Source organism: Limnovirga soli (assembly GCF_013106755.1).
Lineage (GTDB): Bacteria > Bacteroidota > Bacteroidia > Chitinophagales > Chitinophagaceae > Limnovirga > Limnovirga soli.
Genome location: NZ_WHPF01000021.1, coordinates 1 through 57,671 on the forward strand (window position 1 = coordinate 1; position 57,671 = coordinate 57,671).

Annotated in this window: 36 protein-coding genes (1 of these 36 running past the window's edge); 11 read left to right on the forward strand and 25 right to left on the reverse strand. The window is 40.0% G+C overall.

The genetic code is table 11. From position 1 onward, the window contains the following. Positions 1–270 precede the first annotated feature (270 nt). A complete protein-coding gene (locus tag GD597_RS20795; protein ID WP_171609845.1) occupies positions 271–651 on the forward strand; it encodes an iron chaperone in 381 nt (126 codons plus the stop codon). Between the two features lie 79 nt (positions 652–730). Here the strand turns inward: GD597_RS20795 and GD597_RS20800 are convergent, their stop codons facing one another. The 3 genes from GD597_RS20800 to GD597_RS20810 form a co-directional block, all read right to left on the reverse strand. Then, complete coding sequence (locus GD597_RS20800; protein WP_171609846.1) at positions 731–1,807, reverse strand: DUF6807 domain-containing protein; 1,077 nt, start codon at positions 1,805–1,807, stop codon at positions 731–733. A gap of 108 nt (positions 1,808–1,915) precedes the next feature. Beyond that, a complete protein-coding gene (locus GD597_RS20805; protein WP_171609847.1) occupies positions 1,916–3,271 on the reverse strand; it encodes a Gfo/Idh/MocA family protein in 1,356 nt (451 codons plus the stop codon). 185 nt (positions 3,272–3,456) lie between these two features. Continuing rightward, entirely contained in the window at positions 3,457–4,908 is a 1,452-nt protein-coding gene (locus GD597_RS20810; protein ID WP_171609848.1) for a Gfo/Idh/MocA family protein, read from the reverse strand. A gap of 230 nt (positions 4,909–5,138) precedes the next feature. On the opposite strand from GD597_RS20810, the gene GD597_RS20815 reads away from it, so the two are divergent. Next, positions 5,139–5,435: a c-type cytochrome gene (locus GD597_RS20815; RefSeq protein WP_171609849.1), complete on the forward strand. Its 297-nt coding sequence runs from the start codon at positions 5,139–5,141 to the stop codon at positions 5,433–5,435. Positions 5,436–5,648: 213 nt separating this feature from the next. Here the strand turns inward: GD597_RS20815 and galB are convergent, their stop codons facing one another. The 13 genes from galB to GD597_RS20880 form a co-directional block, all read right to left on the reverse strand. After that, positions 5,649–8,093 (reverse strand): beta-galactosidase GalB, encoded by a 2,445-nt coding sequence (galB, locus tag GD597_RS20820; RefSeq protein WP_171609850.1) that lies wholly within the window; start codon positions 8,091–8,093, stop codon positions 5,649–5,651. A 148-nt stretch (positions 8,094–8,241) separates the two neighbouring features. Continuing rightward, positions 8,242–9,990 (reverse strand): alpha-L-arabinofuranosidase, encoded by a 1,749-nt coding sequence (locus tag GD597_RS20825; protein WP_171609851.1) that lies wholly within the window; start codon positions 9,988–9,990, stop codon positions 8,242–8,244. A gap of 392 nt (positions 9,991–10,382) precedes the next feature. Then, positions 10,383–11,420 carry an IPT/TIG domain-containing protein gene (locus GD597_RS20830; RefSeq protein ID WP_171609852.1) on the reverse strand — a complete coding sequence of 346 codons (1,038 nt, stop codon included), beginning with the start codon at positions 11,418–11,420 and terminating at the stop codon, positions 10,383–10,385. 21 nt (positions 11,421–11,441) lie between these two features. Further along, positions 11,442–13,013, reverse strand: coding sequence for a RagB/SusD family nutrient uptake outer membrane protein (locus tag GD597_RS20835; protein WP_171609853.1), 1,572 nt, complete (start codon positions 13,011–13,013; stop codon positions 11,442–11,444). Between the two features lie 18 nt (positions 13,014–13,031). Continuing rightward, positions 13,032–16,193, reverse strand: coding sequence for a SusC/RagA family TonB-linked outer membrane protein (locus GD597_RS20840; protein WP_171609854.1), 3,162 nt, complete (start codon positions 16,191–16,193; stop codon positions 13,032–13,034). A gap of 244 nt (positions 16,194–16,437) precedes the next feature. Continuing rightward, positions 16,438–19,314: a TIM-barrel domain-containing protein gene (locus tag GD597_RS20845; protein WP_171609855.1), complete on the reverse strand. Its 2,877-nt coding sequence runs from the start codon at positions 19,312–19,314 to the stop codon at positions 16,438–16,440. A gap of 540 nt (positions 19,315–19,854) precedes the next feature. Further along, positions 19,855–21,351, reverse strand: coding sequence for an LruC domain-containing protein (locus GD597_RS20850; RefSeq protein WP_171609856.1), 1,497 nt, complete (start codon positions 21,349–21,351; stop codon positions 19,855–19,857). Positions 21,352–21,377: 26 nt separating this feature from the next. After that, positions 21,378–21,797 (reverse strand): hypothetical protein, encoded by a 420-nt coding sequence (locus GD597_RS20855; protein WP_171609857.1) that lies wholly within the window; start codon positions 21,795–21,797, stop codon positions 21,378–21,380. A gap of 485 nt (positions 21,798–22,282) precedes the next feature. Next, entirely contained in the window at positions 22,283–26,446 is a 4,164-nt protein-coding gene (locus GD597_RS20860) for a hybrid sensor histidine kinase/response regulator transcription factor (RefSeq protein WP_216368643.1), read from the reverse strand. A gap of 86 nt (positions 26,447–26,532) precedes the next feature. After that, complete coding sequence (locus tag GD597_RS20865) at positions 26,533–27,300, reverse strand: SDR family NAD(P)-dependent oxidoreductase (RefSeq protein ID WP_171609858.1); 768 nt, start codon at positions 27,298–27,300, stop codon at positions 26,533–26,535. A gap of 295 nt (positions 27,301–27,595) precedes the next feature. Then, entirely contained in the window at positions 27,596–29,308 is a 1,713-nt protein-coding gene (locus GD597_RS20870) for an IlvD/Edd family dehydratase (protein ID WP_171609859.1), read from the reverse strand. 88 nt (positions 29,309–29,396) lie between these two features. Next, positions 29,397–29,762, reverse strand: coding sequence for a DNA-binding protein (locus tag GD597_RS20875; RefSeq protein WP_171609860.1), 366 nt, complete (start codon positions 29,760–29,762; stop codon positions 29,397–29,399). A gap of 298 nt (positions 29,763–30,060) precedes the next feature. Beyond that, positions 30,061–33,273: a WD40/YVTN/BNR-like repeat-containing protein gene (locus GD597_RS20880; RefSeq protein ID WP_171609861.1), complete on the reverse strand. Its 3,213-nt coding sequence runs from the start codon at positions 33,271–33,273 to the stop codon at positions 30,061–30,063. 659 nt (positions 33,274–33,932) lie between these two features. Between GD597_RS20880 and GD597_RS20885 the strand changes: the two genes are divergently transcribed. The 3 genes from GD597_RS20885 (at position 33,933) to GD597_RS20895 (ending at position 39,707) form a co-directional block, all read left to right on the forward strand. Next, positions 33,933–36,995: a PAS domain S-box protein gene (locus GD597_RS20885; RefSeq protein ID WP_171609862.1), complete on the forward strand. Its 3,063-nt coding sequence runs from the start codon at positions 33,933–33,935 to the stop codon at positions 36,993–36,995. Between the two features lie 423 nt (positions 36,996–37,418). Beyond that, a complete protein-coding gene (locus GD597_RS20890) occupies positions 37,419–39,275 on the forward strand; it encodes a PAS domain S-box protein (RefSeq protein ID WP_171609863.1) in 1,857 nt (618 codons plus the stop codon). A gap of 3 nt (positions 39,276–39,278) precedes the next feature. After that, positions 39,279–39,707 carry a response regulator gene (locus GD597_RS20895; protein ID WP_171609864.1) on the forward strand — a complete coding sequence of 143 codons (429 nt, stop codon included), beginning with the start codon at positions 39,279–39,281 and terminating at the stop codon, positions 39,705–39,707. Positions 39,708–39,892: 185 nt separating this feature from the next. Here the strand turns inward: GD597_RS20895 and GD597_RS20900 are convergent, their stop codons facing one another. Together GD597_RS20900 and GD597_RS20905 are read right to left on the reverse strand one after the other, a co-directional pair. Next, positions 39,893–40,600, reverse strand: a complete 708-nt coding sequence (locus GD597_RS20900) for a response regulator transcription factor (protein ID WP_171609865.1) — start codon at positions 40,598–40,600, stop codon at positions 39,893–39,895. Next, positions 40,597–41,577: a sensor histidine kinase gene (locus GD597_RS20905; protein ID WP_171609866.1), complete on the reverse strand. Its 981-nt coding sequence runs from the start codon at positions 41,575–41,577 to the stop codon at positions 40,597–40,599. The genes GD597_RS20900 and GD597_RS20905 overlap by 4 nt, the downstream gene beginning before the upstream one ends. 148 nt (positions 41,578–41,725) lie before the next feature. On the opposite strand from GD597_RS20905, the gene GD597_RS20910 reads away from it, so the two are divergent. From GD597_RS20910 to GD597_RS20925, 4 genes are all read left to right on the forward strand, one after another. Next, positions 41,726–43,072: an MFS transporter gene (locus GD597_RS20910; protein WP_171609867.1), complete on the forward strand. Its 1,347-nt coding sequence runs from the start codon at positions 41,726–41,728 to the stop codon at positions 43,070–43,072. 234 nt (positions 43,073–43,306) lie between these two features. Then, the gene (locus GD597_RS20915) at positions 43,307–44,257 is read left to right on the forward strand and encodes a carbohydrate kinase family protein (RefSeq protein ID WP_171609868.1); all 951 of its coding nucleotides are present in this window, start codon (positions 43,307–43,309) and stop codon (positions 44,255–44,257) included. Positions 44,258–44,272: 15 nt separating this feature from the next. Beyond that, on the forward strand, positions 44,273–46,219 hold the full coding sequence (locus tag GD597_RS20920) for an amylosucrase (protein WP_171609869.1): 1,947 nt from the start codon (positions 44,273–44,275) through the stop codon (positions 46,217–46,219). A gap of 96 nt (positions 46,220–46,315) precedes the next feature. Continuing rightward, positions 46,316–47,203, forward strand: a complete 888-nt coding sequence (locus GD597_RS20925; protein WP_171609870.1) for a hypothetical protein — start codon at positions 46,316–46,318, stop codon at positions 47,201–47,203. 94 nt (positions 47,204–47,297) lie between these two features. Here GD597_RS20925 and GD597_RS20930 read toward each other — a convergent pair whose 3' ends face one another. The 3 genes from GD597_RS20930 to GD597_RS20940 all read right to left on the reverse strand — a co-directional run bounded on the left by GD597_RS20930 (position 47,298) and on the right by GD597_RS20940 (position 51,257). Next, positions 47,298–48,335, reverse strand: a complete 1,038-nt coding sequence (locus GD597_RS20930; protein ID WP_171609871.1) for a DUF3089 domain-containing protein — start codon at positions 48,333–48,335, stop codon at positions 47,298–47,300. Positions 48,336–48,340: 5 nt separating this feature from the next. After that, positions 48,341–49,891, reverse strand: a complete 1,551-nt coding sequence (gene treF, locus GD597_RS20935; protein ID WP_171609872.1) for an alpha,alpha-trehalase TreF — start codon at positions 49,889–49,891, stop codon at positions 48,341–48,343. A gap of 424 nt (positions 49,892–50,315) precedes the next feature. Then, positions 50,316–51,257 (reverse strand): isoaspartyl peptidase/L-asparaginase family protein, encoded by a 942-nt coding sequence (locus tag GD597_RS20940; RefSeq protein ID WP_171609873.1) that lies wholly within the window; start codon positions 51,255–51,257, stop codon positions 50,316–50,318. A gap of 66 nt (positions 51,258–51,323) precedes the next feature. On the opposite strand from GD597_RS20940, the gene GD597_RS20945 reads away from it, so the two are divergent. Then, entirely contained in the window at positions 51,324–52,022 is a 699-nt protein-coding gene (locus GD597_RS20945; RefSeq protein WP_171609874.1) for a DUF6498-containing protein, read from the forward strand. A 130-nt stretch (positions 52,023–52,152) separates the two neighbouring features. On the opposite strand, the gene GD597_RS20950 is transcribed toward GD597_RS20945, so the two are convergent. The 3 genes from GD597_RS20950 to GD597_RS20960 all read right to left on the reverse strand — a co-directional run bounded on the left by GD597_RS20950 (position 52,153) and on the right by GD597_RS20960 (position 55,337). After that, positions 52,153–53,142, reverse strand: coding sequence for a bifunctional heptose 7-phosphate kinase/heptose 1-phosphate adenyltransferase (locus tag GD597_RS20950; protein ID WP_171609875.1), 990 nt, complete (start codon positions 53,140–53,142; stop codon positions 52,153–52,155). Between the two features lie 10 nt (positions 53,143–53,152). Further along, positions 53,153–54,640, reverse strand: coding sequence for an APC family permease (locus GD597_RS20955; protein WP_171609876.1), 1,488 nt, complete (start codon positions 54,638–54,640; stop codon positions 53,153–53,155). A gap of 100 nt (positions 54,641–54,740) precedes the next feature. After that, positions 54,741–55,337: an OmpH family outer membrane protein gene (locus GD597_RS20960; RefSeq protein WP_171609877.1), complete on the reverse strand. Its 597-nt coding sequence runs from the start codon at positions 55,335–55,337 to the stop codon at positions 54,741–54,743. A 387-nt stretch (positions 55,338–55,724) separates the two neighbouring features. On the opposite strand from GD597_RS20960, the gene GD597_RS20965 reads away from it, so the two are divergent. Continuing rightward, positions 55,725–56,924, forward strand: a complete 1,200-nt coding sequence (locus tag GD597_RS20965; RefSeq protein WP_171609878.1) for a family 16 glycosylhydrolase — start codon at positions 55,725–55,727, stop codon at positions 56,922–56,924. Positions 56,925–57,171: 247 nt separating this feature from the next. Here GD597_RS20965 and rpoC read toward each other — a convergent pair whose 3' ends face one another. After that, positions 57,172–57,671 carry the 3' portion of a DNA-directed RNA polymerase subunit beta' gene (gene rpoC, locus GD597_RS20970; RefSeq protein WP_171609879.1) on the reverse strand. 3,790 nt of this gene lie beyond the right edge of the window, so the window shows 500 of its 4,290 coding nt (coding positions 3,791–4,290); the start codon falls outside the window, past its right edge; its stop codon occupies positions 57,172–57,174.

Genomic DNA, 57,671 nt, shown 5'->3' on the forward strand with positions numbered 1-57,671 from the left:
GTGCCATATATCATGCAATTATTGTTGGTTGGTAATTGCAAATACCCCTTTTTTGCTGCCCACAGCCCCGAAGGCACAAGTGTGCGACGCAAGCGGCGATCAGGATTTTACCCGCTGCCTGGCTAATAATCATACAATACGATTCTTAACAAATACAGATAAAATAAATAGTGGGATGGTGATAAAAATTTTACCAGCGCTATATTTCAATCGCGTTTTAATTGTAGCTTCAAATTGCATTTTTATTGGGTACTAGTAAAAGGATGGCATATGAAAAAAATAAAAGAAAAACCTGCCACTATTGAGGCGTATATAGCAGCAGCACCGGAAGCACTGCAGGAAAGAATGCAACAATTACATGCCTGTATACTTGCTGCAACACCTGGCGCCAAAGAAGGATTGAAATGGAGTATGCCCGCCTATTCTTACCACAGGATTTTGGTTACGTTTGCTGTTTTTAAAAATCATATAGGATTTTACCCCACGCCATCTGCTGTTGAAGCGTTTGCACCACAACTTACCAAATATGCAACTGCCAGAGGCTCTGTCCAGTTCCCTCACAGCGAACCTTTACCCTTTGCACTTATTAAAAAGATGGTTCAATTCAGGGTGCAGGAAAGTCTTGCTGCTGATATTAAATGGAAGACATAAATATTGCTGCATTTTGCTTACAAAAGCAAAACAGAACAACCACCATGAGTAGATGATTTATAATAGCAGTAAGAGTTTGCTACTTGTAGGTTTTGGCAAAATTTGCAGCAAGTTGGTTTACCTCCTCATTGGTTAACCTTTGTTTGTTTGCACCAATCACCACCCTGAATGTAAAGTTTACGGACTCGCCCTTTTTTAATGCGTAATTGAGTGTTTCGGTGCCTTTGCTAAATATTTTCTGACCTAATGGATTTGCGGCAAACAAGCCATAACCACGGGCATGCCAATAAGTGGGATAGCCAATATTTTTTGGATGATCTATAATAGCCACACTAATAGTATCGTTGCCCATTTTACCGTAGAGCATACACCACTCAGCTCTGGTACTCCAGGCGGCATCGCCGGTAATACCACGACTGGTAATATAGTTGCCGGAAACAGCATGGTCATTTGCCGGTTGTACAATGGTAATATTGCCGTTGGCATCTGTAAATTCCCTTTCGTCTTTGGAAGGCAATTCCAATTCGTGTGCTACACGCAATCCTAAAAAACCATCTTTCACATCGGGCATGGTAACATCCTGCATGGCGGTTAAAGTGGTGATACGGTCTATAATGCGCAGGTTATTATATGCGGTAAAATGAAAAGTAGTCGACTCCTGTAGCAGGACATTTTTTTGAATGTCCTGCCAGTTGGCATTGTACGAAAGCAATGCATCGGTACCGCTTTGGGTGGCTGTAATGGCCGTGGTTTTTATCCAGCCATAAGAGGCTTTTTTTTCTTTGGGAATGGCAGAGGAATTGTTCCAGAAATCGAGCCCGTTTACATTTTCGTAATTAAGCCAAAGTCCAATATGATGGGGATGATCTGTTGGCTCGTTGGGACGGGACACCAATGGGTAGCCACGTGTGACAATGGTATTATCAGCTGCATAAATTGGATAGAGCACGGGCTTCTCCAGCGAATCGGGATAAATAAAACTGGTAAATGGATTCTTACCCACCAGTATATCTACCGTTTTTTGCTGCACATTGTTTACAACTGTAATACGCTGCATTTTTTGGGCATATACAAAGCCTGAAACAAATATTACCAGTGCGCAAATACTTATACGTATACACAGGAATTTTTTATTTGAATAATAAGCCGTTTTCATTTTTATTGTATTGCTGTTGATAGCACAGTTTTATTGTTGCCGTACAAGTGTGCGACGCAAGAGACGATGCCCTTTATTCTGTTGCCGGGCACACCATCTTTTAATTTATTAGCCTTTGAAAATTTTACCCCCTACCATTACTTCCTGTGTTTTTTCATCGAATGTGGCTTTTTGGCCGGCATGCGCTGATGCGGTTGTCATAAGATTGGCAATGGAATGGCTGTAACCCGCTTCTACAGGAGCATTGGGCTGTTTACGGCTACGCACACATTCCATCCAGTTACGTACATGGTTGGAGGTGAGCACATCGCCACCGGTGTTGGCAGAAGCCACCACTTTTGTTACTGCCGACAAATCTAATTCGGGCAATAAATTAGGTTGCATATTCATGGCTGCAGCAAAATCTTTTGTCAAACCACCTCTTGGGGAAACCTTGTTGGTAGATAGGTTTAACTCGCCGCCATTGGAGTAATAGATTTCTTTGGGATCTTCTTCTCCATTATCCATTCTGGAAGCAAAAGTTACCTGAAAGCCGGAGGTGGGATCATCGGCTGGACCATAGTCAAATACGGCAGTGATAGTATCCCAGTTTTTTCGTCCATCCTTCCACATGTAAATGCCGCCATTGGCTACTACACTTCTTGGGTGTTTTAAACCGCTAAACCAGTGCACGGTATCAATCTGATGGCTCATCCACTGGCCGGGCAAACCGGAAGAATAGGGCCAGAACAAACGAAATTCCAGGTATTTGCGCGGATCAAAAGATTCAAATGGCCTGTTGAGTAAATATCTTTTCCAGTCTGTATCTTCTTCTTTTAACTGGGGCAATAATGCGGTTCTACGCCAGCGACCTGGCTGGTTTACATTCCAGGTTAATTCCACCATTTTTATATCGCCAAATTTGCCTGATTTTATGAATTCATCGGCTGCATGGTAATTATCACCACTTCTTCTTTGCGAGCCAATCTGTACAATTTTTCCGGTTTCATTTACGGCTTTTAATGCAGCGCGGTTATCGGCCATAGATTCGGCAAATGGTTTTTCTACGTAGGCATCGCAACCGGCCCTAACGGCTTCTACTGTATGCAGGGCATGTTGAAAATCGGCAGTGCTGATAAACACTGCATCTGCCAGTTTTTTATCGTATAGTTCTTCGTTATTTCTGCAGACAATAATATCGTGGCCCATTTTTTCTTTCCAAATGGCAGCACCTTGTTCACGGCGCATTTTCCAGATATCTGAAACGGCGACAATATCAAAATTTAATTCTTTATAGTGATTCATAAACGAGGGAATATGAGAACCCCTGTGCCTGTCAGAAAAACCCACTACACCAACCCTTACCCTGTCGTTGGCGCCAATGATGCGCCTGTAACTTTGTGCAGACCATCCAGCTTTTGCTACCATAACACCGGCACCAGCCAATGCAGTTTGTTTAATAAAAGAACGACGTGAATTTTTCATATAAGCAATATTAATGTGTTTGATTAGTGGTAAAAGTTATGGATTTTTTCGGGCATCCATGCAGGCAATTAAATAATTTGTTTTCATGAAATGCCTAAAGGGTTGCATAGTTGCAAATAAAACAGGAAATACTTTTTGCGGGGGCCAAAAACTATTTCCTGTTTAGGTATACAATTGCCAGCGTTTTATAAAGTTAAGCTGTAGCCATCCCTGTATTCGCGTTTTACAAATTGATTGGCTTCATCAAAGTTGGTCACTTTTACATTCTTTGCATCCCACAATAGTTTTTTGCGGCCCAGGTATTTATCATCCCATCCTTTGGCGGAAGGGTTTTTCAGCATCCAGCTGCGAATGGCGAGGTTACCTATCAATATACTTTCTGCAAACGGACCTGCATATTCAAACGGAGAGCTGGTTTGCCCTTTGCCATACCCATCAATACAGGCATTTACCCATTGCAGGTAATGGCCATCTTCGCCACCCGGTACACGTGGCAGGGTTTCTGGCGGCAGGGTCTCCATCATTAAACGGGTGGGTAGCAAACGGGGGTTGGCACCATAACAATCGCACATTACCTTGCCTTTGGTGCCTTCAAATATTACGCCGCCATCCCAGTTACCCATGGCTTCACCTGGCAGCAGTTCATCGGGCCTTGGCGGTAGTAAGCCACCATCCATCCAGTTTACTTTTATTACCCCTTTACCATCTTTGCGGGGGTAGGTTAAGCGTATAATGGAGGAATTGGGGAAACTATCCGCAAAATTGCCTTCATCCCACATACCGGCCCAGCTATTGGTAACACTACATTCAAAATCAGAAGGATAATCAATGGGCAATATCCGGTATACCGGATCCATTATATGACAGGCCATATCGCCCAGCGAACCGGTGCCATAATTACACCAGCCACGCCATTTACCAGGCAGGTAGGCGGGGTTATAATCCACCATTTTAGAGGGACCAACCCATAGGTTCCAATCCAGTTCTTTGGGTACTTCAAAAGTTCCTGTTGGGGTGGGCAAGCCTTGCGGCCAAACCGGCCTGTTGGTCCAGGTATGTACAGTGTGTACTTCACCAATCATACCGGCATCTACAAACTCTTTCATTCGCCTTACGCCATCGCCAGAGCCGCCCTGATTGCCCATTTGAGTAATCACCTTATATTTTTTTGCAGCCAGGGTTAGAATGCGTGACTCGTAAATATCATGTGTTAACGGCTTTTGCGTGTATACATGTTTACCCAATTGCATGGCTGCCAGTGTGGCTACAGCATGTGTATGATCGGGTGTTGAAATAGAACAGGCGTCAATATTATTATTTTCCTTTTCCAGCAGTTCGCGATAGTCTTTATAGTATTTGGCTTTGGGGAAGCGTTTACGGGATTCCACTGCCTGTCGGTCGTCTACATCGCACAAGGCAACAATATTTACTTTGGGACTTTCGGCAAAATTTTTCAGATCGCTTTTACCCTTACCTCCTGCGCCAATACCGGCAATATTTAGTTTATCGCTGGGTGCTACAAAACCACGGCCCAATACATGGCGCGGCACAATAAAAAAACTGGCAGCGGCCATGGAGCCGTTGCGTAGAAATTTTCGGCGGGAAGCATTTTCCCTTTTGTTGGCATTTTTACTCATGATGATTTGAATTTGGCAATAATGTTAGATTGGAAATGGTGGTGAAACCAATTAGAGATAAAAAATAAAAAAACATACTCATACCAAGGTAAAAAAAATAGTGGTGCTGTTTATTTTATTTTATAGATGTTTCCGGCTAATTATCTTTATGCAACAACGGTTGTTTTGTATTTGCTACTTTGACAGGCAAATATCTCACTTGTACATTTACAACAGTATGTAGCTAATAAATGCATTATGAAGCAAGGGTAAATGGCGATAAAGATGGTTTAATAAATATTGTTTTGCATGGCTTAAAAGGACCGGTAGATAATACAAAATACCCTGATATAATGCCTGGGCAGGAAGAACATACGGATGCATACATTGCATCGGCGCTAAGTTATATCCGCAATAGTTTTGGCAATAAACAAAAAGTGGTAAGTGTTGATGATGTAAAAGAAATTCGTGCTGCCAGTAAGGGCCGAACAACAGCATTTACATTGGCAGAATTAAATGAATGGAAAAGCAAACAGCCAAAAAAATAAGCTGCAATTGCGGGCAACTATAAAATCATTCATCTTCATTTTATTTACAAATACAAAAATGCACTTACCATACACAAGTGCATTTTTGTTATTGCTGTAAGTTATATCTAAAATCAGTTTTTTTGGAGCCGGGCATTCGATTATTATAGCATCGTTCCTTGCGTCGCACACTTTAGCTGCAACAAATAAATCAGCTTTTAACAGCCAATTGCCTTATTGCACCCCAATACTTAATGAGGCAGCAGCAAGTCCGCTACTGGTTGCCCGTATAGCAATATTGCCGGCTTTATCTTTTGATTGCACCACCAGCAAACACTTACCATTAAAGGCTTTGCGGTGATTGGCTTTAAAAGATTCCATACTGGTTTGGCTGCCATTATCTACACCGGCAATAAAACCTTCTCCACTAACTGTAAACTGAATATCATTAGCTGCATAAGGAACAGGATTGCCCTCCTTATCCACCACCTGAACACTAATAAACGCAAGAGAAGTACCATCAGGTGAAATGCTTTTTTTATCAGTTAACAACTGAATACCTGCCGGTGCACCTGCCGTTTTAATGGTTTCTTCTTTTACTATTTGGCCATTTTTACGGCTAACTGCTTTTAATGTACCCGGTTCAAAAATAGTTTTCCATACCACATGCAAATCATCCCCCATTTTTTTTCTTATACCCAACGATTTACCATTCAGGTATAGTTCTACTTCGTCTGCATTGCTATAATAAGCCCAAACATCTATCGTATCGCCCGTACGCCAGTTCCAGTGTGGCAGTAAATGTAAAACCGTTTTATTGGTCCATACACTCTGGTACATATAATACACATCTTTTGGAAAACCGGCCAGATCTACAATACCAAAATAAGCGCTGCGGGCAGGCCATTCGTATGGTGTAGGTTCTCCAATATAATCAAAGCCCGTCCAAACAAACAAGCCAGATATATGATTGTATTTTTCAACTACTTTCATGGTTTCCTCATGTGTAGAACCCCAGGGGGCGGAGCAATTATCATACGCACTACAGGTGGTATCGGCATTGCCGGTAGTAAGTGGTATATCCCAACGAACAGGCCAACGGCGGATACTATCCGAAGGCATATCATAAGAACCCCTGGTTTGAAGGGCAGATACCGCTTCGGTACTGATAAAAGGTTTACCAGGCCATTTTTTTAAAACATCGGCATATTCGCTGTGATGGTAATTATATCCGGTAATATCAAATGCGCCGGAAACTAATAATTTATTCCAGGATGCAGTTTCATTGTTGGCCGTTACAATGGGGCGGGTACTATCCATGGCCTGAATTGTGGCAGCAAGTTCTTTTGAAATCAGGGTACCACTATTATCTGTACTATCGCCCCATTGCTCTGGTATTTCGTTACCGGCACTCCAGATAATTACAGAAGGATGGTTCCTGTCTCTTTGCACCTGATCCTGCAAATCCCTGATATGCCATTGATCCCAGGAAAGGTGATAATCATAGGGATTTTTTGCCTTTTTCCAAATATCAAAAGCTTCATCCATTACCAGAAAACCCATTTTATCACAAAGCTCCAGCAGTTCAGGTGCCGGGGGGTTATGAGAGGTTCTGATGGCATTACAACCCATTTCTTTTAAAATGCGTAATTGCCTTTCAATGGCATCGGTATTAATGGCAGTACCCAAACAGCCTAAATCGTGGTGCATACATACGCCCCGTATTTTAAGGTGCTGGCCGTTTAAAGAAAAGCCATCATTCACATCAAACTTACAACTGCGTATACCAAAAGTAGTTGTATACCTATCTTCTATTTTACCATTACGGGTAATTTGTGTTTCTACTTTGTACAGATAAGGATCATTTACTGACCATAGATGCGGATGTGGCAAAGGAATAAAAATGCTATCCTTTAAAACGCCACCTGCCTCAATATTAAACTGTACAGCCCCAGATGAAGAGCCAGCTACCACTTTATTGGTAGCATCATAAATAGTATGTTTTATTTGAATAGTTGCTTTTTTATCTGATACATTTTTTATAGCAGTTTGTATTTGCACTTTGGCAAATTTATCATCTATAAAGGGGGTGGAAATATAGGTACCCCAATGGTCTACAAAAACATTGCCGGTGGTTACCAACCAAACATTTCTGTAAATACCTGAGCCACTATACCAGCGTGAGTTGGGTTGTGGATCGTTATTTACTTTTACTGCAAGCACATTTTTGGCATTGCCATATTGCAAATAAGGGGTTAACTCGTATCTGAAACCTATATATCCGTTGGGCCTGATACCCAATGAATGGCCATTAATAAACACTTCGCTATTGCAATACACGCCATCAAAATCTATAAATACATGCTGGCCTTTGGTCATATCGGGTAATACAAATGTTTTTCTATACCAGCCAACTCCACCCCTTAATGCACCACCGCCGGTACCAGTTGGACTTGATTTATCAAATGGTAATTCTATACTCCAATCGTGGGGTAGGTTTAGCGTTCGCCAGGCGGCATCGTTAAATGCAGTACCCTGGGCATCTTTATCTTCGCCTAAGTAAAATTTCCAGTTGTTATTAAAATTGGTGCTGCGGGTAACTGTGGATTGGGCATTACTGTTTACTACTGCTATTAAGCTTATAAAAAGCAACAGCAGGTAATTTTTTATCTGTATCATGGTGGGGAATTAAATGGTTGTCAAAATTACACTTAAAAACAATGACAACCTCAAAATGGCAGCTAATTTGTTGCGCCAGGTTATGCAGTACAAGAGTGCGACGCAAGTAAAGCCGGGGCCGGGCACTATTGCCCGGCCAACAGCTATTTTATTTTTTATCAACTACCATGCAAACTGCACCTAATGCGGGTACGGTAATTTTTATACCGCCTGTTGTAGTTGCCGATTTGGCTTTTAGGCTGGCATAGTTGGCGGGGCCACCAGCATCACCATAAGGACTATTGCCATTGATGAGTACCTTGCGGGAGAACTCGCCATTATCATTGCTACCTTCGAGGGTATACCAGTAATACCTGCTACCGGTAGCAAAATTTTTAAGTTTAATTTCTGCCGATAAGGCTGCACCTGTAGTATTTACAATAGTAATATTTGCCTGCCCCGAGGTATAGGTAGACGCATAGGTTTTTAAACCTGCATTACCCGACACTGTTGCATTTACCAATCTATCGCCCAATAATTTTTGAAACAGGTACAGGTAATAAAAAGATGGGCGGGGGCTCCATTTGGCTACTCCAGGCTCATCGCCGGGACTAAAAAGACCATGGTCGTTACCATTACTCCATCCATTCATTAAATCCCAGCGGGCGGCCAGGCCATATTTGTTTTTTATGGCTTCGCCCAATACCAACACGCCAAAAGCACCACTAACATTTGATACCTGTTGTTTGGAATCTTTTGCCCACATATTCCACTCGTCCATTACAACGGGTTTAACAGCAGCACCGTTGGTTTGCAATTTTTGTGAAACGTAATTTATTACTTGTTGCGGTATGGTGGTTGCGGCAGCAAAGATGGTAGCCGCATTGGAATTTTGATCGTATGGGGTAAAGTAGTTGTGTACCACATAAAAATCGGCTTTATTATTTATGCCGGTCATCATGCCTGTGTTCCAGGTTTTGGCTGTGGTAGTTTGCCATGGCTCTGTAGCTTCGGCATCTAAAGTTACCGCACCTATATATATTTTTTTGCCAATTTGGGCAGCGGCTTGCTGCATAGAATCTACAAATACCTGAAAATGCTGGGCGTATAAGGCCCCGGTAATATACAATGGTTGCCCATCTTTATTTAATGCCTGATCGATACGATAGCCCCATTCCCAGTCGCCAAAATTTTCATTACCTATTTCCCAATATTGGGTGCGGCCATTATCATATCGTACCCAATCGGCCGCAAGATGTGCAGCTGTAGCCACCGGATTATCGCTGGTACCATAACGGGCATAGGCGTAGTTGATGGTAATAATGCCCTGATTACCGGTTTGTTGTAATAAGGTATAATAGTTGTCTAACGAGCATTGCCAGTTATAAGTGGTTTTGCCATAAATATAACCGGGATCTTTTTTGTTACCATCCTTATCAACAAGTGTAGCGGGTGCACCGGCTGGATTAACGCCTTGCTCTGCATTCCAGAAATAAGCATCGCTGGAGCTGCCACCGGGGAAACGAATAATATCAGGATGCAGGTTAGTTATATTGGTTACAGCACCGGGAATAGTGTTGGCGGGCCCCATCCACCAAACCGCATTATGACCAAAAACGGTAAATGGAATTTTTGTGATAATATTCGATGCATCTACAGTAATTGTATTACTGGCAGTGGCTGGTACTGTACCATCTTCATAAGCGGGTGCGGTAAAACTGCGGGGTTTCCAATCATCTAAAAAAAAGCCAATGGTATTTGCCAAAGGTGGGTCGATAGCTGGTTCTATTACCACAGTAGTATCGCCACCACCCGGGGTAACTACACCGCCACCCGATGATTTTTTTGAACAAGCCCAAAAAAGGCTGCACATTCCTACACACAAAAACAGAGGAAAAATAATTTGTTTGCTACTCATTGGTTTTATTCAATTTAATCATAATAGCGTTATTAAAATACCGACAATACAGTTCCGGAAAATTTATTGACCCGGCTATGCAGGTACTATGAGCTTTACTTGCGTCGCACACTTTTACTACAACAACTGAATTGAGCAAAAGGCAAGGCAAAAATTACTGCTTTTTATACAACCAATACTCACCTGATGAACAAAGAACAGCACCCTGAACCGAGCGTGGCAAGTAAAGCTACATTAATTTGTTATAGCCGGCTACCAAAACAACAGTATAAAAATGTGCCTGCAACAACAACAAAACGTATACACATTTGCGTTGTAGCAGGCTACATTAATTGCCTCTAACTGCCTGTTATAAAAGTATGGGATAAAAAGCCCTTACCGCTTGTGCTTAACTACTCTTTTGAAAACATGATATTATCGAAATAAATTGTTTTACCGGCTTCGAAAAGTTGAAAGGTTACATTGTTAACATCTGTAACACCCGGATAATCTACAGCCAGTTCATATTTATAATATGTCCATTTATTGGCATTGATGGTAACTACTTTTACATTACCCCAGTTTAACCAGAACTGAACATTTTTATCTACATCGGCACCTTTAGCCCAAAAGCTAAAATATTTGTACCCACTAAGGTTAATATTGCCACCGCCCAATTGCATACCGCCCCAGGCACCGGCTGGGTCATAAGCTGCCTTCATGCTGGAAAGACCGGTAATGGTAACATCTCCAGAGGCATTATAATCGCCACCCCAACCCCAGTTTTGAAAACCGTTATCCAGCTGATCTGAAAAAACCGTAGCCGCATTTGCTACGTTTACAAATTCCATACTGGTTACCAAATCTCCGGTTGCATTGGTAATTCTAAGGTTGCCCCTGTTTACACTGGTTGCCGGCATAGATACCACTAATTGTTTTTTTGATTTTGAAACAATAGTGGCGTGATCATTAGTACCTTCAATTACCACACTGCTAACATCATCCAGGTTATTCCCGCTAAGTGTTACGTTGGTACCCGCCTGAAAATCGGTAGGGAAAGCAGTGGTAACACCGGGATAGGCCAATACTTTAAAAGGCACTACCAGGGTTTTACCTGCGCTATTGGTAAAAACAATATTTTGTGGTCCACCCAATGCGGTATCGGGCACTCTGAATACCAGGGCGGTTTCAGTATTTAGTGTACTAAAAAATGGAGCGGGTACGCTATCATTAGAGAATACAACGCTACGGATATCGCCCAGGCCAGTTCCTGTTAAGGTTAATACCACACCACCGGCTGCAGAATCGGGACTAATACCGGCTGATACAGGATTACCCGGAGACACGGAAGGGCTGCCATCGGAATCTTTTTGGCAGGCACTTACAGCCATTGCAAGTGTTGCAAACAGAAGCAATGTGCTGATGAATGATTTACTACATATCTTGTTCATATAAATGTGTATGATTAAATATTAATAATAAGGTACTGGTTCTTTTGCCAACTCAGGATCTTGCAAAATTTCTCCTGCGGGAATAGGCAGAAACATATATTGCTCAGAGAAAGTTACATGTTGGGGATAGTCCATTGTACCTCTATCCTGTGCTTCAATAATTTGTTTGGCTTTGGTATAACCCTGGCGTTGAATATCAAACCAATAATCGCCTTCAAAAGCAAACTCTACACGACGCTCATGTAAAACATCTTCCAGGGTAATTGATGATTTTGGCAACAAGCCTGCCCGCTGACGTACCTTATTAAATGCAGATAATGCAGCTGCATCTGAAGTTGAACCTTGTTCACCCAATACTGCTTCGGCATAAATAAGCAATACATCTGCATAACGCAGTATAATGGTATTTATACCAGAGTTCATACCCAATACGGTTTCGCCGCCAAAGGATTTTCCGGGACCTACCACATATTTTGCGATATTGGCACGGGTAGCATTTTTTTGGCCACCTTCGCCTGAAGGTTGGATAGTATCGTACACATAACCATTGGCCATAAATGAATTATAGGCAGCACTTGAATTGGTTGGTTTCCATTCAGATTTTGTCCAGCCATGTTCCATCATAGAACCTTTACGGCGAATATCACCTGATTCAAATGCATTTCTAATATCCATTGATGGAGTATATAATTCCCACATGGAAGCTTCGGCTGTAGCCAGATTGCTTGGGCCACGGTCTGGATTTTTTTGATTACCAGAACCCCATGGATTACCAGTTAGCTGATGCTGAATAGAAAACATTGCCTCTATATTGTTATTATAGGCACTGGAGTTAAACATGGCACCGTAATCCTGTACCAGATCGTATTTGCCGGAATTAATTACTTCTTCGGCTTTTATTTTAGCACTATCATAATCTTTACGATATAGGTACAATTTAGCCATCATGCCCTTAGCGGAGTATTTGGTTACTCTGCCTGGCACATCTTCTTCGGGCAAACCGGCTTCAGCTAGTTTTAGTTCTTCCAAAGCAAATTGTAATACATCAGATTTTATGTACCTGGGCACATTGGTATTACCTGATAATATCAATGCACCGGGATCGTTTACAATGGGTGCATCGCCCCATAAACGGGCAATATAAAAATAAACTGTACCTTTTATAAAGTGACATTCAGCAATAGCTGGGTCAAGAAAAGCGGCGTTACCACCCTGTGCTTTCTTCTGCTCAAAAGCCTGAATTAAGGAGCTTGTCCAGCCACCAATTTTATAGAATACTTTCCAGGCATCAGCAATACGAACGGATGTGGAAGCAAAAGAAAAATTAAGGAATGGAGGATCATCACCGCCACCGGTATATTCATTACCTGCCATTACATCACCAATTGCATCCATGGCCCGGTTTTCATAACCCGACCAGGGCAGTCCGTATAAGGTACTTGTGGCACCTCTTACTTCTTCGGCAGTATTATAAAAATTGGATACGGTTGTTCCATCAAGGGTTGGCCGATCCAGAAAATCTTTTTTGCACGATACCAGTGTTAATACCAGTACGAGCATAGAGACCAGCATTTTATTTTTAATCAGTTTCATAGTATTAATTTTTGAAAATTAAAATTCAACATTTGCACCAATGGTTACAGAACGTGGGTTTGGATAGTGTCCCATATCAATATTCTGTAGCCTGATATTATTGTTAAATACGCCCACTTCGGGATCGTATCCGCTGTAACTGGTAAATGTGTACAGGTTTTGAACAGATACATAAAAACGCATACTTGTCATCATTGCCTTTTTAGCAATTTTTTCCGGCATACGATAACCAATGGTTATATTTTGAATACGCAGATAGGAACCATCTTCAATATACCTGTCAGATACATACACGTTGTTTACATTGGTATTGCTAAACCTGGGTAAGTCTCCATTGATATTATCCGCAGTATACCTGTTCAATACGCTGGTTAACTGGTTATAATAGGGGTTATCCATTTTCTCAGTTTGCCAACGAAGGAAATTGTAGATTTTTGACCCATAGCTGCCCTGGACAAATATTGATGCATCAAAATTTTTATACTTGAACGTATTGGTTAAGCCATAAGTAAATTTGGGCAATGGGCTACCAATATTGGTAATATCACCCTCATCGATTTTCTTATCATTATTTATGTCTTTGAACCTTATATCCCCTAACCAGGTATGTGTTGCATCAATTGAATATCCAAACTGTGGCATACTGGCATCCAGTTCTTCCTGTGTACGGAAAATGCCATCAGTTTGCAAACCATAGAAGGTACCTACTGCATCTGATGCTACTGTTTTGGTAAGGGTATAATTATCATAATAAACCTTTCCATAAAGCGCTGCACCAGTTACCAGTCTGTCTAATTGATTTTTATAATGTGTAAAAATCAGATTGGTATTCCAGGTAAAATTCTTATTGGTAATATTATGGGTAGTAATACTTAAATCTATCCCTGTATTGGTCATTTGCCCCACATTGATCAACGGGCCGGTTAAATCGTCCCAGCTATCCCCAAGACCAACAGTTCTGCCAGCAGTACCAATGATTAGCATATTAGTAGTGGTTTTCTTATACACATCCACTGTTAAATCAATCTTTCCTTTTAATATACCTACATCAATACCTGCATTTTGTGTAACTACCGATTCCCATGTTACATCAGGATTAGCAATACCCGTTAAGAAATTAGATCCGGAACCAAAGCCCACAGGACCTGCCCAAAAGCGCACACCGCCTGTATAAAAAGGACGGGCAGCACCACCAGGAGGGTTTTGATTACCTACTGCACCATAACCTACCCTTAATTTCAAATAGCTAAAGGTAGATTTCCAATTTTCTGCAAATTTTTCATTGGTAATTGTCCAACCGGCAGATGCACCTGGGAAATAACCCCAGCGATTTGTAGGCCCGAAATTAGAAGAACCGTCTGCCCTCATACTTACTGAAAGGGAGTACCTGTTGTCGTAGGTATAATTACCTCTGGCAAAATAGGATTCTGCGGCCCAATCGCCTTTACCGCCACCTAATTCCCAGGTAGTTTTATCACTGTTACCTGCATTTAAATCAGGAATACCGGCCTGCAGATCTACTTTTTTACCACTCATGCCTTCATAATAACTATACTGCATTTCGTGACCGGCAGTTACATTAATACCATGTTTGCCCCAATATTTATTATAGGTTAAATAATTTCTGAGGGAATAATAATAGCTATTGCCTTTATATTCAAATAACTGGCTTTGCAGGCTGGAAGGCCCAATATAGCCTGATTGTTGTACTGCCTGATTATTATTAAGCCCAATTGAATAAGAAACCTCATTACGAAATGAAAGATTCTTTGATAATTGTAAATCAGCATACACATTACCAAACACTTGAGAACTGATAGATTTATTACCTCTTAATTGTGCCCTTGCTACCGGATTATCTGAAGCATATTGATAGCCGCTAATTACATTACCACCACCCCAGGTGCCATCCAGATTTTTTAATGGAATTAATGGGTTTTGAATAGCGCCCCACCAAATAGTGCCTTCAGCCGCATCGGCCAATGTTACATTTTGTGTGGTTCTTGATACATTGGAACTAACACCCACTTTTAACCATGTTTTTAATTGGTTATCCAGGTTAAAACGCATGGCATAACGGTTAAAGTCAGATCCAATCAAAATGCCTGTCTGATCAAAATAGTTTAGCGATAAATAATAAGTAGTTTTATCCTTGCCGCCAGAAAAACTCAGGTTATGATCCTGTATATTTCCATTCTGGAAAATGGCATCCTGCCAATCGGTACCGCGACCTAATACGGATGGATCTTTAAATTCCTCAGTAGAATCCCTGCCCAATTCGCCTACAATAGAGTTTTGATAAGTAGCAAATTGCTGCAGGTTCATTAAATCCAATTTACGGTATACCTGCTGCTGGCCATAATACACATCGTAGTTAATTTTGCCTTCGCCCGATTTACCTTTTTTGGTGGTAATTAATATTACACCGTTGGCTGCTTCAGAACCGTAAATAGCTTGTGCCGATGCATCTTTTAATACATCAATTGATTCAATATCGTTGGGGTTGATAGTTGACATTACGCTATTGCTTGTTTGGCCGTCTGAGCCGCCTAAACCTGCAAAACCGGCATTGGTTTTTTCACTGTTTCTAAAACGTACTCCATCAATTACAATCAAGGGGTCGTTACTGTTAATACTGGTTACACCACGCACCCTTAGCGATACGCCACCACCAGGCTGGCCACTGTTATTTACCACATTTAAACCAGCTACTTTTCCCTGCAAAGCCTGGTCTATACCAGCTACGGGAAGGTCTTTTAATTGCTTTTGATTTACCGATGAAATGGAGGAGGTGATATTGGCCCTTTTGGTAACGCCATAACCAATTACTACCACATCATTCAGGCTTTGTGTTATAGGCATCAAAGTAATTTCCATAATGCCCGAGGCAGTAATGGCAGTTTCTACTTTTTGCATACCTACATAAGAGAAAATGATGGTGGCGGCTTTTGCCGGCACATCAAATGCAAATACACCCTGTGCATTGGTAACCGTAACATTTTTGGCATCTTTTACCTGTACAGTTACGCCTGCAATTGCAGCACCTTTATCGTCTTTAACGGTGCCGGTGACCCGTTTTGCTGCGCCATTATTTTGCGCAAACAAACCAGGCAACATAAGTAGCAGTGCACATAAGGTGCAAAGCAACTTTGTTATTCTTTTTAATTTAGTTCGTGTCATTAGCAAACAATTAGTGGTTAATAAAAAATATATGTCTCTACATAGTTCATTTACATTGTTGTACCGGCTGTAGCCCAATGGGCATCGCCGCTTGCGTCGCACTCTTGTACTTTGGGCCTTATGGCAACTGATACCAAATTTTGCAGTTCTTTTGTTGTTCCTCCACTGCCCCATATTGTTCCGAACCCTGAACCGAGCGTGGCAGGTAAAGCTCATTGCTTTTACCTGGCTGGCTACCAAAAACCTATTTCATTCTTACAGTTATGGCCTTACCGTTATAGTGAATTAACGTTTTGGCTTTTGCATTTTCGATAATGCCGGTATGGTTATCTTTTGTTACCCAAACAATTCTAAATATGCGTTTTGACAGCATGCCTTTAAAACTGCCCTGGCGCTGTTGTATGGTAATGGTTTTGTTTTGCTGACTATAGTTTATACCAATATTGGCATAGGCCCCCTGCTCGTAACTATAATTGGTATTTTCATCTTCGTAAAGTGTAAATGCGGCGTCTTTACCCGTAAATACAAACAGTGTAATGGTATCGGCAGGTTTTTCGTTGGTGTACTGCAAAGCAGGCCCAACCGGAATGATAGCACCCTCTTTTACAAATAAGGGCAACCTGCCATAAGGCGCATCGGCAGTAATGGTTTGTGCACCTTCATAAAACTGGCCATTATAAAAGTTATACCAACCCTGGCCGGCAGGCAGGTATACATTACGGCTTTTAGCCCCATAATTATATACCGGGTTTATTAACAACGAGGGGCCAAACATATATTGATCGTGGATATTATAAGTGGCTGTATCTTTTTCAAAATCCATTACAAGGCCACGCATAATGGTGTAATTATTATGATAGGTTTGGCCTGCTATTGAATAGATATATGGCATAAGTGCATACCGCAGCTTATCGTAATATAACATGCTGTTATAGGCTTCGTGCCCCTCGGGTGACGTATTATAAATTTCACGATAGGGGTATTGACCATGCACCCTGAACAAAGGACAAAATACACCAAACTGATACCAGCGGGTATTAAGTTCGCGCCACTCTTCCAGGTCTTTTGAATTCGGTTTTTCGTAGCGGTGCTCTACAGCAAAACCGCCTATATCCATTGTCCAGTAAGGCAATCCACTCATGCTAAAATTGATGCCGGCAGTTATTTGCGCCTTCATATCTTCCCAACGGGAGGCAATATCCCCACTCCAGGTAGCTGCTGCATAGCGTTGCAAACCGGCAAAGGCCGACCGGGTTAAAATAAACACCCTGCTGGTATCATTTACTGATCGTTGACCTTCATAAATGCCTTTGGCATTTTCTAATGGGTAGGCATTTAAATATTCTTCTGCTAACCCTGCAGCAAAGGGCTGCATTTCTTCTTTACGTTTTTGTGGACTAACATTGGACAGAATATCTGGCTCGCTGGCATCCATCCACCAGGCATCAATGCCTTTGTTATATAGTTTGGTATTAAGCAAATCCCAAAAACCTTTTTGCGCATCTTTATTAAATGCATCGTAAAATGTAGATACATAGCCTTTGCCAATCCAATCTCTTTGACCATTGGCAATATTGCGGGTGTATAACCAACCTTTGGCGTTAAACTGATTATAAGCATCAATATTTTTATAAAATTTTGGCCATACAGAGATCATGAAATGTGTATGGTATTTTTGATGCAATAGTTGTATCATGCTATCTGCATTGGGGAAACGCGTGGTATCAAATACCTGACTACCCCAATCGTCCTGTTTCCAGTAACTCCAGTCCTGCACAATATTATCCAGCGGGATTCTTCTTTTTCTAAACTCATCAACAGTTTGTAAAATTTCCTTTTGAGAGGTATACCGCTCCCTGCTTTGCCAAAAACCCAACGCCCAGGAAGGCAACATGGTAGCTTTGCCCGTTAGCAAACGGTAACCGGCAATTAGGCTATCTATATTTTGGCCATATACAAAATAATAATCCAGATGTTTACCCGCTTCTGAAGAAAAGCCAAAGCTGTTTTTATCTGCTTCGGGCACGGGATTTAACCATTTAACGGAGATATAAGATTCTCCCCCATCTGGAATCCACTGAATACGAATTTGATATTTGTTGTTTTGTTGCAGAGGCAGATTAAGCAATGCCACACCTGGGTTCCAGGGCTGGCGCCATCTATCCAGCAATAAAGAATCGTTTAGCCATACTTTCATATAACCGCCATAGGTAAACCTAAACTTATGCATACCCGTAAAGCCTGATTGAATTGCACCTTCCCAGGTAATAGCACCATGTGCTACGTCAAAGTCTGCCGGGAGAAACAATTTAGAATCATTTAAAAACTCGTAGTTAATATCAGATTCTGCTTTGGTAAAAGCTACCTGCGATAATTGGTTATGGTTGTTACTATAACTTGCCGTAAGCCAGCCTTCCTTATTATTCTTATCAAATAGTTTTAGGCTGCCAATAGATTGGAATGGCCTGGTATCGCCCACCCGGCTTATAGAATTATTATCCCATAAAATACCATATTGATGATTGGACACCAGAAAGGGCACGGCCACTTCGGTATTATTCTGGAAAAAAGTTACCTGCTGGTTGCGGTAATTATACATATCATCCTGGTGCTGGCCTAGTCCATAAATGGCATCATTGGGCGCCAGTTCAAAGAGTTGGTTTATTTGCCAGGATGGCTGTCCGCTAAATACAACAGGTTGCAGGTGGCGGCCATTATAGGGGCGCTCAGCTAAAACAGGCGTACCGTCCGGTTTGGTAAATGAAACCGTACCGGTTGAACATTGAACAGTAACAATTAGCGAATCGGTTTTTACTATAATAGCATTGCTTATACTATCTGCCTGCCAATTTACTGCAGGTAAATTTTTATAGTTAGTGATTAAACTTTCAACCGCTGGGAAGGTTGCTGATGGGCTTGCCGTTACACGTATGATGGTGGGGCTTATTATTTGTACCCTAACGGCACCTGTACCACCCGATATGTTATTGTTAGTATAAATTATTACACCATTAGCTGTTTTTACAAACTCCTGAGCATATGCTTTGGTAGTTAATAAACAAAGAAAAGCACCAAAGAAAATTAAAATGCGTGCCCCTATATGGTTGGCTTTTTTGGTCATTGCAATTGGTTAGATTTTTGGCAGTTTTGAAAATGATTATTGGCATTTTCTTTACATGCTGAAATTATTGGCACCAGGTGGATTGTATGGTAACCAAATGCTAATGAATAGGTATCGAAATGTTAAGGGTAGGGTATAAAATGTTTATTTAAAGGGTGCTAAATGTTAACTACCTCAAAAAAATATGCATTCAGATTAATTTTACATTGAATATGATTGGGCGGTTTTACCAGCAGCCATAAAGCAAATTTACCTTATTAAAACAAGCAGTTTTTATTCAAAAAACACCCCGTTTGTTGCCATAAAAGAGGAACCCTGAACCGAGCGTGGCAAGTAAAGCCGCCATTTGTATCTGCCGCTCACCACCAAATAATGCATTTAACCACAACCAAAAGCTTTTATTTTTGAGCCAAACGCCAGTGGTACTATTATACCCGGTTGCGTCGCACACTTGTGGGTTCGGCTCATTATGGGGCAAAAAAAATGGCCCGCTAAGTACGAACCATTTAAACCAAAACCACACTCTGAATAAATTATGTTTTAGCGTTTATAAAACTTTGTATCGTCTCTATAACCAGAGAGGTTTAAATACCAGTCGGTATTGGTTAAACCATTGCTTTGTGCCCATTGAATTAGTCTTAAAAAGCCCGACAGAATATCAACTTTTTCCTGCATATAAGGCACATTCTCAGGTATATCCAGCACCCAGGTTAGGTTTAGCTTGCTTTTATAAAAACTACCAATACCGGGTATTGAATTATCCTGCGCGGTACCAAATAAAGCTGCATTGGCTTTAGAAGTGGGCAACGCATTGGTTATATGCACTTCACGGCCCCTATCCTGATTTACAATAAGAAATGGATTTACATTGGCATCGGCCGGGTCTATCATTCTTTCGGGGTTAAACTTGATGCTTAGCTGCACAGTATCGGGGGTAACATAGGGCTTGCCCATTGTAGTATTTACGCCAATTGAGCCAGGATTGGGCATATGTTCGCTTACATTATCGTACACAATTACCGTGGCGTATTGCTGATTAGCTTCGGTGCCATTGGCAGATACCTGTAACCAGGATGCACCATTGGTTTTAACACCGGTTACCTGTGTTACTGCCAGCGGGTCTATATGGTCTAACTGAATACCAAAGCCATTTTTAAAGGTGGCCCCCATGGCTTTTACAATATAAGTAGCTTTTATTTCTACCAGTTTGTTATCGGCATTAGTAACTTTTATGATGCGGTAATTCATTACCAGATCGTTAAAATCATAATCGCCGGTGCCGGGCCAAAGGTCTTCGAACATTAATGTGCCATAAGATTTACCGGAAGGATAAAAACTATTATATGCTTTTGTTGGATCTAGTGGATAAGCATCCGAATCATCAGATACACCATCATGATCAGAATCGTTTAGCGCCCCCAATTCATAGCAGTTATTAGAGGGGTCGGCCCAATAAAAACCGGGAATATGCAAATCATCTGCATTAAACCGAGAAGTACCACCATTACCCACAAAACTGATTTGTATTTTATAGAGCTGGTTATTATCGGCCAAACCAGCGGGTATGGGGAATGACAAATTTTGAGCCGTAACAGGCAAAGGCGTTTGAGCACTATACGTATAGGTGATAGAATCAAAAGGCATAAGCGTGCCCTCCCTGCGGTTGCCATTGGCCGAATATGGAATATATGATACAATTACCCTTCTTATGGTAGCATTAGCAGGTTCTTCAAACTTAATTTTGAAAGTAATATTGCCTGCCGATAATTTCATAAACGGCGATTTTACAAAACAGGATGCCGGAGATAAACTTGTGGGCACATCGGTGCGTATAGACCAGTTGCCATTTATAACCTGTCCGCTGGTATTGGTATAATTTACCGCTTCAAAACCCCAACAATTAGCAGCATCATAGTTTTTATTGCCATTCTCGGCAGTAAGGTTAGACAAAGCTACCTGTGCCTGTATTTGCAATACGGCAAAAAACGATGCCATTAATACACCAACTGTTTTATAAAATGTTTTTACACAAATCATTGCTTATACAAAAGTTTTAGGGCTTATTAATTAGACAAATAATTAAATGAAATATTGTTACCGGTTACCTGTATGGTTTTATGAATAGAGCCATAACTGATTAATACCGTGCGTACATGTTCGGGTAATAAAAAAACGGCTTGTTTATTTTGGCTCATGGCAATATTGGCAGAAAAATATACTTCACTCCTATCTTCAGAAGTTATGAACAGCGTATTTTTTACAGGTACCGAAGTGGCAATTCCCTCAACGTTTACTGCAACCTGGCGGGCATTATTCCATTCAAAAGATGAGTTTACTTTAATATCAGCAAAAGTAGATGCAGCTTGCACCACAGGCTCAACAGGAGTTACAGTAGTTGGTTTTTCTACAGCCTTTGTACAGGATGTAGTACTTACTGCCGTAAATAATAAAATGGAAACAATCTGGTGAAGCTTGTTTTTCATGATCTTGGTTTTGGGTTGCTTTGAATTTACTCTTGTCAGTGCTTCTAAATTGATGCTGTAGAACCTTTGGATAAAGGGTTTAAAAACATAGGATATAGGCTTTTAAATCGAAGGTCTCACAGAATACAAAAAGATTTTAAAACTGGTTACTGCATCGAATAATTCTAGTGCAATTTAGATTTTGTAGCCGGGCCTGCTTACTGCTAAACGCTTTTTGGATAGCCGTATTAGACAGCATTTTAATATTTGGCCTGATACCAGCTGCAGATTTTCATGGCATCTTTACTTGCGTCGCAATCCTTTCATCGGTTGACTAAAATGCAGCTTTAAACAGTTGTTGCTTTTAAATTGGCCCATTATTTTGTTGCTTATTGCGGTGCAGTACAAGAGTGCGACGCAAGTAAAGACCAGTGATGTACCATTGCCGGGTACATAAAAACATTAGAACATAAATACTCCTATTTTAAACAAACTGGCCAGTGCAGTTATTCCTCCTTCTTTTTATCGGCTGCCTGCTTGCGTTTGGCGGCAGCATACTCAGTAGGCACAAGGTTAAATGCCATTTTAAAATATTTGGTAAAATATTTTGGGTTGTTAAAACCCACTTCGTAGGCCACTTGCGCCACGGTTAAATTGCTTTTCTCTAATAAAAGTGCCGCTCTGGTAATTCTAATGGAGCGGATAAACTCGATGGGGGTTTTACCTGTTAACGCAAAAATTCTTTTATATACAGATACGCGGCTCATAAATAATTCGCGGCTTAATTCCTCTACAGAAAAATTGGTATCGGATAAATGTTTTTCTACAATCTCCAATGCCTGTTGAATAAATTTTTCATCGGCGGATTCAAAAGCTACCTCAGTTGGTTTTATTTCTACCTGCCGTGTAAATGCTTTTTTAAAAGTAGCCTGCGTACTTAACAGGTTTCTAATCCGCGAAAGCATTATTTCGAAATTAAAGGGCTTGGTCATATAATCTGATGCGCCGGTTTCGAGGCCTTGCAGTTGTTGTTCTTCGCCTGAGAAGGCCGTGAGCAAAATTACAGGCACCTGTTTGGTACGCACATCTCCCTTAATTTTTTTACATAATTCAATACCATTCATAATTGGCATACCAATATCGGTTATCACCAACTCGGGGTGCATGGCCAGCACTTTTTGCCAGCCTTCTTTGCCATTGCCTGCTTCCACTATTGTATAGTATTCCTTTAGGTTATCTTTTAAGTAAAACCTAAAATCTTCATTATCTTCTACAATTAAAATAACCGGCTTTTTATTCGCTGTTGAAGGCGTTACCGTTGCTGGTAATGTGGCTGTTTCATTTGTTTCATCATCAGCAAAAAGGTCTGTTTCTTCTTCGGGTGTTAATACCTGCTTATCTTGAAGTAAATCAGCTTCAGCAAGTATTGCAAAGGGAATAATAACAGTAAAGCAGCTGCCTTTATCTGATTCACTTTCTACGCTAATATTTCCATTATGCAGTTTTACAAATTCTTTTGTGATAGATAAGCCAATGCCACTACCCTGGTTTACAATGGTACCCGGCAAATCGTGTTGAAAAAACCGGTTAAAAATATCTTTATGTTTTTCTGCGGGTATACCAATACCGGTATCTATTACTTTTATGGCCAATAAACACCTGTTTTCGGCATTTGTACCCAATGCATCTACCTGAACACTAATGCTGCCATTTTCTGGTGTAAACTTAAAGGCATTGGATAGCAGGTTAAATAAAATTCTTTCAATTTTATCCTGATCAAATTGGGTATACAATTGAGGAACAGAGGCATGAAAGCTGAATCGAATATGTTTATTGCCCGCTATATCTGTAAAGGAATAAGAAATATCTTTTATGAATTTGATAATCTCTCCTTTTACAGGATTGAGCCTTAATTCCTGCACTTCCATTTTTCTAAAATCGAGCAACTGGTTCACCAGATTTAGCAAACGCCTGGCATTTCTGTGTATAAGTAAAAGTTGCTTTTTAGCGTCGTAATCGGTGGCCTGCCTGATAATTTTATCCAGCGGACTTAATATTAGGGAAAGCGGTGTTCTAAACTCGTGACTAACGTTGGTAAAGAATTTTATTTTCATTAAATCGAGCTCATGCATTCGTTGTGCCTCTTTACGTTCCTGCGCTAAAGCAAAACGCATGGTTGCCCGCTCAATAATCATTTTTCTGGCCAAAAACAATATGCCTGCAATGGCAGCCATGTACAACAAATAAGCAAGCGGTGTTTTCCAAAATGGTGGCAGGATCGTTATTTTTAAAGCTGTTGGTGTTTGGTTCCAAATATTATCATCATTAGAAGCTTTAACCAATAAGGTATATTCGCCGGGATCGAGGTTGGTATAGGTAACTTTTCTTGACTTACTATCGCCTGGTTGCCAGTCTTTATCAAATCCTACCAATTTAAATTCGTAGCGGTTTTTCTCAGTATTGGCAAAGCTTAATGCAGCAAATTCAAGGGTAAATATATTTTCATCGTAGCGCAGGGTAATTTGCTTTGTAGTGGCAATAGATTCGGATAAAATTACATGTCCATTCAGCACATCACCCACATTAACAGTACGGTTAAACAATTGAAAACCGGTAAAAGCTACCTGTGGCAGATTGGTATTAAAAGTAATAGCATTGGGTTCAAATAAATTAAACCCATTATTACCGCCAAAAAGCAATTCGCCCCTGCTTGTTTTAAGAGAAGCTTTTACATTAAATGTTTTGGCTTGTAAACCATCCAGCTCATTATAGTTTTTACAGGAAATATGATAGCCGGATTTGTCCCGCTTTGGTGTAATACATGATAATCCATTAGGCGTACTTAACCATATTCGGTGGTCTTTATCCTCCAGCATATCCAAAGTAGTATTGTCGGGCAAGCCATCATTGATACTGAACGATTGGAAGGTTTTTGATTTTTTATCAAACACATTTAATCCATCCCTTGTACTAATCCAAATATTACCCAAATGGTCTTTTAAAAAAGAAGTAGCATTATTATTACTAAGCGGATGGGAGGGAGAACCATAATGGATAAATTTTTGGGTACGCGTATTCATTACATCAATACCATCTGCTGTAGCAATCCATAATGTGCTATCGTCATCAAAAAGTAAAGAAGATAGATAACCTGTATGTAATCCTGTTTCAGCACCGGCTTTATAATGAGTAAACTGTTTTGTAACGGGATTATATTTATCTAACCCTCCGGAAAGGGTAGCTATCCATAGGGTACCTGATTTATCTTCCTTAATATCCCAAACCCGGTCATCAGAAAGGCTATTGATATTGGTTTCGCTATGCCGGTAATGAATAAAATTTTTGCCATCATAACAATCCATTCCTCCAAAATAATAGCCAATCCATAAACGGGATAAATGATCTATAGACAGGCTTACCACCACATCATTGGCAATGCTATTACTATTAAATTCGCTATGGCGGAAAATCTGATAGGTATTGCTGTTTCTATCAAAATAAAACAGCCCGCCACCATTAGAACCAATCCAGATATTGCCCTTTGCATCCTCTACAAATCTGTTTATATCATCATAGGGTAAACTGTTTATATCAGAAGACTTATGCCTGTATAGCGGAAACTTAAATACACTTTCATGGTAAAAACAAACGCCTCTTTTATAAGTTCCAGCCCATACTATACCCAAATTATCTTTGTATAAAGCGTATATACTGTTTTGAGCGAGGCTGGTTATATCGTCTTCACTATTACTAATAATATCTGAGGTAAAATCTTTCTTATCAATAATGTTTACACCCCCATGATCCGTACCTATCCAAATTTTGCCCTTATTATCCTGCACAACCCCATTTACCACATCGTTATTGAGCTGCCCATTTTTACTTGACAAATGTGTTACTTTTTTTGTTTTGGCATTTACATAAAAAACTCCTGAATTATCTGATGGCGTAAATAACCAAATATCATCATCATTGTCTACATAAATCCGGTATCCATATGTTTGATTACGGGCTTCTGCCAAAGGAATTGAGGTGCGATAAACCACTTCATTTTTTTGGGTATTAAACAGTTCCAGTATCCCGTTTTTATGAAAAACAACCAGGTTGTTTTTGGAATCTTTCTCTATATCTTCAATAAACGAACTGTCAATGGAATTGGCTTTGCCATGTATATGTTTAAATGAGGTAGTTGATTTTTTTGCATCAATTTTAAAAATTCCGGCATCGGCATAAGCAAACCAATATTGCTCTTTTATTTTTACCGCATTTTTAAAATAATAAAAGGGAAGGCCAAATTTGTCAAGATAGGTTTTAGCATTAATAAAATGCTCTGTTATCGGGTCATAAATATTTACCCCACTCATGGTTTGCACCAACATTTTGTTTTCCGGTGCGTCGGCAATACGTCTTACAAAATCATCATCTATAGATTGTGAGTCTCTGATATTGTGATGGAATACTTTAAAGCCATATCCATCAAAACGGTTAAGACCCGACATGGTGCCAAACCATATAAATCCTGTAGCATCCTTATAAATACAATTCACCTGATTATGAGACAACCCATTGGTATTATCCAAACGCGAAAACTGGTACTGCTTTTTTTGGGCAAAAAGCACATAGGGGCACACACAGCAATAACATACCAGTAAAATAAATAATACTCTCATAGGCAACAACAAACATAACACATTAGTTAGCTCGTTTGCACAAACTTACCGTATTGGATAATATTGTATCTCAACTAACTAATTTTTCAATAAGGCGATGGGCTAACTGATGTCCAACCACCATCCACCACCAAACTTTGGCCGGTAATATGCCGAGATAAGGGCGATACCAAAAACAACGCCGCATGGGCAATATCAGCCACGGTTGCAGGCCTGCCCATTGGGGTGATACGGCTCCAGGTTGCATCATAAGCCACATCGGCACTGGTACGCTCGGTAACGGTTGCACCGGGAGCAATGGCATTTACACTTATTTTAAATGGAGACAGTTCTACCACCAAACTTTTGGCCAGCATTTCCAATGCCGCTTTCGTCATACCATAGGCCGTTAACTGTTGGTGCGCCTGATGTCCGGTAACGCTAGACATAAACAAAATACTTCCCCCACTCTGTTGCTCTGCCATCTGTTTGGCGGCAGCCTGCGCCAAAAAAAAGCTGCCACTTAAATTCACATTCATCACACGTTGTAAGGCAGCGGGCTCGTAACTTAAAAAATCGCCAAACAGGGTGATGCCTGCATTGGCTACAGCAATAGTAATTGCGCCATATCGTTTCACTGCTGCTGCCACCATAGTTTGTATAAAAACCACATCAGCAGCGTCGCCATGCATGGCCATGCAAACGCCGCCCGCAGCATTAATAGTTGCAGCGGCAGTATTTGCCAGCGATTCATCAATATCGTTTAATACCACACAGGCGCCCTGCAAAGCAAGCTGACGTGCAATTTCAAAACCTATACCTACTCCGGCACCGGTTACAACGGCCACCTGATTACGAAATGGAGACTGATTCATGTAATAGTTATTTTGGCAAACAATCAAAGAAATATAGCAAACTACAAGTTCAATATTTTATTATATGGCGTTGCTTTGGGGCCATGCTATAAATTATGTAGCGGCTTTACTTGCGTCGCACACTTGTGCGTTCAAATCTATACGCAGCAAAGCAGCCATTTTCTGATTTCGCAAGTACATCATGATCCATTTTAATCACCCAATTAACTGCTGATATTTGTACCATTCGTACAAGAGTGCGACGCAAGCGGCGATGCTATGAAAACAAATGCCCGGCTCAACTACACTATTGCGGCTAATGCGAATCCCTGCTTACTTCACTACCAGAACTGCCTTGTAAAAAATCAAGATCGGCACCTAAATGGGCCTGTTGCACATGCTGCTGATATAGTTGTACATAGCCACGTGCAGCCATTTGTACCGGCGATTGCCACATCAATTTTCTGCGTTGCAATTCCTCATCGCTTACCTGTAGCTGCAAAGTGCGGGCATGCACATCAAGGTGGATAATATCTCCACTTTGCACCAGCGCAAACACACTACCCACTGCAGCTTCAGGAGAAACGTGTAATACCACCGTACCAAAGCCAGTACCACTCATACGCCCATCGCTGATGCGCACCATATCGGTAATGCCTTTATCCAACAGCTTTTTTGGCAGCCCCATATTACCCACTTCGGGCATACCGGGATAACCCTTTGGACCAACATTTTTTAACACCAGGATACTGGTTTCATCCACTTCAAGGTCTTCAATATCTATACGGGCTTTATAATCTTCAATATTTTCAAATACCACGGCTTTACCGCTATGTTGTAACAAAGCCGGCGTTGCGGCAGATGGTTTTAATACGGCACCATCGGGGCATAAATTGCCTTTAAGCACCACTACCCCGGATTGTGGATTAAAGGGTGCAGCAACTGTACTAATTACATCGCTGTTATAACAAATAGCATCTGTATAATTCTGCTGCATTGTTTTGCCATTTACTGTAATTACATCCTTATGCAAAAAAACATCCAGCTCTTTTAATACAGCAGGCAGTCCACCGGCATAAAACAAATCTTCCATAAAATGCTTGCCGGATGGTTGCAGGTTGGCAATTAATGGAATATTGGCGGAGAGCCTGTCAAAATCATCCATATTCAGGGGAACACCTACCCTGCCTGCAATGGCCATTAAATGAATCACAAAATTGGTAGAGCCTCCAATAGCGGCATTGGTTATTATAGCGTTTTCAAATGCCTGTTTATTTAAAATTTGAGACGGTGTTAGCTGTTCATTTACCATGGCTACAATTCGCTGGCCGCTCATATGTGCCAATACTTTTCTGCGCGAATCAGCGGCAGGAATTGCAGCATTTCCTGGCAAAGAAAGTCCCAGCGATTCTATCATACAGGCCATGGATGAAGCTGTACCCATAACGGCACAATGGCCTTTGCTACGGGCCATGCAGCCTTCGGCAAACTCGAATTCTTCATCACTCATTTCTCCTGAGCGATTGGCATTATCAAAACGCCATAAATCTGATGTGCCGATATTTTGCCCTTTGTATTTACCGGTAAGCATGGGCCCGCCAGAAACTACAATAGTGGGAATATTAACGCTGCATGCACCCATTACCAGGGCCGGTGTAGTTTTATCGCAACCGCAAAGCAATACTACAGCGTCTAATGGATTGGCACGGATAGATTCTTCCACATCCATACTTACCAGATTGCGGTATAACATGGCCGTGGGTTTCATTAGGGTTTCGCCTAATGACATTACCGGAAATTCAACAGGAAAACCACCTGCTTCGTAAATACCATGCTTTATAGATTCAGCCAATTCCCTGAAATGGGCATTACAAGGGGTAAGTTCGCTCCAGGTATTGCAAATGCCAATTACGGGTTTTCCTTTAAATTCATGAGATGGAATGCCCTGGTTCTTCATCCATGCACGATAAATAAAACCGTCTTTCCCTTTTTTACCAAACCAGTTTGCACTGCGCAATGTTGAAGACATGATTGTTTTTATTTGAATATGGTAGCAATACTTTCACTATGGAAAGATAAAATAAAAACACGTATGCCCTTGTCAATAATTAGCGTAGTTACTGCTCTTTTATTTGCGCCTCTTTATCTACCACAATTTGTGGTTTGTTTTTAAAGGTTTCTATCTTGCCTGTTACGCAAACGGTTTTATTTTTAAATTTTTCTTCCGGGGCATAGGTGAAATTTTTTCTATCGTCGCCCCAAATAACCAGGGTTAGTTGTTGATTGGGGTAGGCCGCACCCATGTTAATAAAAGTGGGTTTATTCTTTGTGGCATCAAGGTATTTGCCGCCATAAATTTTACCACAAACCGTTACTGTTTGCCCAATATATTTCGAAGCATCTTTGGGCTGAATAACTGTTTGTGAAATACCGGAAAATGCAATAAAGGCAAGGGGTGCCAGGAGAAGAATTGTTTTGATCATAACATCAGTTTTTAAGGTTATACATAAAAAAATACTTCGTTAGAAGCATAGGGCTTTATGCAAAATAGGATTGCTGATGCTGACGAATACTAAAATAAAAAAAATATTTAAAATGTCAAAGTGAAAATATTGGCCTTTTTTGTTTTTGCTGCATTTTTTGCCGCCATAAAAGAGGAACCCTGAACCGAGCGTGGCAAGAGGCGTTAAATAGCAAAACCAGAGATGGGCCAATAATATATGCAAACAGCACCTGCATAAAACTACAGGTGCTGTTTGCTTTGTAAAATTACATTACCAATTAAGGGGCTACATCAATATGGATTGTATTACGCTGTATACTTTTTGCCTTATTATTAAAAGCAGGTATTTTGGTATTAATAATGGTTTGCAGGTGCTGTAGTTGCAAATCAATTTTTTGGGTTAGATCGTTGTACACCTGGTACATTCCCTTTGTTGGTTTTGAATCGGCTAATTGCAACAAATAATTCATGGTAGCCAGTTTTTCTTCGAGCTTTAGCGGAAAACGCAGATTATCTTCATTGGCCTGAATTTTCTCGTTAAATAACTCATCTTTTATAGCAGTTATATCCGCTATTATTTGCTGGCCTTCCTGTTTAAATGGTTGGGCATTGGCGGAATCTGTAATACTTCCAAGAAAATCATTTATTTGCCGGGTAATTTGCTTTATTTGGGCAGTACCCGCCGATAGCTGATTAAGCTTTTTGCAAATATTAAGGTTTAAATCAAATTGCTCCTGCAAATCGGCGATGGTGGCAGCATTGCGTGGATCGCGTAGGATGGTAAATGTCTGCTCGTTTACCACCACTCCATCGGCAAAAAACTTTGCCTTATAGGTACCGGGCACTATAACAGGGCCTTGCAAACTGGCTTCAAATGTAGCACTGGTATCGCCTTTGGCTTCGGGGTAGCGCATATTCCAAACAAATTGATTAATTCCCGGCACCGCTTTAAGCATATTGGCAGCTAGCTGCTTTTTGTTTTCGTAAAAGGCGGCGGCAGGCTCAGCATTATCGCCTTTGGAATCTTTTATGTTGGAATAGGCAATTATACTATCGCCGCTATTGGTATAAAAGGCCAGCTTAATTTCACCGGCAGGTTTTGTTTGCAGGTAATAACGGAAAATTACCCCATTGGACAGATTTTGACCATCGTGAATACTTTCACCATTACCTAATGAGCCACCGGTACCGGGAAAGCGATAGGTAGCCCTTGGCTTAAACAGAAATGCTTTTGCTTTTGCAGCATCGTTTAACTGGTAAATGGTAGTAAGATCGTCTAATATCCAGAAAGAACGGCCATGGGTGGCTATTACCAAATCGTTTTCCCTGCTTTGAATTTGTATATCATGCACAGGTGTATTGGGCAAATTCAACTGCAGGCTTTGCCAGCTGGCGCCATCATCAAAAGAGATCATTATTCCGGTTTCCATACCTGCATACAATAAACCCTTGTGTGTGGGATCTTCCCGTACGCACCGGTTGTATACATGCTCATCTAGTCCATTGGTAAGCATTACCCATGTTTTGCCATAATCTGCTGTTTTTAAAATATAAGGCCTTTCATCCCCACTTTTATAACGGGTTGCAGATACATAACAAACAGCAGCATCAAAATGGGATGGTTCTACATAGCTTATCAAGGCAAAGGCAGGCAATGAAGGAGGTGTAACATTCGCCCAGCTTTTACCATTATCGGTGCTTATATGTACCAGTCCATCATCACTACCCGCCCATAAAACGCCTGCAGTTACGGGGCTTTCTGCAAATGCAAATATGGTTGCATATGTTTCGGTACCGGTAATATCAAGTGTAATGGGGCCACCACTGGGTTGTAAAGTAGATGTATCGTGCCGGGTAAGATCGGGGCTAATATCCTCCCAGGATTGGCCTCCATCAAAACTGCGGTGTACTATATTGGAGGTAGCATATAAACATTTGGGATTATGAGGTGAAAATCCAATTGGATAAGTCCAGTTAAACCTGTATTTATATTTAGAGGCTCCAATGCCATAGTTCTGCTCAGGATATACAGAAATGCAGCGGTATTGATCTGTTCTCTCATTAAATGTTGACATTAAGCCATCATATTCCCCACCATAAGTTATGGCGGCATCTGTAGGGTCGGGAACAATATAACCGGCTTCACCTCCACCTACAGGGTGCCAGTCTTTATCAGCAATAATATCACTGGCAGTGCGGCTTTTAATTTTTATGCTGCTATTATCCTGCTGCGGACCATAAATATTATAAGGGAATTCATTATCCAGGTTTACATGGTAAAACTGTGCTGTTGGCAAGTGTTGTGCCGTAAAATTTTTACCCCCATCAAACGTGATTTGCGGACCACCATCATCGCCCATTATCCAGTTATTGGCATCGGTGGGGTTAATCCACATGTCGTGATTATCGCCATGCCTGTTATTTACTACTTTCCAGGTGGCACCATCATCAATAGACTTCCAGAACTCTACATTTAAAACATATAAAGTATGCTCGCTTTTGGTATCGGCAAATAACTGGCTAAAATACCAGGGCCGCTGTGTAAGATCATTTAATGTACTTACCCGGCTCCAGCTAGCACCCCCATCTTCTGAGTGGTATACGCCATACTGTTCATTTTCTACAATAGCCCAAAGCTTATTATGGTTTACCGGTGATACGGTACATATAATTTTTCCTTTTAACCCTTTTGGCATACCGGGATTTTCTGAGATTAAAGTCCATGTATCACCACCATCGGTAGACTTATACAAACCACTACCCTTGCCGCCGCTGCTTAATGAGTAGGGTGTTCGCCATGCCTTCCACATAGATGCGTATAGTATAGCCGGGTTTATTGCATCCATTTTAACATCAACGCAGCCGGTTGTATCATCCACAAATAATACCTGTTGCCAGCTTTTACCACCATCTTTACTGCGAAACAAGCCACGTTCCTTATTGGGAGTTGGTCCCCATATTTTACCTTGTGCAGCCACATAAACCAAATCAGGATTTTGGGGATGCACTACAATGGAGCCTATGGCATTAGACTGGGTTAAACCCATATGCTGCCATGTTTTACCGGCATCAATGCTTTTGTAAACGCCATCGCCAAAAGATATATTACCCCTCATTTCCACTTCGCCCATACCAGAATATACCACATTTACATTACTGGCGGCAACCGCCACAGCGCCCACTGAGGAAGAATGAAATACAGTATCGCTTACCACATCCCAACTATTACCCCCATCCGTAGTTTTCCAAACACCGCCACCTACTGTACCGGCATAATACACCATATTATTGCCAGGTATGCCTGTAACAGCAATACTTCTGCCACCTCTGAAAGGGCCAATATTACGCCACTGCAAACCTGTATATATCTCAGTATTATTGTTTACTGGAATTACTGGTGCAGCTTGACCCTTTTTTTTGGTTTGCCCCTCTGCCACCAATGTAAAAAAACAGGCTGCTATAACGCAACAAAAAATATTTACACGATTCATAACCGAAAATTTATGAGGAAAGTTAACAACAATGCTGCGGACTAAATATTAGATTTTAAAATCTTTGCCAAAATGAGGGGATACCAGCTATAGAACAAATGGCAACTACTCTTGCGTCGCAATCACTTTATCGTTCTGTTTTCATGGCGGCAATGCAATAATGGATTGTATATTGTACGCAACAACAAATGCCTGGGATCCTTTTAAAAAATCAGCAATGCTTTAAAATAATTTAGTGTGTATGATTTTCGTCAGCATTTAATTAATTATGGTTAATTAAGACTTACCAAAAACGATTTGATAAAAGTAAATTTTATTGTTTAATAACAATTACAATTTTTAACTAAATAATTAAACAGGAAAAATGCAATAGTCAAGTAAATGAATGTAAAAGTTTAAAAACCAGTAATTTATAATATTCCGGCAATATGCATTTGTGTAAAGCTGCATTGAGTTGTAGCCGTACAAGTGTGCGACGCAAGAGCAGCTGCCCATTGAAATAATGCCCGGCTACAAATAAATATTCATACTGACTAGAATCAATTGTTTGAACAACGAACGCAAGGGATAATTTTATAAATTTGAAGACTGTTACAATGACACTATAAATTATTAGTGCAAAAAACGGTTGCCATTCTTTGGTACACTAAAAAATATACATGAACACAAGAGAATCTAACCATTTTGCATTTTCAAAAAGCACATCGGAAGATGCGCGAATGGCGCTGCAAAATTTACTTTCTACATTTTCCAATACAGCAAAAGATGCCATTTTAGCGGCTATAATTAATAATCCCAATGCCGGTATTTGCATAACTGATAAAGATGGATTTATTGTAGCAATTAATGAAGCTTTTTCAACTCTTTCAGGGTATAGTAAGGCAGAGCTAACTGGTAGTTATTTTACCAAATTTTTACCGGCTGCTACCCAAAAAGAACAGCAATTATTGTATCATAAAAATGGCTATAAAGTACCTGTTTTTATATTGGATGAATTGTTGGAAAAGCAGGCTCATAATAGTTATAATATTACAATATTAACTGAAACAAAAATTAACGGCGAAAGTATTAATACACATATAGCCAACGAAAAATTCCGGGATATTATTGGCAATGCCATGCATGCTTTTTTTATACAATCTTCAACCGGAGCAATACTTGAAAATAATGATGCCACATTGGAATTATTTGGCTACTCAGCCATTGAACTGCCGCAAGTAAATATTAATGAGCTGTTTGATATAAACTCGCAGGAATGGCAGGATATTATTAACACCAGAGCAAATACCGGCAAAGCAAAGGGAGAAGTAAAAGCAATTAAAAAAAATGGGGAAGTTTTTAGCTGCGAAATTTTTACGGTAGCCTTTACTGATAAAGGTAATCAGCAATGTATTGGCAATGTGGTAATGGATCTTTCACTGATTAAAAAGCAGGCCATAGAATTACAGCAGATTAATCATGAAATGGAAATTATTCTTGATAATACAGAGGAAGTATTCTTTGTTATTAATACCCAATTAGAAATTCTAACTTTTAATAAAGCAGCTAAAATAAAAACAGCCCGGTTTTTAAACATAAACCTTAATAAAGGCTTATCGTTTTTGGCCCTGGTACCTTCAAAAAAACAAAAGCTTTTTGCCAATGCATTTGCAAACTTGCAAATGGGCAAAACCATTCATACCAAGCATACATTTTTATACGCCAGTGAAATGGCATGTATATATGATATTGTATTTACTCCAATCTCTGACGAATATGGCAACAACAATAAATTTATTGTAAATGCCCGTGATATTACTGCTGAGGAAATTGCAAACCGGGAAATAAAAAAATCCCGGCATATGATTAAACTAAACGAAAGAAGGTACCGGGCCCTTGTTGAAAATGGTGCCGATGCCGTTGTGATACTTACCGAAGACGCAAAACCATTATATGTTTCCCCAAGTGCGTATAAAATATTGGGGTATAAAGAAGAAGATGCCGATCACCTGGATATGTTTTCGCTTACACACTCCGAAGACATACCCTACGTTATAGATGTATGGCAAAAAGTTCTTGAAAACCCCGGAATACCCATACGTGGCTATACTTCTAGAATATTGCATAAAAACGGAACCTGGAGATGGATGGAGGATACGATTACCAATCTATTACACGACCCCTCAGTAAATGGTATAGTAGATAATTTTAGGGATGTTACTGATAAAATTGAAGCCGATGAAAAGCTGATAAAAAGTTTTAAAGAAATATCTGATTATAAATTTGCATTGGATGAATCCTGTATTGTAGATATATCAGACCAGCATGGCACCATATTACAGGTGAACGATAATTTTGTAAAAATTTCCAAATACAGCGCTGCAGAAGTTGTGGGCAAAAATCATAACATTGTCAACTCTGGCTACCACGATAAAGCCTTTTTTGAAAATTTATGGCAAACTGTTAATGCAGGCAAAGTATGGCGGGGCGAAATAAGAAATAAAGCCAAAGACGGATCTCTGTATTGGGTGGATGCCACCATTGTACCCTTCTTAAATGAGGACGGCAAGCCTTATCAATACCTGGCTATAACCAACGATATCAGCCATAGAAAAGAAGCAGAGAATGCTCTGGAAATAAGCAACGAAAGATTTGAACTGGCCTCCAAAGCCACTTCTGATGCCATTTGGGACTGGGACCTGGTTAGCCATACCAAACACTGGGGCCAGGGCTTTACCACTTTATTTGGCCATACCATCGAGGACCATGCTTACCCCTATTCATGGAAAGAACATATACACCCCGATGACCGGGAAGAAGTAGTACAAAGCATTTATGATGCTATTAACGGAAATGGCAATATTTGGAATAAAGAATACCGTTACCTAAAATATGATGGCACTTATGCTTTTGTGCACGATAAAGGGCTCATTGTAAGAAACAGTCAGCAAAAGGGCATTAGAATGATTGGCGCCATTAACGATATTAGTGAACGTAAACTGGCCGAGCAGCAGTTAAAAGAACTAAATCTGGCACTTTCCCTAAAAGCAGATGAACTTTCCACTTCCAACGCCGATTTACAGGCTTTTGCCTATATTGCCTCACATGATCTGCAGGAGCCACTGCGCATGGTAACCAGCTTTCTTGATTTACTGGAAAGAAAATACGGTAACAAAATTGACGAAACCAGTAAACAATACATTCATTTTGCTGTGGACGGGGCAGAAAGAATGAAAGTGCTTATTAAAGACCTTCTGGCCTATTCAAGGGTAGGCACCAGGGCACTTGAAATAGAAAAAGTAAATGTATCCGAGGTGGTAGAAGAAATAAAACAAACACTCTTCAACGATTTTGATGATAATAAAGCCACCCTTATCACCGAAAACCTACCTACCTACATTATGGCTGGCAAAACAGCTTTTACCCAACTGCTGCAAAACCTGGTGGGGAATGCGCTAAAATACCAGCCTCCTGGCAATACACCCATTATTATCATTACCGCAGAGCAGCAACCAAATCATTGGCTGTTTTGTGTTAAAGACAATGGCATTGGCCTCGACCCCAAATTTTACGATAAAATATTCGTTGTTTTCCAAAGATTACATAACCGGGATGATTATAGCGGAACCGGTATTGGGCTGGCCATTTGCAAAAAAATCGTAGAAAGGTACAATGGCAAAATATGGGTTACCTCAACTCCCGGCAAGGGTTCATCCTTTTATTTTAGCCTACCAATTAAATAATTATAACCGGCAAAAATTAATTATACAATCAATACCATATTGTAGTAATTTTAAAAAGATAAACATTTAAGTAGGTAAGTATTACAGGCTTAAGTATTATTTTCAAAAAAATTTAATTACCCTGTTAAAAACCTGCCGGTATTTGTTTACCAGCTTATAACCATAAATTAAGCATTCTTGTGTCACTCACTTGTACTGTAGATACATTATTCAACAGGCAAAAAAATTATAACTAATGAAGGCAACCAAATAGCAATCGTTTATTCAAAGGCAGCAAAACAAACAGGTATGCATTACTTTAACACCATAGCCTTAACAAAAGCATGCAGGGTTTTATTACCATCTGCTTTTTGTTGTTATTACCTGCCAATTGAACTAACAATTACAAAAGCACCATTACTCAACTAACCCTAACACCAACCTATGACAGAAAATAAAACACTAAAAGCACTTGTTGTAGAAGACAATGAAGGAGATTTCTTCCTGGTAAAAGAATACCTGAGGGAAGTATATACCACAATAAACGTTTCTCACGAAATTCTGCTGGCCGATGCCATTGTAAACCTCTCAATAAACAATTATGATGTTATTCTATTAGACCTTACATTACCAGATAGTAATGGCATGCACTCTATAAAAGAAATCATCGAAGCTGCCAAAGAAAGCCCGGTTATTGTACTTACCGGCTATGCAGATAAAAACTTTGCAGTAGATAGCTTAAAACTAAAAGTGCAGGATTATCTAATAAAAGATGAGGTAAACCCTGCCATCCTATTTAAAAGTATCAGCTACGCCATAGAAAGAAAAAGCATTATTAACCAAATAGAAACATCAGAAGAAAACTATAAATACCTTTTCGATCAAAACCCTATTCCATTATTCCTGTACGATCCGCAAAGTTTCGAAATTATCATGGTAAACGAATCGGCATTAAAACTTTACCAGTACGAAAGAGAAACATTCCTTAAATTAAGCATACTTGATATCAGACCCGAATCAGAAAAGGAACGTATCAGGGAATTTATCCAAAAAACCGAGTTCTCCTCAGGCATTCTCTTTACCGGCGAATGGAAACACCTAAAATCGGATGGCACTTTAATGGAGGTAGAAATTACCACCCACGATTTTATTTTTGAAGGCCGTCAATGCCGCCTCGCGGTTATTAACGATGTTACCGCCCGTAATAAAGCACGTCGCGATTTGGAACAAAGTGAAAAAAGATTCAGGGCACTAATTGAAAACAGCAGCGATGGCTTATGTGTAATAAAAACCGATGGCACTGTTACAGATATCAGCCCTACGGGCAGAAGAATATTAGGACTTACCCAATACCAGCAAATCACCAATTTTAACTACGAAACGGTTCATCCAGATGATATTGATAACGTAGTTACCCTGTTCAACGAAATTATCCACCAGCCCGAAACCGTTAAAACAATGGAATTCAGGGTACATAACTCAAAAAAGGATTATATATGGCTGGAAGTTACTTTTAATAATCAACTGGCAGAACCTACTATTAATGCAGTTGTACTTAACTTTAAAGATGTTTCTCAAAGAAAACTGCAGGAACAGGAACGAACCGCTTTAATTGGAGAACTGGTTCAAAACAACCGGGACCTTAAACAGTTTTCCTTTATTACCTCCCACAACCTGCGTGCCCCATTAACCAACCTGATGGCCATAGCAGAATTGCTGGATATGAATAAAATAAAAGACGAAACCACCCTGGAACTACTAAAGGGTTTTAAAATATCCACCATCCAGCTCAACGAAACATTAAATGACCTGATTAAAATACTTATTGTAAAAGAAAACACTACCCAACAGGTAAAAAATATCTCTTTTGCAGATACTTTTAGTACCGTAAAAAATACGCTGGAAAGCGTCATCACAAAATCTGGCGCCATTATAACAACCGATTTTTCTCAGGCGCCGCAGGCATTATTTAAACTGGCATATATGGAAAGCGTTTTTAATAACCTCATATCCAATGCCATCAAATATGCCCACCCGGGCAGAGTACCAGAAATACATATTTACTCAACCTTTAATAATAAAACCACACAATTAATCTTCCACGATAATGGTTCCGGTTTCGATATGGAGAAAGTAAAAGACAAATTATTTGGCCTTTACCAGCGTTTTCATAATAATAGCGATAAAGGAATTGGTCTTTATCTCATACATTCGCAAATAACAGCCTTGGGAGGTTCCATAGAAGCTGAGAGTACCGAGCATGCCGGCACAACATTTACCATCTCGTTTAAAAATAGTTAGATTATGATACACAAGGTAATGTGCATAGATGACGACACAATTACACTGCGATTATGCCAGATTATTTTAGAAAAGGCCAACTTTTGCGATGAAATTATAACAGTAGAAAACGGCGAACTGGCCCTTGAATATTTCGAAATACAAAATGCATTACCTGCCCCTCAACAAAAATTACCCGGCTTAATTTTTCTGGATTTAAATATGCCTGTGATGGACGGATGGGAATTTCTGGACAGTTTTTCAGACAAATTCTCTTTGTTTCAGCAGGAAGTAAAAATCATCATTCTTTCCTCCAGCGTTAACCCGCAAGACAAAATAAAAGCTGATAACAACCCCAATGTAATTTGTTTTATTTCAAAACCATTAAGCATTTCAGGACTTAACAATTTAAAAGAAATCCCAGATTTAAGATCATTTTTCTCTGCCAGTTAAATAGTTATGTACCGGGCCAATAGCAGGTGGCATCGCCGCTTGCGTCGCACTCTTCAGGGTTCTGTACTATAAGGGGCAATTCGTTTTGCATTGCTGCGCTTACTGCTGCAATACATTCCACCGCACAAGTGTGCGACGCAACGGCTGCTAAATAGTATTACTAATGCCGGGTTCAAAAAAATGTATTAATCAGTAAACTTATACCCCATACCCCTTACAGAGTGTATATGTTTGGGGTTGCGGCTATCTGGCTCGAAATATTTTCTAAAGCTTAAAATAAAATTATCAATAGTGCGGGTGGTAGGGTACACGTTGTAGCCCCATACCATTTGCAGTATTTTTTCGCGGGTAACCACATCGTTTTTATTTTCTATCAACAGTTTTAATAATTGGGTTTCTTTTTTACTTAAATCTACCAATGCACCTGTATGCGTGGTAGCTTGCTGTGCCTTAAAATCGATGGTATTACCGGCAAAAGAATAGGTATCACCCACCGTTTCCTTCACCTGAATTTTCTTGTTTTTCTCAATTAACTTCTCTACCCTCAACAACAATTCTTCCAGGTTAAAGGGTTTGGTAAGGTAATCATCAGCCCCTTTTTTTAATCCCAAAACCCTGTCGCTACCCGTGTTTCGGGCACTTAAAATTAAAATGGGCACATCATTTTGTTGCACACGAATATGCTCGGTAACGGTAATACCGTCAATGCCCGGCAGCATAATATCCATTATAATCAGGTCAAAATATTCGTTTTGCACGGCTTTTAATGCCGCATTGCCATCAAAGGCCGAGGTTACTTCATAACCTTCAATCTCCAGATTTAATTTAAGGGTTTCGTGAAGATTTTCTTCATCCTCCACTACCAGTATACTTGCTTTTGTTTCGGCACTCATATGCTTTGCAGAATTACGGTAAAAATGCTGCCTTGCGGCAAATTATCTTTTATAAGAATTTGTGCTTTGTGATCTTGCACTATGCGTTTACAAAGATATAAACCCAATCCCGTACCTTTTGTAGTACGGGTAGCTTCATTGCCCGAGCGGTAAAATTTTTCAAAAATTTTTTTCTTTTCTGCATCTGCAATACCCATGCCCTCATCAGCAATGGTTAAAACAATTTGGTTATTTTGCTGATTAAGTGATATACTTACCGGCGCCGGAGTTGGGGAATATTTAATAGCATTTTCAATTAGGTTGTTTAGCAGCAATTGCAGCAACATATTTTCGCCCCATACAAAAAGCCCTGGAGTTACTTCTACTTTAAACGATCTTTTTGTAAACCGGGATGTAAACTCATTAGCTATTTGTGTAACCAATTGGCTAATATCTACCTGCTGGTTATTAAGGCTATATTTTCCCGCCTCCAGCTGGGAGGCAATTAATATATTATTGGTAAGAATATTTAAGCGGTTGGTTTCCTGTATGGCAACTGTTAACAGCTTTTGTTGCTGGGCTTCATCCAACTTTCTTTTTTGTAATGTTTCCAGGTTTAATTGGGTTATTGCAATTGGGGTTTTTAATTCATGGGTTACAGCCATCATAAAATTCTGCTGCTGTTGCGATAGCTTTATTTGCTTACGGGTAGCCCTGTATACAAATACAGCACCTACCAAAATAAGTATCAAAAAAATAGAACCTTCTCCAATATATTGTGCAGTTTTTCTTTGCCTTTCATCGGCAATAATGGCTAGTTTTTGTTCGTAGGCGGGGTCATCCTTTTTTATTTCGGCCAGTTTCAAATCAAACATTTTATGGTTCTGTGTTTCCAGCGAAATAAACCACCAAACCAGTGCTGCCACTATATATGCCAGCAAAAAAAGGTATACCCAGGTTATTAATGTAAGTTTTTGTTTTCTTATTCCTGCTATCATGCTAAAAGTTGTTCACCGCAAACGTTTGAAACAAACGGTACAAATGTATAACTGATTTCATTCTTAAATGATTCTTATATATTGTAACACTATAGTATATTTAATAGATAACGGTTGTTCAATTTACAGCATTAACCATTTTTGGCATATGAAATTTACAAAACCTTCGCTTACATTTTGGCAAATCATCAACATGAATGTTGGCTTTTTTGGTATTCAATACAGTTTTGCCCTGCAGCAAAATGCAGTAAACCCAATCTATAAATTCTTGGGTGCCCAAAATGGCGATTTACCCATGTTGCAAATTGCCGGCCCCGTAACCGGTTTACTTATACAACCTATTATTGGCGCTATGAGCGATAAAACCTGGCATCCGCGCTGGGGCCGCCGTAAGCCCTATTTTCTTATTGGCGCCATATTTTGCAGTATTTGTTTATTCCTGTTTCCATTTAGCAGTGCTTTATGGATGGCGGTTGGTTTGTTGTGGATTTTAGATGCTGCCAATAACACGGCCATGGAGCCTTACCGCGCCTTTGTGGCCGATAAATTAAACACCGAACAACAACCCACCGGCTTTCTGGCACAAAGTTTTTTTACCGGTTTTGGACAAACACTGGGCACTTTATCGCTATTCCTTTTTCAGTTAATTCCTTTTCTTACTACCGAAAATAGCAATGGTATCCCCTATTGGGTGTATGCTTCCTTTTTCTTTGGCGCCTTTTGCAGTATTACCAGTGTAATGTGGAGTAATAAAACAACACCTGAAATTCCACCAACCCCCGAAGAGCTTGCCGAACTTAGAAGCAAAAAAATTAGCATTGCCACCCCTTTTATAGAAATTTTTGAAGCTATTAAAGATATGCCCGCCAATATGTGGCGGCTGTTTTGTGTGTACCTGTTTCAATGGTTTGCGCTTAAGTGTTACTGGGATTATAAGGACCTTACCATTGCCCAAACTATATTTCATACCACCGATAGTTCCGCTGCCAATAAAACCTATCAGGAAGCTGTTGGCTGGGGCGGACTAATCAGCGGCTGGACCAATATTATTACCTTTCTCTCTGCCTTTGTACTCGTTTGGTTTGCCCGAAAAAAAGGGGCCAAAATGGTACATAGCGTTTGCTTATTAATGGCGGCAGCGGCATTGTTTACGTTCCCGCATATTGACAATAAATACCTGGTTTTTTTACCTTTAATTGGCTTTGGTATTGCCTGGGCAAGTATGATGGGAGTACCCTATTTGTTAATTGTAAACGATATTCCAAAAAGCAGGTATGGGGTGTATATGGGTATAATTAACATGATGATTGTGATACCCATGCTTATTTACTCGTTAACATTTGGCGCTATTTTTAATAATTTTCTTAACCAGGAACCTATTAATGCCATTTATTTCAGCGCCAGTTTTTTGTTAATTGCCTCGTTGCTAACCCTGCTAATTAAAAGCAAAAAAGTGGCCGACGATGCTGTTATACCAATGGGCGGCGGACATTAATAAAAGGCAATATTTGGTAGCCTGCAGTGGTGCAATTATGAAGCTTTACTTGCGTCGCACACTGCAGGGTTCGGATAATAACCGGGCAAAAAAGCAAAGCGTAGTAAAGAACAGAAATTTTTGTATTTGCCTTTGGCAGTTAAGTTGCCACACAATCCAAACGTACAGGAGTGCGACGCAACGGATGCCACATACTGATTAATAAGTTGGGCTAAAAAGATAAAAAATATAACCATGAAAATATTATGTATTGGTGAAGCTTTAATAGATATGATTTGTGTTGACAAAGGCAAATCCCTCACCGAAGGCAACAATTTTCTAAAGAAAGCCGGTGGTGCGCCAACTAATGTTGCGGCAGCTATTGCAGCCCTGGGCGGAGAGGTAGAACTGGCCGCTAAAGTTGGTATAGACCCTTTTGGTACGCACATGATTGAGGTAATGGAATCGTTTAAGGTTAGTACCAAATGGGTGTTTAGGGATGAGCAATACTTTACCACATTTGCTTTTGTATCGCTGATGGAAAATGGCGAACGCGATTTCTATTTTAACCGTGGTGCAGATGGGCAACTAACTGCTGATGAAATAGAAGCCATAGACCTTAGCGGTGTTTCTATTATTCACTTTGGCTCGGCAACAGCATTTTTACCCGGCCCCTTGCAAGCAGCCTATGTGCATTTGCTGCAAAAAGCCTTAAAACAAAATATATACATCAGTTTCGACCCCAATTACAGGCACTTACTTATTAAAAACGATACCGCATCATTTATCAACCAATGCTGGCATTTTTTAGAAAATTGCCACTTTTTTAAAGTAAGCGATGAGGAAGCCATGCTACTTACCGCCACCCAAACATTGGATGAGGCTGTAGCAGCTTTACTGGTAAAAACAACTGCTGTTTTTACCATTACATTAGGTAAAGAAGGTACTTTACTGGGCCTGAATAATACAACCACCATTATACCAAGTATATCGGTACAACCGGTAGACACCACCGGGGCAGGAGATGCTTTTGTTGGGGCTGCCTTGTACCAGCTAAAAGATTTTTCTGTTGCGCAAATACAATCGCTTACAGCTGCAGACTGGCATAAAATAATCAGCAACGCCAATAAAGCCGGTGCCCGCACCTGCGAATATTTGGGCGCTATGGAAGCTTTTAAACATTTAAGCAACGATATTTTTAATTAAGCCTTATTTAGATTTATGTACAATTATTCATTGCACCAGCACATTAACCAAAGTTTGCTTAAAATGGAGCTGGACATTACTGGCAAAGACAATTTATTTTATACACGTTTTATGGCCAATGCATCTGCATTGCGCTCTTTGTATACTGATTTATATGGCAGCCACCAAAAGGCCGAAGAGGTATTTAATGCACTGATAAATACTATTAGCCAGGCATACATCAACAGGCCTGATGCCTTACAAAAAGCTGATTTGATAAAACAACAAAATGGCATTTGGTTTTTAAGCAATGATATTACAGGTATGAGTTTATATGTTGACCGTTTTTGCGGCAACCTGGCCAACATGCCCGCCAAACTGGATTATTTTAAAGAACTGGGTGTAAACTTTTTACACCTGATGCCCATATTCGAAAGTCCGCAGGGGGAAAGTGATGGTGGTTATGCGGTTTCAAATTTCAGGAAGGTGGATGATCGTTTTGGTACATTGGAAGATTTGCAAACATTAAAAGCAAAAATGAGTGCAGAGCAAATGTACCTGATGGTGGACATTGTGTTAAACCATACCAGTTACAGGCATGAATGGGCAGAGAAAGCAAAAGGCGGCGATAAAAATTATCAGGATTATTTTTATATGTTCGACGACCGCAGCTTGCCGGATGCCTACGAAAAAGCAATGCCCGAAATTTTTCCTGAAGCCGCACCTGGTAGTTTTACTTATGTGCCTGAATGTAATAAATGGGTAATGACGGTTTTTCATAATTACCAGTGGGATTTGAATTACAAAAACCCGGTGGTATTTAATGCGATGCTGGACAATATATTATTCTACGCCAACCTGGGCATAGATATTTTGCGCATAGATGCCCCGGCCTTTATTTGGAAAGAAGTTGGTACCAGTTGCCAGAATTTGCCGCAAGCCCATACCCTGTTACAACTTATAAAACAATGTGTGCAAATAGCCGCCCCCGGCATGGCATTACTGGGAGAAGCGATTGTAGCACCCAAAGAAATTCTTAAATATTTTGGAACAGGGCTTGCCACCGCCAAAGAATGCGATTTTGCTTATAATGCCACGCAAATGGCAGTGCAATGGGATGCTTTGGCAACAGGCGATGTTCGGGTGTTAATGGCTGCACAGGAAGAAGTATTAAAAAAACCATATGGCACTTCGTGGATTACCTATACCCGTTGCCATGATGATATTGGTTTGGGTTATGAGGATTATATGATTAGCGATGCAGGTTTTAACCCCTATGAACACCGTAAGTTTCTAAAAGAATATTATGGTGGCACCCATCCGGTTTCTCCGGCTACCGGGGCGCTTTTTTCGGTAAATCCTAAAACACAGGATGCCCGTATTAGTGGCTCACTTGCTTCTTTATGCGGACTGGAAAAAGCATTGGCAGCCAATCATGAAACTGCTATTAATACTGCCGTGCAAAAAATTTTACTAATGCAGGCCGTTAGCTTTTTCTTAGGTGGTGTACCTATGTTATTTTATGGGGATGAGCTTGGTTATACCAACGATTATTCTTACCTGGAAGATCCAGGTAAAAGTTATGATAACCGCTGGATGCACCGGCCTGTAATTGACTGGAATAAAAACGACCAAATACATATTGAAGGTAGCATTGAACAGCGCATTTTTACTGCTACACAGCAACTGATTAAACTGCGTAAACAGTTGCCAATGATTGCTGATAATAAAAATATTCATTGGCTAAATATTTACAATATTCATGTAGCTGGTTATATAAGGGCACTTAATGAGAAAAAATTATTTTGCCTGTATAATTTTTCAAACAGGGCATCCTATTTAACCTGGTATGCGTTAAAAGAGCATGGCATACCACCCACTGTTTTGTTTGACCACTGGAGTAAAACAACCTATACTGTTGGCCGGGATGATGAGTATTTTATTTTAGCGCCATATTCTTTTTATCTGCTGGAGCAAATGTAATTTGGTTTATAATCCATTTGGTAAAAAGAAATTGTTTTGGGCATTGCTATTTTTATTAAAAGCAGCATTAATAAATAAATATTTGCCTGTATTACTATGCCATTTACTCCATTGCCAAACAAACTGCAACTATCTACGGCTACAAACAAAGCAGTGGTGCTTTTTTTAGGTGCAATGGCTTTGTGCTTATTTTCATGCAAAAAAGAGTTTAGTTACGAGGGCGGACCAATTATCTCCGGTAATAATTTATTAATTAGAAAAGTTACCTATAATGCACTAGGAGACAGTTCGGTAACTACCTATACATATGATAGTTTAAAGAGGGTAATTGAGGTAATTTCGAATAGTGGCATAGGAAGTGCTGACATGTCTAGTTTTACTACCCGTCTGTATAGAGATGTATTGGGGCGTGTTGATAGTGTATATAGGGAGGTGCAGGGTTCAGTCTTTACCAATAGTTATGTGAGGTATTATTACAACTTAGAAAATCAACTTACATATTCCATTGAAATAAGAAACCCGCTTAATGCACAACAAACCCTTATAGACAGTGCTGCGTATACCTACACTGGCGATGCCCTTACTGCCAAAACAGATTATTTTAGTGATACCTCAAGACAATATGATAGCATACCAGACCAGCAGTTTTTATACACCTATGATGCCGGTAAAAACATACAGCATATTGCTTTTATAAATTATTTTGAGGAAAACGGTATAAAAACCTCTATCACCACCAATATTTTTTACACCTACGACAATTATACAAATCCATTACCTCAGGATGGATATGGGTATGCCTTTTTTGTAAATCTGAGCTTTATAAATTACTTGCATAGAAATAATATACTTTCCGTACAATCATCTGAGGCTGATTATATTGATGAAACGCATAGGTATGAGTATAATTCTGCCCACCTGCCTGTAAAAGAAATACTCACTAATCAGGGAACTAATTTTACTACCTACTATTATTATAAATAGCAATATTCAAATGTGTTGTTGTTGCAGTTGTTGTTGCAGTACAAGTGTGCGACGCAAGTAAAGCATCATTAATAAACTGAAGCACGGCCAACCATTATTTGTGCCAATAGGCGTTTACCCTTTGTTTGGCATTGTTGCGTACGCTGAGGTAATACAAATTAAAATCGGCAATATGATAATTGGTGGTATTGAAAAAAATGTTTCCAAAGAAATGTGGTTTTACCGTCCACAAAACGCCGTTATGAATTTCGGCATTGGCTACGCCGGGAATAATTTTATTAAAATTACGTAACACGCCACCAGGATTTGCTTTGCGGGAAACCAAGGGTGTATCGGCGTTCCAGCTAATGGGGTTAGTAACAATGGCAGTATAGGTTTCTTTTTGAACAAATGAATCTATATGTCCCTCTTTAAAAGTACGCCAACTACAAATACAACCTGTGGCTGTTGGCGTGGTGCAGGGTTTAATATGCTGCAAATAATCCGGCGCAATTGGCATGCCTGCAAGGTAGGCTACTACCAGCTTTGGTTGTAATTCAGTACCATCAAAGAACTCTTTCAATAATCGTTTGGCATGTGTACTGCCCTGGCTATGTGATGCAATAATAATGGGGCGACCATTATTATAATTAGCCATATAATAGGCAAAAGCCGCTTTTATATCCTGATAGGCAAGATCGAACGCCGCAATGGCCGCTGCAGTATCTGTTGGAAAATAAGCATAATAGTTTGCCTGCCTGTATCTTGGCGCAAATACCCTGCCGCTGGCATTAAATATACTGGCCTGGTATAATATGCTGGCATTATCAGTTGTATTATTGATGGCGGCATTATCTATGGGGGCATTCAATCCATAAGGCATTGCTTTATCCAGATAAGAAGTAGGATAAAGAAAAAACACATCTACACTGGTATCGGGTGCATATTGTTTACGCAGGGGCTTTGGCACACTATCGGATGGATCTTTTTTCCAGGGATGTGCAGCCCAATTTTGCATATCGCTAAAATCAGGTGTACCATCGGCTAACACTTTTGATGGAGTACCGGTTACAGCCAAATATGTTTTTGAACTGCAGCTTACCAACATCATTATTACCCATAAAAAAACACCGCCTGTACGTAAATATTTCATTTGTGTTATTCTTTAATATTATAGGTGGCCATTAATTTTAGCAGTACGCCATTGGTCCACCCAAACCCATCCTGCGATGGGTATTCGCCACCACCTGCATCCAGATGGGTATCTGTAACATTATACTTTTCCATAAGTTTACCGGTACTCTTAAATACTTTTACATTAAGGCCTACCCAACGCTGGGCAATATCTTTTGCTTCAGTGGTAAAGCCATAATTATCCAGTCCTTTTATAGCCATATACTCCAATGGTGCCCAACCATTTGGCGCATCCCATTGCTGACCACTATTTTTTAAAGTGGTAACTACCCCACCGGCTTTTACAAAATCATTTTGCAGCACCGCTACCATTGCTGTAGCATTGGCCGCAGGTGCCACATTAAAAAACAAAGGTTGTATACCTGCAATGGTCTTTTCTTTACTAAGGCTTTTGGTTGTAATATTATAATCGTAATACCAATGCTGGGTTTTGTTATAACAGTATTTATTAATTGCCGTTTTGCGCTTGGCAGCCAGTTGATTATAATAATTCATCTCTACCAGGTTGCCTGTTTCTTTACTGGCTTTACCCAAGGTTAATTCCAGCTGATAAAGCAAGCAATTTAGATCTACCGGGATAAGATTAGTGGTTTGAATACTGGCCATACTTTTTCCATCAGCAAACCAGCGGGTACTAAAATCCCAACCTGTTTCGGCACAGGTTCTCAGGTTTTTGTATAATAGTTTTCTGTTGGCACTTTTTATGCCAAGAAGAGAATCTTCATAAAAAGATTCCTGCCGGGGCCTGATATCCTGATCGTAATACCGGTTTAGAATACTACCGTCGGGCATTTTTACTACATGCTTTGTTTTACTTGTTTTATCCATCCAATAGGCATATTCTTTTTGCAGGGCATTTTTATACAATGCATACACCACCGTACCCTTTTTCTCTTCCAGCAATTGCAGCATCATAGCAAAAAAAGGTGGTTGAGAACGGCTTAAATAATAGCTTCTGTTGCCGTTGGGTATATGTCCATAAGTGGTTATTAGCGCTGCAAAATTATTAATCATGTCTTCCATCAAATCGTAACGGTTACTTTCCTGCAAACCAAGCATGGTAAAATAAGAATCCCAGTAATATATTTCTCTAAACCTGCCGCCTGGTACAATATAGGCGCCGGGCAAAGGCAGTAAAGAGCTGCCGGCCACAGGTTTATCTGCATTGCGTTGCAGGGCATCCCATAAGCGGGTAATGTGCGCTTTCACCTCTTCATTGGCTTCGGTTTTAAAACCTTCTGTAGGTGGTGCAGGCACCACAAAATTTTCATCTACAAAAAGCTTTAATGAAAATTTGATTGCCGGGTTACTGGTGGCAGCCAAATAATCGGCAACAATATCTTTTGGGTTACGTTTGGGAATACAATCCACAAAGGTTTTATTATCCGGAAAAATACGGCTCATTTGCACATCGGTAAATAATTTGCCATATACCATATCAGGGGTTTGCATTTGCTGGGCTTCGGCTGCCACGCAAATTATCAGTAGTGCAAGGGTTATTATATTCTTTTTCATAGTAAGCGGTTTCAATGGGTGAAATTAGCAATTCTATTACGCAAGCCAGTAGAAAGAAGCAACTATTTTAATGCCCATTCAGGCAATTACCCATGAATGTATCTTAATATATAGGCGCAGCATGGCCATATTTTTTTTGAGCCAGACTTTTGCTCACTAATGGAGCTTTACTTGCGTCGCACTCTTGTACAGGGGAATATGGGGCGGCTATTTTCTGCTGTATATTATTTTATGAACAAATGGCTTATGGCAATAGAATTACAACCCAACCTCTTGCTGCACAAAGTGCTGAAACCTGAAGAGTGCGACGCAAGTAAAGCCTCATGCCTATTCTGCTGTTTGGTCACAAAAATTTAGGGGTGTAACATTCAAAATCCCGCCTGAATGAACAGGACGGGATTTTTAGTTCTCATGTGCAAAGCGTTTATTTATAGATGGCTATTTGGTTTTCTCCTTCGCTGTTTTTAGTGCCGCGGTACATGCCCTCGCTATTAAAAATCATGGCTGTATTGCCTTTTGCATCTACGCCAATCATGCCGCCTTCGCCGCCAATTTTTACCAGTTTTTCCATTACAACGGTATGCATAGCATCTTGTAAGGAAAGGTTTTTATATTCCATTAAACAGCTTACATCGTATGCGGCTACAGCCCTTATAAACAACTCGCCATGGCCGGTACAGCTTATGGCGCAGGTTTGGTTATTGGCATAAGTGCCGCTGCCAATTATAGGGCTATCGCCCACCCGGCCAAATTGCTTATTGGTCATACCACCGGTGCTGGTTGCTGCGGCAATATTGCCCTGTGCATCGCAGGCGGCGGCACCTACTGTACCAAACTTTTTCTCGTGCAATGGTGCATCTGGTTTAGAATGGTCTAAGGCATAGTTGTTTGAGTGTTGCATGTCCTTCCATTGGTTAAACCGAAACTGCGAAAAAAAGTAGGCATCGGGCTCCATTAAAATGCCCTGGCTAACTGCAAACTCATTGGCCCCATCGCCACTTAAAAATACATGATCGCTTTTTTCCATTACAGCTTTGGCCAGTGTTATGGGATTGCGCACATTGCTAATACCACTAACAGCACCCGCCATTAATTGTTTGCCCTCCATAATGGAGGCATCCATTTCGTGGCCGCCTTTTTTGGTAAATACCGATCCGCAACCTGCATTAAAAAGAATATTATCTTCCAGTGCGGTAACTGCAGCATGAACTGCATCTACCGCCGTACCGCCATTTTGCAGAATGGCATACCCGATATTTAATGCATATTGCAAAGCTTGTTTATAGGCATTCTCCTGTTCGGCAGTTATATCCTGTTGCAGAATAGTGCCGGCACCACCGTGAATAACCAATGAGAATTTTTGCATACGTGTTGGCGGGTATATATTAAGCCGGTGAAAGTATATATTTTACACAGCAATAAATTCTAAGTTTTGAAGACATTCATTAAAAGACGTTTAACATTTACGGATATTTTTTGGATACTGATTAACCTTGTACCCTTATGGGGTGTTTGGTTTGCCGGCTGGAATGCCAAAGAAGTGTTTCTGGTATATTGTATGGAAAGTATTATTGCCGGTGGCTATAATATTATTATGATGCTGGCTACCACGATGGTTATAAAGAAAGATGCATGGTCTAATGGGGGAGAATCCACAATGGTGTCAGGGTATTTTTTTATCCTGTTTTTTATAGTACACTATGGCTTTTTTGTTTTTATACAGATGAGTTTGTTTTTAAGTATTTCTGGTATTGGACAGGATAGTTTTGGGCCTTTTGCACTTATCTCTTTTATTTTAAATGTTGGGCACTATTTATCAGCCGATACACTTAATTTATTATGGCTTTTTGTGGCTGCTTATGGCTTTACAGTTTTAAAAGATTTTTTTGTTACCGGTGCTTATAAAACTGCATCATTAAACAACCTGCTTTTTGCGCCATATGCAAGGATATTTGTACAACAGTTTTGTGTGATTATCGGTGCTTTTTTATTAGCCTTTAACCTGGGTAATGTTTTTATTATGGTTTTTGTAGTTGTGAAAATATTTTTTGAATTTTTACTGGATTTCAAGGCTATTATTAGCCAAAAAATTTTGGAAGCCAGCAAGAATAATAAGACAGGCAGTTTGTAAATTATATAAGTAGAAACTATATTGACTGTAGTTACATGCTGCCATAGTTGCTATGGCACAAGTGTGCGACGCAAGTAAAGTTGCATGATGCTTTTTTGCCTGGCTAATTAAAGGCTGTTTATCAATTTCACTATATATGCAGGAGGCTACACTCTGCCAGCAGTTTGGCTTTATCAATAGCCACGGTACCTACATCTTCGCAAACCAGTCCGCCAGCCAGATTGGCTATTTGTGCCGTTAAAATAATATCTTTTGTAACGGCATATACCAAAGAAGCTACAGCAATAACGGTATCGCCGGCGCCGCTTACATCGGCTATTTTGCGCATGTGAGAAGGGATGATTTTGGCAAAATCATTTTTTTGAATGTATACCCCTTTTTCGGATAAAGTGATGAATGAAATTTGGTGCGCCAATACCTGATGCAGTTGTTGGTGGATATTATTTAAAACCGGTTCTTCTACCTGATCGAAAATAAAATTGAGCGCTTCTTTTACTTCTTTTAAGTTGGGTTTAAATATATCAACCTCTTTATAGGAAAAGAAATTTTTGCGTTTGGGATCTACGGTTGTAACTATATTATTTGCCTTACAATATGCAATTAATTTTGCAATAAGCGATTGTGTTAATACGCCTTTGTTATAGTCCTCGAAAATAACCAAAGCAGGCTGATATTGCTGGGCATAGGTAATAAAATTATTGTATAGCTGTAGCTCGTCGTCGTTGGTGATATCATGCACCATTTCTGCATCCAAACGCATCATTTGTTGATTGCGGCTAAGAATTCGGATTTTATTGGTGGTGATTCTTTCTTTGCTTTTTAATATGAATTGAACATCTATGTTTTCTTGCTGCAATAGGCTCAATAAAATATCAGCATCAGCATCGTTGCCAATTACAGAAAACAATGTTGTTTCGGCGCCCAGCGATATGGTATTTAATGCCACATTACCTGCACCACCAATACGCTGCTCTTTTTTATGCATAGCAACAATGGGAACAGGGGCCTCAGGGGATATACGATCTACCGAACCCCACCAATAGGTATCCAACATTACATCCCCCACAACAGCCACCTTTAGGCTGGAGAAATCGTTGAATAACTTTTCGAAATTAAACATGGCAGCACTTTTAAATTTCTGTTGTATCTGTATTATTCGATTTTTTATTGCTGGCCACTGCTATATAATATAATGGAATACCTATGCAGGCAATTATTAAGCCCGGCCAGGTAAACTCTGGTTTATAAATAATAAGCAATACACAAAACGAAATACCCATTATTACATAAATAGCAGGTAATATGGGATAGCCAAATGCTTTGTAAGGTCTTTCTGCATCAGGCATTTTTTTTCTTAGAATAAATATGCCAATAATAGTGAGCACGTAAAAAATTACCACAATAAAGGATACCATATCCAGTAAATCTCCATAACGACCACTAAGACAAAGAATGGCAGCAACTGCACATTGTGCCCATAAGGCCCATGCAGGTACAGCATTTTTATTTAGAGTGCCTGCCTTTTTGAAGAACACTCCATCTTTGGCCATGGTATAATATACCCTTGCGCCGGAAAGTATTAAGCCATTATCGCAACCAAACGTTGAAATCATAATCATTAATGCAATTACAACAGTACCTGCATTACCAAAAATTATATTGGCAGCTGCAACCGCAATTCTGTCTTTTTCAACATGCGCCAGGGTTTCTAATGGCAACACAGAAATATACATGAGATTGGTAGAAACATAAATTACAGTTACTATTAGTGTACCCAAAAAAAGACTTAGGCCAATATTGCGTTGGGGATTTTTTATTTCACCTGCAATAAATGTTACATTATTCCAGGCATCGCTGCTAAATACCGAGCCAACCATGGCTGCTGCAATACCACCCATTAAGGCCGTACCAGCAATGGGTGTAATATTAAAACCTGTTGATGGATTGCAGGCGTCTATTAAGGTTGCTTTTGTAGCTACCCAGGCATTTTGCCAGTTTGCGTTCCATACATCAGCATTAAAGGCAAAAAAACCTGCCACAATAAGTCCGAATAAAGAGAGCAGTTTGGTACTCGTAAATATATTTTGAATCCATTTACTTCCTTTTACACCTCGCGTATTGGTATAGGTAAGAAAAGCAATTAAACCTATTGAAACAATTTGCGCAGCACTAACCGAAAAATAAGTGGCATTACCACAGGCATCTACCCCGGTTTGCAGACTAAATAGCTTATTATCCTCACTTAATACGGGTAATAAATAAGCGGCAAACTTGCTAAAGGCAACGCCTACAGCTGCAATGGTTCCTGTTTGTATAACCGAAAAAAAACTCCAGCCGTATAAGAAGGCAACAAGCGGATTATAAGATTCTTTTAAATACACATACTGCCCACCGGCTTTAGGAAACATGGCACTTAGTTCCCCATAACTCAAAGCGGCTGTTAGCGTCATAAAGCCAGTAATTAACCAAACACCTATTAACCAGCCGGCACTACCTACATTACGGGTAATATCTGCACTTACAATAAAAATACCCGACCCAATCATGCTGCCTGCCACTAACATGGTTCCATCCCATAAGCCTAAACTGGGTTTAAATGTAGAAGACTGTTCTGCCATACTAATCTGGTTTATAAATAGCTGATAAAAATGATTTTACCTAACAAAAAACCCCGATGTTATTTCAGCGGGGTTTGAAGATATAAAATATGTTTGAAGATTATTTAGTCTTGGTTTTTTTATAGCTTTCGTTAAGGCCTTTTACTATATCGGGGGTTATATCCCTGATGGTATCTTTATAATACAGGTAATCGCTTTCATTAGAGGCAAATACATATGCATAGCCTTTATTTATTGAATACTCCTTTAAATAGGTTTGAATAGCCAATTTAACGGCTTGTAATTTTTCAGCGGTTTCTGCCTGCATCTCCTGACCTAAGGTTTGCTCAGTTTCAGTATAATCATTTTGTAATTTCATCAATACCTGCTGGTATTCTCCTTGCTCATTTTGGCTAAGGTTGGGGCCTTTTTGCTGAAACTCTTTTAGTTTGGCCAGATAACTATTTTTAATACGGTTTAGCTTATCAGCATTTTCCTGATCCTTTTTAGTTAGTACATCTCTAACCTCTTTGTAATATTCATAATTGTCCTGCAATGAATCCAGTTCAAAATAAGCTATTTTAAAAGAGTTTAGTATGGCGGCTTTATCATTGGCCTTATTATGCATGTCCTCATTTGTATAACTATAATGCAGGTAAAATAAAAAGGCAACTGCTGCCACCAAAACAATATTGAGCGTAATTAAAACCTTATTCATTACTATGTATTATGGTATATAAATGGCGGTGAAGTTAACTGCATAGCAAAAAAAAAATTGTTAAGAAAATCATAACGAAAAATATTTTACCAATTTATATGTTCAGGAATTAAAGCCATATCTATTATACAGTATTATTGAAGGATGGAACTAAGAACATTCTAATAGGCAATTTATATACGCTATGACTGTTTTAATGATGCCATGAAAACGGGACCATGAACCGAGCGTGGCAAGAGGCGATGCCATTTTTTTTACAGCCGACCAACAAAAAAGGCCTTTTGTTGAAAGGAAAATCTTTATTTAGCCTTAAAATATTAATGCAGCAGATTGTTTTCGTATTAATAAACTAATTTACAAATTCACTTTATTAATTGTATTTGCCATATGAAATGTAGAACCCATTTAATTTGCCTTTTGTTTTTATGTGTAGCACTTTTATCGTCCTGTAGCAAAGGAGGCGGTGGCGGCAGTACCCCTACACCTACCGGACCCACCGCCAGTATTAACAGTGTGGCTGATGACAGAACTACCGCTGGCACAACCTTTAGTTTTACGGTATCGCTTAGTGCCAAAACCGACAAGGATGTTAGTATACATTATTCTACTTTGAACGGAACCGCAGAAGCGGCCAAGGATTATACCGCCACCAACGGCACACTTACCATTGCAGCAGGTAGTACATCAGCAAAAATTGAAGTGCCCATTTTAGGAGATAGTTTGCGAAAAGCTAACCAGTATTTTTATGTTCAATTGGATGCCCCACAAAATTGTACCCTTAAAACCAGCAAGGGTTCTGGTACCATAAAAAATGAAAACGGCACTTATTTTCCTGTAGATAATACCGGTTTTACCACCCCAGAAACCTACGATGGATATCACCTGGCATGGTCGGATGAATTTAGTGGAAAGTCTGTTAATGAAAATGACTGGACCTTTGAAACTGGCAATAACAATGGCTGGGGTAATGCAGAATTGGAATATTATACCGGCAGAACCCAAAATGCTTTTGTTTCCCAGGGAAATCTCATCATCGAAGCAAGGCAGGAGGCGTATAATGGCAGCCAATACACATCGGCTCGTATGATTACCAAAAACAAAAAAACCTTTCAATATGGCCGAATAGATATTCGTGCAAAGCTTCCTTCTACCAAAGGCATATGGCCAGCATTATGGTTATTGGGCAATAATATAGATCAGGTAAACTGGCCGGCTTGCGGAGAAATTGATATGATGGAACTATTGGGCCAGGAACCTAATAAAGTTTATGGCACCTTACATTATGGGGCTAACACCACACTTCACGAATCTATTGGTACCAATTATGTGCTACCTGGAGCTTCATTCGATCAGGAATTTCATGTATTTAGCCTTATCTGGGAAGAAAACAGCATCAAAATATTGATTGATGACACCCAGTTTTTTGCCGCTACAAAAGCCAATGTAACCGCGGCTTATCCATTTAATAACCCATTCTTTTTTATTTTCAATATAGCAGTAGGCGGTAACTGGCCCGGTGCACCCGATGCCAATACAGTATTTCCACAACGAATGGTGGTAGACTATGTAAGGGTATTTCAAAAATAAACCAAAGTCGGTTAAATGGTTAGCCGGCACAGGAACAAGGGATGTAGCTTTACTTGTGTCACTCACTTGTACTGTACAATATAACTGGGCAAAAGCCAACAGCCGCCCAATGTACAGAACCCATGAACCGAGCGTGGCAAGTGGCGATGCCATAAAAAACTGCAGCTCACCAACAAATAAAACATTCCCATACAGGCATAAAAAAACCGGAAGCTTTTACTTCCGGTTTTTTATTACTTATATTCAATTACTCTTCGTCATCAAAATTCATCGCTTCCCTTGCGGTTGACAGCAATTCATATTCTTCTTTGCTACCAACTATCAGGCTTTCGAATTCTTTCTGTCCTGTACCTGCAGGTATCAGGTGACCTGTAATTACGTTTTCTTTCAAGCCCAGCATAAAGTCGGCCTTACCTTGAATAGCGGCAGAGCTTAATACTTTAGTGGTTTCCTGGAATGATGCGGCTGAAATCCAGCTTTGAACACCGAGTGAAGCTTTGGTAATACCCAACAATACCGGTGTAGCAGTAGCAGGTTCAGCGTCTCTTACTTCTGCCAGCTTTTTATCAGCACGGCGTAGAACAGAGTTTTCTTCGCGGAATTCACGTACAGTAACAATTTGTCCTGCGCGGAATTTGGTACTGTCGCCCGGATTGGTAATTACTTTTTTATCAAATATGCGGTCATTCTCTTCGTTAAAGTCGTATCTGTCTTCCAGATCTTCTTCCAGGAATCTTGTATCACCTG

Coding starts and splice junctions, on each gene's coding strand:
- GD597_RS20845 (WP_171609855.1), bottom strand. CDS start 19,314: ATGACCAAAAAAGCCAACCATATAGGGGCACGCATTTTAATTTTCTTT.
- GD597_RS20905 (WP_171609866.1), bottom strand. CDS start 41,577: ATGATAGCAGGAATAAGAAAACAAAAACTTACATTAATAACCTGGGTA.
- GD597_RS20835 (WP_171609853.1), bottom strand. CDS start 13,013: ATGAAACTGATTAAAAATAAAATGCTGGTCTCTATGCTCGTACTGGTA.
- GD597_RS20880 (WP_171609861.1), bottom strand. CDS start 33,273: ATGAATCGTGTAAATATTTTTTGTTGCGTTATAGCAGCCTGTTTTTTT.
- GD597_RS20895 (WP_171609864.1), top strand. CDS start 39,279: ATGATACACAAGGTAATGTGCATAGATGACGACACAATTACACTGCGA.
- GD597_RS20960 (WP_171609877.1), bottom strand. CDS start 55,337: ATGAATAAGGTTTTAATTACGCTCAATATTGTTTTGGTGGCAGCAGTT.
- GD597_RS20955 (WP_171609876.1), bottom strand. CDS start 54,640: ATGGCAGAACAGTCTTCTACATTTAAACCCAGTTTAGGCTTATGGGAT.
- GD597_RS20860 (WP_216368643.1), bottom strand. CDS start 26,446: ATGAGAGTATTATTTATTTTACTGGTATGTTATTGCTGTGTGTGCCCC.
- GD597_RS20865 (WP_171609858.1), bottom strand. CDS start 27,300: ATGAATCAGTCTCCATTTCGTAATCAGGTGGCCGTTGTAACCGGTGCC.
- GD597_RS20800 (WP_171609846.1), bottom strand. CDS start 1,807: ATGAAAACGGCTTATTATTCAAATAAAAAATTCCTGTGTATACGTATA.
- GD597_RS20890 (WP_171609863.1), top strand. CDS start 37,419: ATGACAGAAAATAAAACACTAAAAGCACTTGTTGTAGAAGACAATGAA.
- GD597_RS20915 (WP_171609868.1), top strand. CDS start 43,307: ATGAAAATATTATGTATTGGTGAAGCTTTAATAGATATGATTTGTGTT.
- treF (WP_171609872.1), bottom strand. CDS start 49,891: ATGAAAAAGAATATAATAACCCTTGCACTACTGATAATTTGCGTGGCA.
- GD597_RS20850 (WP_171609856.1), bottom strand. CDS start 21,351: ATGATTTGTGTAAAAACATTTTATAAAACAGTTGGTGTATTAATGGCA.
- GD597_RS20930 (WP_171609871.1), bottom strand. CDS start 48,335: ATGAAATATTTACGTACAGGCGGTGTTTTTTTATGGGTAATAATGATG.
- GD597_RS20920 (WP_171609869.1), top strand. CDS start 44,273: ATGTACAATTATTCATTGCACCAGCACATTAACCAAAGTTTGCTTAAA.
- GD597_RS20805 (WP_171609847.1), bottom strand. CDS start 3,271: ATGAAAAATTCACGTCGTTCTTTTATTAAACAAACTGCATTGGCTGGT.
- GD597_RS20840 (WP_171609854.1), bottom strand. CDS start 16,193: ATGACACGAACTAAATTAAAAAGAATAACAAAGTTGCTTTGCACCTTA.
- GD597_RS20885 (WP_171609862.1), top strand. CDS start 33,933: ATGAACACAAGAGAATCTAACCATTTTGCATTTTCAAAAAGCACATCG.
- GD597_RS20795 (WP_171609845.1), top strand. CDS start 271: ATGAAAAAAATAAAAGAAAAACCTGCCACTATTGAGGCGTATATAGCA.
- GD597_RS20900 (WP_171609865.1), bottom strand. CDS start 40,600: ATGAGTGCCGAAACAAAAGCAAGTATACTGGTAGTGGAGGATGAAGAA.
- GD597_RS20810 (WP_171609848.1), bottom strand. CDS start 4,908: ATGAGTAAAAATGCCAACAAAAGGGAAAATGCTTCCCGCCGAAAATTT.
- GD597_RS20925 (WP_171609870.1), top strand. CDS start 46,316: ATGCCATTTACTCCATTGCCAAACAAACTGCAACTATCTACGGCTACA.
- galB (WP_171609850.1), bottom strand. CDS start 8,093: ATGATACAGATAAAAAATTACCTGCTGTTGCTTTTTATAAGCTTAATA.
- GD597_RS20825 (WP_171609851.1), bottom strand. CDS start 9,990: ATGAGTAGCAAACAAATTATTTTTCCTCTGTTTTTGTGTGTAGGAATG.
- GD597_RS20940 (WP_171609873.1), bottom strand. CDS start 51,257: ATGCAAAAATTCTCATTGGTTATTCACGGTGGTGCCGGCACTATTCTG.
- GD597_RS20870 (WP_171609859.1), bottom strand. CDS start 29,308: ATGTCTTCAACATTGCGCAGTGCAAACTGGTTTGGTAAAAAAGGGAAA.
- GD597_RS20815 (WP_171609849.1), top strand. CDS start 5,139: ATGCATTATGAAGCAAGGGTAAATGGCGATAAAGATGGTTTAATAAAT.
- GD597_RS20910 (WP_171609867.1), top strand. CDS start 41,726: ATGAAATTTACAAAACCTTCGCTTACATTTTGGCAAATCATCAACATG.
- GD597_RS20855 (WP_171609857.1), bottom strand. CDS start 21,797: ATGAAAAACAAGCTTCACCAGATTGTTTCCATTTTATTATTTACGGCA.
- GD597_RS20830 (WP_171609852.1), bottom strand. CDS start 11,420: ATGAACAAGATATGTAGTAAATCATTCATCAGCACATTGCTTCTGTTT.
- GD597_RS20965 (WP_171609878.1), top strand. CDS start 55,725: ATGAAATGTAGAACCCATTTAATTTGCCTTTTGTTTTTATGTGTAGCA.
- GD597_RS20875 (WP_171609860.1), bottom strand. CDS start 29,762: ATGATCAAAACAATTCTTCTCCTGGCACCCCTTGCCTTTATTGCATTT.
- GD597_RS20950 (WP_171609875.1), bottom strand. CDS start 53,142: ATGTTTAATTTCGAAAAGTTATTCAACGATTTCTCCAGCCTAAAGGTG.